Genomic DNA, 57,032 nt, shown 5'->3' with positions numbered 1-57,032 from the left:
ATATCGTGGAAGAAAAGCACGAGGATATTACTCAAAGACGCATTAAGCTCGAAGACGGTTTGATCATCAACAGGGAAGATGATCACGGCCGTTGGATTATTGAAGTTTACGTAGATGAGAGTTATCGCGATTTCTTTGAAACGATGAAAGAAAAGGAAGAAGAAATCATCATCCAAGTGAAGATTACGAAACAAAGCAACCGTCCAGCGACTTTCCTTGTGAAACCGATTGATGTCAACATAATTGGTGACCGGATGAATGTCATCTTTATGGGAACGATTGTCGATCGTCAACAGGAACAAGTGGAATGGGTGTTGAAGCAATTGATGGACGAAGGCTATCAGGGAGAAGACCTCTTAGAAGAATTCAAAAAACGTGGCCAGGAATCAAAAGCATAAGCAAACGATTGGAGGCGTCTGATTTTCAGACGCCTCCGACGTGTGTATTAGTTCAAATGTCTTACATTCTTTAAAAAACGTAAGTAATTTGTCGAATATCCTGCTATACTATTAGTGGTGATAGACATCCATTAGACCTGGCAACATCAAAGGAGTTTTACTATATGTGGGTGAGAAGAAAGAGCCTGCGATGGCTGAATGACTTATCGCCATTCCAATTAATCGCATTATACTATATGGTCGCGGTGACCATATCTTCCATATTGATTGCCCTGCCTGTAGCCCATCGGGACGGGGTCAACGTTGAATTCATCGATGTACTATTTACAGCGGTCAGTGCGGTCAGCGTTACAGGTTTGACCACCCTGCCGACGGCTGAAACGTTCAGCACAACTGGATATTTCATCCTGGCGATCGTTCTTCAATTCGGAGGGATCGGTGTCATGACCTTAGGGACATTGATCTGGTTGATGCTCGGCAAAAAAATCGGTTTGAAAGAACGACGTTTGATCATGACGGATCAAAACCAGACATCCTTCGCCGGAATGGTCCGGCTAGTGAAACAAATCGTACTTGTGGTACTAATGATTGAATTGATCGGTTTCCTTGTTCTCGGCACTTATTTTCTTCAATACTATGAACCAGGCGAAGCCTATTTACAAGGCTTCTTCGGTACCATCAGTGCCATGACGAACGGCGGGTTCGATATCACAGGTCAATCACTGATCCCTTTTCATGACGACTATTTTGTCCAGTTCATCAATATTATCCTTATCATCGCTGGAGCGATCGGCTTTCCGGTTCTGATCGAGGTCAAGCAATACCTGATGCAAAATCAAGAGGAGAAAACGATTCGCTTTTCATTATTCGCCAAGCTGACGACGTTTACTTTCTTCGCTTTGGTCGTATTGGGCACAATCATGATCATCATTTTAGAGAGCAATCATTTCTTTATGGACAAGTCCTGGCATGAAATATTCTTTTATGCCTTGTTCCAGTCTGTCACAACGAGGAGTGGAGGACTCTCCACGATGGATATCAATCAATTCACTGAACAAACCCAGCTGTTCATGTCTTCATTGATGTTTATCGGAGCGTCTCCGAGTAGTGTTGGAGGCGGAATCCGGACAACGACGTTCGCCCTCGTGGTCATCTTCGTATTGACCTTTGCCAGAGGCGGGAACAACATTCGATTGTTTAGAAGAGAAGTCCACCCAGAAGATTTGAATAAAGCGGTGGTCGTTACAATCGTTGCTTTGTTCGTCTGCTTCAGTGCCGTCATCACCCTGACCATCACTGAACCTTTTACACTGAATGAACTCGTTTTTGAGGTCTGTTCTGCGTTCGGTACCGTCGGATTATCCCTCGGCATCACTCCAGGCCTGTCTTCCTTTGGAAAAGTTGTGCTTATGCTGCTCATGTTCTTAGGACGAATCGGATTATTGACGTTCTTATTCTCTTTCAAGAAACATGATAAAGCCCAAGGGAAATATCATTATCCAAGAGAAAGAATCATTATTGGTTAGAACTAAGCTGTTTTAGGGGGCACACCAAATGTCGGACCGTTTGAGAAAGCTTGCATTACCTATAGATGAATGGATTTACCAACAAATGAATGATGCCCTCCTTTTTGTGGATGCAGAAGGCAGGCTGCTTCGGTTTAATGAAAAATCGGGAGAGTTGATCGACGGAGATGTCCAATCACTCCTCGATCTCCTTGATTTTCATCAATTGAAGAAGGAAGAAGCACCGAAAATGGTAGAGCTTTCCCCGTCAGGTGGCTGTTTGTACAAGGTCCAGTGCCGACAGATGGAGCACGATAGATCCTTGTACGCCATCTTTCTCCAACCCGTCCCCATGCTTGATCAAACGGTCGAAGTCAAGAAAAAAATGGAGGAGCGATTGGCGGTTCCTTCCGAGGGGATGGTCATTCATGAAAAAGGGAAGATCATCGATTGTGATGAAACCCTCGCTCACATATTCGGTTACAAAAAAGATGAAATCATGAAGCAGGACGCGTTCACACTCACCGCAGAAGGTGAGCATGAAACGCTTCACAGCCTTTTTCTAAGCTATCCCGAACAGCCATATGTGTTGCAAGCGATCAAGAAAGACGGTACCCCTTTTTATATCGAAGTTCTCGCTCATCCTTACCCGCAGGAAGGCCGTATTTTACGCGTTGCCATCGTTCGGGACATTACCGAACGTGTACATAACGAGAGAAAAATTGAATTCATGTCCTATTATGATGAGCTGACGGAGCTTCCCAACCGGTATTATTTCATGGATATGGTCAAAGAGGCCATCGAAGAAAAGGAGGGGCTCGCTGTCCACTTCATCGACCTCGATTATTTCAAACAGATCAATGACACCCTTGGATATTCATTCGGGGATGAACTGTTGAAAGCTTGTGCGTCAAGATTGAAACAGCATCAGGGGGCAGACACGTTCATGGCCCGGATGGGTGGGGATGAGTTCCTTGTATTGCAAAGGCAAGTCAATGACCAGAAGGATGCAGAGTCTCTGGCACAGAAATTGATTGAAGCCTTTCGTGAGCCTGTCGTCATTGACGGGTACGAGCTGTACACATCCGTAAGTATTGGCATCAGTCTATACCCCCAGCATGGAAAAACAGCGGGCGATCTCATCAAGCAGGCCGACAGCGCGATGTACACCGTTAAAGAACAGCAGCGAAATGATTACCTTTGCTATAATGCATCCATCAGTGAAGAGTTTGAACAAATGCTTTCCATCGATTCTGAACTTCGTAAAGCATTGAAAGAAAATCAATTGGAGTTGCACTATCAACCTCAAAAAAGCATTCACACAGGCGAAATTGTCGGCCTCGAAGCTTTGATCCGCTGGAACCATCCTGAAAAAGGGAGGATTTCCCCCGCGACCTTCATACCGGTCGCAGAGAAAAACGGCCAGATCTTTGAAATTGGCGATTGGGTCATACGGGAAGCTTGTCGTCAGAATAAGCAGTGGCAGGAAGAAGGGTTTCCAGCTGTCATCGTTGGTGTGAATCTTTCAGCCCTGCAGTTTTTACAAAAAGATCTCGTCAGCCGGGTGAAACAGGTCTTAGAAGAAACCGGACTTGATCCTATGTATCTTGAACTTGAAATTACCGAATCCATGGCGATGACGAATGAAGAGTACATCATCCAGACGCTGAATGATCTGCGAAATCTGGGCGTACACGTCTCGATCGATGACTTTGGTACCGGATATTCATCGCTCAAATACTTGAGCCGCTTCCCTGTAAGCAAATTGAAGATCGATAAAGTTTTCATCAGTGAAAATCAGGAGCAAAATCAAGCGATTGTAAAATCGATCATTCACATGTCCCATTCATTAAATATGAAAGTCATTGCCGAAGGGGTAGAGACCGCTGAACAATGGGACTTCCTAAAAAGTGAAAAGTGTGATGAGATCCAAGGGTATTTCTACAGTAAACCGCTACCGCCTGAGGAGTTAATCACAGTCTTTGAAAACAAATCCATCCATTAATAAAAAGGACACAGCCGATTGAAGGCTGTGTCCTTTTTTAGGAAAAAGAATAAAGATGAGTCTTGTAAAGGGGGAGAGGAATGTTCTTCCCCCATCCCTCACTCAGCGTCTCCTTCTACTTCTTCCAAAAGACGCTGGACAAGTCAGAGGGAAGGTCATCCTCCTGTCCCTTGTCCTGTGTTTATCGTTCCTTTTTCAAGCACCAAACCGTGTTAGCAGTAAAATGCTGCACCTACGATGATCAATAGGATGAACAATACGACGATCAAGGCGAAGTTATTGCCGTAACGTCGTGGTCTGTGGCACCGTCTTCCTCCGTAAGGATAGCCTCCGTACATAAGCTCACCTCCTGTTGTTACATTCGTAGCCTATGCAGGAGAGAGGGACTGTGTATGGTCATCTACCCACGTTCATCAAATCATGAAAGTAGGGGGCGAAAGTTTTGTGATTTTACTTTTTTGGTGCATGCTGTCCGATTGTTGCTCCTGGTGATGTTCACACTGATCCAGCTCCTCACACCAATGGTTCAACTGTTCGTTGCTGTATTGGTTGTGAGGAGGGTTGTGGGTCGAATGGGAAGGGTAATAAGGTCCGGAAATTCTTTGATTTGAATACATAACCATGCCTCCTTCGACGATATTATCCCCTCGATTCCCTTAATTATCCTTGTGTGATCCACCTTAAATCGTAAGAAGGAATTTGAAGATCAAGAAGCGAAAGTAGTACTTTACTAAAGTAGAGGGTTATAACATCCGCCGGAAGGGTAAAAAATGAGTATATAGAAATGGAAAAAACGGCAGAGCACATTGATGAAGATGGATCAATGGCTGCTTTTGTACATATTTTGTATAATGATTGCACAGTAGAAGTTCAGGAGAGAAGGTGGATGGTTATGAAGAGAATCGCCATAATCGGAGCGGGACCTGGTGGCTTAGCCTCAGCGATGATCCTAGCAGCTAAAGGCTATGACGTTCATGTCTATGAAAAACAATCCTATGTGGGCGGAAGGAACGGTCATTTTTCGCTCGGGGACTATACATTCGATATCGGCCCGACATTTTTGAGTATGCCCCAAATCATGGAGGAGATCTTCGAAATGTCAGGAAGAAATGTTCATGATTACATGGATTTGAAAGAACTTTCCCCCATGTATGAACTTCAATTTGACGGAAAAAGAGTACCGATGTACCGGGAACGGGAAAAAATGCTTGATGTCATTTCGGAGCATTTCCCGGGCAATGAGGCCGGATATGAAAACTTCATGCATGATACAAGGGAAAAAATGCAGGCGCTGATGCCTCTTTTGCAAACGAAACATAACAAACTGACGGACTATATGAGTAAAAGGGCGCTGAAAGCACTGCCGAAACTATCCCTTGGGAAATCTGTTTATGACGTTCTATCCGATTACTTTACAGACGAGCGGCTCAAAATCGCTTTTACGTTTCAGGCGAAGTACTTAGGCATGTCCCCTTGGGAATGTCCGGGAGCCTTCTCTATCCTCTCTTACATGGAACACGAGTGGGGAGTGTTCCATCCGATCGGAGGAGTCAATCAATTGTCGAAAGCGATGGCTAAAGTGACGGAGGAGCACGGGGGCAAGATTCATTTGAATGAAGGCGTTCAGAAAATCAACGTCTCAGGCAAAGAAATCACAGGCCTTGTGCTTGACTCTGGAGAGACGGTAAAGGCAGATGAATACATCATCAATGCTGACTTCGCTGAAGCGATGACCCGCTTAGTCGATGACGGCGTCCTGCGACGGCATTCCAAAGAGAAGCTTGAAAAGAAAAAGTTTTCATGCTCGACATTCATGATCTATGTAGGGCTCGACAAACGGTATGACATGCCACACCATACCATTCTTTTTGCAGAGGATTATCAAAAGAATGTGAATGAAATGACAAAAGACCTCGTGTTGTCCGATGAGCCGTCCATTTATATCCATAATGCAAGCGTGACCGATCCTACGCTTGCACCAGAGGGACATTCAGCCGTCTATATCTTAGCCCCCGTCCCGAACAATTATTCCGAAATCGACTGGGACGACAAGCAGGAAACATTCAAATCGTTGATCTATGACGAAATCGAGAAGAAAACAGGATTTACCGATATCCGCAGCCACGTCGTCGAAGAGAAAGTCCTTACTCCGAAGCAGTGGCAGAGCGACCATTTCGTGCATCAGGGCGCGACGTTCAGTCTCGGGCACCAGCTTTCCCAGATGATGTACTTCCGGCCGCACAACAGGTTCCAGGAACTTGATCACTGCTGGCTCGTCGGCGGGGGCACCCATCCGGGAAGCGGATTGCCGACCATTCTTGAATCGGCACGGATCACAACAGGGTGGATCAGGGAAGAGGAGGTGCAGCCGATATGAAAAAGACGAAAATCGTAGGCGGAGGTATCGGGGGGCTTGTAACGGCCCTGCTCTTATCCAAAGATCCGAACAGGAAAGTTTCCATCTATGAAAAGAAAGATGTGCTCGGAGGGAGACTGACTTACGAACGGCATGAAGCGTTCAAAATTGACCAGGGGCCTACCATCGTCCTTCTGCCTGAAATGCTTCTCAGTATTTTAGAAGAAGGAGGCATTTCAAGGGACCGTATTCCATTGATTCCATGCGATCCTCTTTATAATATCCATTTCCCTGACGGCACGACCTTCAATAAATATTCCGATGCTGAAAAACAAAAAGCAGAGCTGAAGGAGAAGTTTCCGGGCAATGAAAGGCATTTTGACCGGTTTTTAAGTGATATGCGCACTCGATTTTTGCAAGGGAAAGCTCAGTTTCTCGAAAAGTCATTCGTCGACAAACGAACGTTCTTCTCCCGTAAAAACATAAAAACATTGATTAAGTTAAAAGCTTACCAAAACGTGAAGAAAATGATGCGCAGCTACTTTGACGATGAACGTCTCGTAGAAGCTTACACGCTACAAACTTTGTACATCGGAGGCCACCCGGAACAATCACCGGCCATGTACTCGCTCGTGTCTTACAGTGAACATGAGCATGGCATCTGGTACATGAAAGGCGGCTATGCTCATCTTGTTGAGATCATCGAGGAGGAGTTGGAAAAAAGAGGAGTTCAAATTTTCAAAGGAACTTCTGTAGACCGTGTGGAAACTAAGAAAGATAGAGCGACCTCCTTAACCGCAGGGGGAGAAAAGGTCACCTTCGATGAGTTGATCTTGAACGGGGATTTTCCGTTGATGGACAAAATCATGCCTGCTGAAAATCAACTTCAACGGAAATACACTCCTTCCTCAGGTTGTCTGTTGCTCTATATGGGGCTTGACCGCATCTATAAAAACGACTCTATCCACCAGTTCTTCATGTCACATGACTTTGACAGCCATATGAGGCAAGTGTTCGTGGATAAACAATTGCCGGATGATCCATCGTTTTACACCTTCCACCCTTCCTTAGTGGATCCTTCACTCGCACCTGAAGGAAAAGGAGTGCTCTATACATTGATCCCTGTTCCTACAGGAGAAGCTGTGGATTGGGAGGAAAAAGATCATTTGGTCGAACGTGTCATCGATGCCATGGAGGAACGGGGATTCCCAGATTTAAGAAAACATATAGAATGGATGCATGTCCGGACTCCGGAAGATGCTGAACGTGAAGGCTTATATGCAGGAGGAAGTTTCGGAATAGCCCCGACCCTTTTCCAATCAGGAGTGTTCCGCCCACAACTGCAGCCATATGCGCTAGGCAATGTGTATGCGGTTGGAGCTTCCATTCATCCAGGCGGAGGCGTACCGATCGTCATGCAAGGAGCAAAATTGTTGGCAGATTATTTGCAATATGAGGTCAAAGAAAGGCATAATTACAAGCGAGGTGTTTAGTGATGACGGACTTGAACCAAGCATACAATCATTGTCGCAAAGTAATCGAAAAGCATTCCAAAACGTTCTCGAAAGCATTCGCTATGCTGCCCAAACAGCAGAAAAGAGCGGTTTGGGCGATTTATGCCTTTTGCCGTCGCGTCGATGATATCGTAGATGAAGGACAAAACCCAAAAGCAGAACTAGAATCTTTTTCCCAGCAATTTGATCAATTTATGGAAGGGAAGCTCGAACTAACTGATCCTTCCTGGCTCGCGCTCGATGATGTCTTCAGACACTTCTCCATCGATCCCGCACCCTATTATGACATGATTAAAGGTCAGCGTATGGACCTGTACCCCACCACCATCCGTACAAAAGAAGATTTGTTAGACTATTGTTATCATGTCGCAAGTACCGTTGGTCTGATGCTTCTGCCTGTAATCGCTCCAGGAAAAGTGGGAGCTCTCCGTCAAGGGGCGATTGAACTCGGCTACGCCATGCAAATCACCAATATCCTGCGGGACATTGGCGAGGACATGGAAATTGACCGCATTTACTTACCCCAAGAAGTGATGGATCTTCATGGCTATTCGTTTTTTGATTTGAAAGAGAAAAAGGTCAATCAAGCGTTCATCCGCATGTGGGAAGACTTGGCTTCTGATGCGGAATTCTACTACGACAAGGCAATGAAGACATTACCTGATTATCCGATTTATTCACGGACACCGGTCGGAGGCGCCGCCAAAATGTATCGGGCTATCCTCCCGACAGTAAGAAAAAACGGCTATCATGTATTCAACCACCGTAACTACGTGACCGATCAAGAAAAGAAGCAGATCATTGCAGACATGCAGTGATGCTGCTTTTTTTTTTGTTTAAGCGAGTCACCCCTTCCGTGCGTGACTCGCGCGCAAGAGAGTCACAACCGCGCGCAAGAGAGTCACAACCGCGCACAAGCACGTCATAATCGCGCGCAGCCCGCCTCAACCAAGCACAAAAACCTACCATGTATATTCCTGCCTACTCCTGCAAATACTTGTAGCAACGATGGATCAGGAAAGGTAGAGTAGAATGGCAGAAAAATATTTAATCTATTACCAGGCAAAATCAGGCGTCGTGAAACAGGTACCTGTGTATGCGTCGCATAAAGAAAAAGCGCGCGAGAGTCATTTGAAAAGTAACCCGCAGGCAAAAATCACACATATTCGTCTTTTATAACTCATTTTCTTTAGAAGAAAAGGCAGCGCCGCACCAGGCGCTGCCTTTTTTATGTGAAGAACTAATGAATTCAAGATGTCAGGTTTCAAAAATCTTGAATATGGGAATTGAGAGGAATATAGCACTTTACCGAAATAAAGCGGATTTTAATGAACAGAGGATGATGATATGAAAAAGAAGACGTACAACCTGGACGAGCTATTGAACGGTTCTTTCCAAGGTCCGGGTCGCCAGGAAATTCGTTCCGTGTCTTATGATTCAAGGGAAATCGAAGCGGGGGATGCTTTTATCTGCATAAAGGGAGACCATCATGATGGTCATTTTTATATAAAGCAGGCGATTGAAGCGGGTGCTCGCACCGTTGTTGGAACGGATCATAAAATGTTGGATCTTTTTGCAGCCGAACACCCTCAACTCAGCTTTATACTTGTGAAAGACAGCCGTTCTGCGCTTGCTGTATTGTCTTCTATTGTTTGTGGTTCTCCTTCAGAATCTTTACATACGATCGGAGTTACGGGAACGAATGGGAAAACGACGGTGGCGACGTTCACACATTCCATTTTAAACAGCCTTTCATTCCGGACAGGATCGCTCGGAACAGCAGGGATCTGGGATGACCGCGAGAAAAGAGATTTCAAACAGACGGTGCCAACGACCCCTGAAGCACCGGATATCCATAAAGTATTGGAATATTTTTGTGAGAAAAAGATGCAGGCAGCCGTGATTGAATCCACATCGATCGCTCTTGAACAAAAAAGACTAGAAACCATCCACTTCAATGTAGCGATCCACACCAATCTCACCCCGGAACATTTGGAATTCCATCAAACCATGGACGCCTACAAAAAGGCGAAAATGAAGTTGTTCAAGCAGGCGGATCAAGCGGTGATTAATGCCGATGACCCACTAATGGCTGATGATCTCATCCATACGTTTAAAGGTCCAGCCATCACGTACGGGATTCGTCAGCCCGCCGATCTTCAAGCCTCTCATATCCATACGACTAGAACAGGGACCACCTTTGAACTGGATGCTTTCGGAACCAAATATATGGTCCAAGCTCCTGTGTTTGGCGAATACAATGTATCGAATTTACTCGCAGCGATGGCCGCCTGTCATCAAGTTGGTTTCTCGATGGCCTCCATCCTTTCTGTCATCAGTCATATTCGTAAACCTGAAGGCCGTTTTCAAATGGTGGATAAAGATGTACCTTATCAGCTGATCTTGGACTATGCCCATACCCCGGATGCGCTGGCACATGTTTTAGAATCCGTTAAACAAATTCCACATCGGAAATTGATTGTCATGATTACTGGAATTGGATTACGAGATCCTAAAAAGCGGCCCCTCATGGCAAAGGCAGTCGAAAGTGTGGCGGATGAAGTGATTGTGAGTGTCGATCAGCCAGGCCATGCAGATCGACAGGAGGTCGTCAATGATGTTTGTCGTGGATTTAAGCAGCCATCCTCCCCGCACATCCATACACGACTGCATAGAGAAGAAGGCATCCACTTGGCGCTTGATCTAGCAAGGACAGGTGATGTGGTTTTACTGACCGGCATAGGATTCGGTGGTTACCAAATTATCGGTGATGAGAAGGTTCCTTATTCTGAGCTTCAAGTCATTGATTCCTACTATGAAAACCAATCATTAGTCATAAAGCCTGTGTGAAAACCTGGAGTCCAGACTCCAGGTTTTTTGTTTGGTGTAAGCCCATGCCACTCGACTTGGAACGTTTACGCATTAAATAGAAGTAGAGTAAGAGTCCTATTGCAAAATTTGTCATCTACTGGTAAAATTTTATGAAAATTAACAATATTACCAAAAATGGAGATGATTTTCATGAAGTTGTACCTCTCCGTCGACATGGAGGGCATTACGGGAATACCTGATTACACCTTTGTTGATTCTTCAAAGCACAATTATGAACGGGCGAGGAGGATCATGACACAAGAAACGAATCATGTCATTGAAGCGGCCTTTCAAAACCATGCGGAAGAAGTATTAGTCAATGACAGCCATTCCAAGATGAACAATCTACTGATTGATGAGATTCATCCGGATGCCACACTGATTACAGGAAGTGTCAAGCCGCTATCTATGATTCAAGGGCTGGATGAATCTTATGCTGGAGCAATCTTTTTAGGGTACCATGCGAGGGCAGCTCAAAAAGGCGTCCTTTCACACTCGATGAGCTTTGGGGTTCGTAATTTTTACATAAATGATGTAGCCGTAGGGGAGCTTGGCTTTAATGCCTATGTGGCCGGTTATTACGGCGTTCCTGTTTTGATGGTTGCCGGGGATGACTGTGCAGCGATGGAAGCAGAATACCTCATTCCGAATATCGTGACAGCCCCGGTGAAAGAAACCATATCCCGGTCTGCAGTGAAGAGTTTGACACCGAAAAAGGCTGGGGAACTTTTGCAAAAACGCACGTCGGAAGCGATACATAATCGAGATCGAATCGAACCGCTCGTACCACCAGAGTACCCGATCCTACGCATTGAATTTATGAATTACGGACAGGCGGAATGGGCAAATCTTATGCCTGGTACGGAAATCGAACCAGATTCAACAACGGTACGGTTTCAGGCTAAAAACATAGTGGAAGCATACCAAGCCATGCTTGTCATGACAGAGCTTGCCATGCAGACAACATCCAGCTAGGGGGAGTAGTCGTGGCGAAATACATATTGAAACGTTTCATTTACATGATTGTTACTGTTTTTATCATTGCAACGCTCACGTTTTTCTTAATGAACTTACTTCCGGGTTCTCCGTTCAATGAAGAGCGGACAACCAACGAAGCCGTTCAGAAGAATTTAGAAGCCCATTATCATCTGGATGAACCGTTAGTTGTGCAATACGTTTTGTACTTAAAGTCGATTGTGACCCTGGATTTCGGTCCTTCGATCAAACAACCAACAGAGACGGTCAATTCATTGCTAGGCAGAGGTTTTCCGATATCCGCTGAGTTAGGCATATGGACGATCCTCATTGCGTTAATTTCTGGTGTTGCCCTCGGTGTTTTTGCAGCATTGAAGCACAATGGCGTAATCGATTACATAGCGATGACCATCGCCGTACTCGGGATATCGATTCCTAACTTTGTATTAGCTACCTTGTTAATCCAGCAGTTAGCGGTGAACCTGGGCGTGCTTCCTGCTGCGACATGGAGCAGTCCTCAACATATGGTGCTCCCGATTATTGCGCTTGCCACCGGCCCGATGGCGATTATCGCCCGTCTGACCAGGTCGAGCATGCTCGAGACGTTAACACAGGATTACATAAAAACCGCGCGAGCCAAAGGGTTATCCCCAGCAAAAATCATTGTGAAGCACGCATTGAAAAATGCACTCATGCCGGTGGTCACCATTTTAGGTACCCTTCTTGCAGGGGTCTTGACCGGGACGTTTGTCATTGAAAAGATCTTCGCCATCCCCGGTATGGGTAAATATTTCGTTGAAGGGATCAACCAGCGGGACTATCCGGTCATTATGGGAACCACCGTATTTTACAGTGCGTTTCTTGTATTGATGCTGTTTTTGGTGGATATCGCATACGGAATTCTCGATCCTAGAATCAAGCTTCATAAAGAAGGAGGCAAATAATAGTGATTCCGGCAAAAAAACAGAAGGAACAAACGCCTCATTCATCCATACCGGACGAATGGTTTAAACCGAAAGAGAAAAATACCGACGATGCGGAATCCGTTGTCCGTCCTTCTCTTTCCTATTGGGAAGATGCTTGGAGAAGACTCAGACAGAATAAATTAGCCATGTCAGGGCTTATTTTTCTTATTATTCTGGGGGTTATGGCTGTCATTGGTCCTTGGATTTCGCCGCACGATGTGGACACTCAAAACCTGCCCAATCAGAATCAGGCTCCGTCGCTTAACCATTGGTTCGGGACAGATGAATTAGGCCGGGATGTATTTACAAGGACATGGTACGGGGCAAGGATCTCCTTATTTGTAGGTCTGATGGCCGCTTTGATCGACTTTTTTATTGGAGTCGCTTATGGAGGACTTTCCGGATATAAAGGGGGGCGAACGGATAACGTCATGATGCGGATCATCGAAATTCTTTATGGCCTGCCTTATCTACTCGTCGTTATCCTGCTCCTCGTGGTCATGGGTCCGAGTCTTTTAACCATCATCATCGCTTTAACGGTTACCGGTTGGGTTGGTATGGCCCGAATAGTCAGAGGGCAGGTTCTGCAGTTGAAACACAATGAATTCGTCATGGCATCCCAGTCGTTCGGCGCGAAAACGAAGCGGATCATTCAAAAGAACCTGCTGCCGAACACAATGGGGCCGATTATCGTCCAGATGACGCTCACTGTTCCAACCGCTATATTTGCCGAAGCTTTTTTAAGCTTTTTGGGACTGGGTATTCAATCTCCCTATGCAAGCTGGGGGATGATGGCCAATGATGCGCTTGGTGTCATTTTATCAGGCGACTGGTGGCGTCTTTTCTTTCCTGCCTTTTTCATTTCAGCAACCATGTTCGCTTTTAACGTGCTTGGAGATGGTCTCCAGGATGCGCTTGATCCTAAGCTCAGGAGGTAAACATCAATGGAAAAAATCTTGGACATTCGTGACCTGCATGTGTCTTTCAAAACATTCGGGGGAGAAGTACAGGCCGTACGCGGCGTGAATTTAGAATTATATCGCGGGGAAACCCTTGCCATTGTCGGGGAGTCCGGTTGTGGGAAGAGTGTCACGGCGAACAGCATCATGCGCCTTATTCCAACCCCTCCCGGTGAGATCAAGGATGGGTCCATTCTTTTCAAAGGGCAGGATATGACTCAGCTTTCGGACAGGGAAGTAAGGAAAATCCGCGGGGTTGATATTTCGATGATTTTCCAGGATCCCATGACGGCTTTAAATCCCACCTTGACCGTCGGGGACCAATTGACAGAGGGGCTTCGCCAGCATCGTACGATTACCAAGAAAGAAGCGAATACGCAGGCGATCGAAATGCTGACCCTTGTGGGAATCCCCAATCCTGTGGAACGTATGAAACAGTATCCGCATGAATTCAGTGGCGGCATGCGCCAGCGAATCGTGATTGCGATGGCGCTGATCTGTGATCCTGAACTTCTGATTGCCGATGAACCCACGACAGCTTTAGATGTAACCATCCAGGCGCAAATCCTTCAGCTGTTTCAAAAGATTCAGAAACAGACCGGTGTTTCCATCATCCTTATCACGCATGATTTAGGGGTGGTCGCTAAAATAGCGGATCGGATTGCGGTCATGTATGCCGGAAAGGTCATTGAAACAGGGACACGGAAAGAGATCTTTTACACTCCCCAGCACCCTTACACAAAAGGGCTGCTTCACTCCGTTCCCCGGATGGATCAAAAAGGAGAAAAACTAATACCTATAGATGGCACACCGCCGGATTTGTTTTCCCCACCGGAGGGATGTCCTTTTGCTGCCAGGTGCCCGATGGCCATGGAAGTGTGCACAAAGGTGTATCCGTTTCAATCTGAGTTGAGCAGAACACATGAAGTGGACTGTTGGCTGCAGGATGAGCGAGCAAAGAAATATATGGCGTCAACTTATTAAACATATAGAGAGGAGAACGAAAATGAAAAAATGGTGGACAATCTTAACAGGGGTTTTACTTGTATTTGTATTAGCCGCATGTACAGCTTCGGAAAGTGCAGGAGATAGTGATGAGGGTGGTTCTGAAGGAGAAGGTGATTCAGGAACCAAAACGCTTTTGCTGAACAACGGAGAAGAGCCGACATCCTTCGATCCATCTCAAGGATTTGATGCGGTTTCCTGGAACGCGCTGAACAACTTGATGGAAGGTCTGACCCGTCTTGGCAAAGATCATACGCCAGAACCAGCAACCGCTGAGGAATGGGAAATTTCCGAAGATGGGAAGGAATATACCTTCTTCATTCGTGAGGATGCAAAATGGTCAAATGGTGATGACGTGACAGCTGGGGACTACGAGTTTGCGTGGAAACGTCTTCTTGATCCTGAAACGGCTTCTCCGGCAGCATTCCTTGGTTATTTCATTGAAGGTGGAGAAGCCTTCAACAATGGAGAAGGATCAGCTGATGATGTAATGGTAGAAGCGGTGAATGACAAAGAGTTGAAAGTGACCTTGAGTGCACCAACAGGATATTTCTTGAATATCATTTCCAACCCGGCGTTTTTCCCAGTCAATGAGTCTGTAGCAACAGAAAATCCAGAGTGGTTTGCTGAAGCGGACAGCTTTGTAGGAAACGGACCATTCGCATTGGCAGAATGGAAACATGACAGTGAAATGCTTATGAAAAAGAATGAAGAATATTGGGATCACGAGACAGTGAAGCTTGATGAAGTCCACTGGGCGATGGTGAATGATACCAATACGGAATACCAAATGTATGAAAGTGGAGAGCTTGACACCTCCAATATACCATCTGATATGGCTGAGGAGCTGTTAGACAGTGAAGAAGTGTCGATTCAGGACCAGGCAGGTACAGCGTTCTACCGTTTTAATGTCAATGAAGAGCCTTTCCAGAATGAGAAGATAAGAAAAGCCCTTGCCATGAGCGTCAATCAACAGGAAATCGTCGATTATGTGACGAAGAATAAAGAGGAACCTGCTTATGGGTTCGTCTCTTATGGGTTTGAGAGTCCATCAGGAGAAGACTTCCGTGAGCACAATGGCAAGCTTGTCCAACCAAATGTAGAAGAAGCGAAACAATTGCTGCAGGAAGGAATGGAGGAAGAAGGCTACGACGAACTTCCAGCCATCACCCTTTCCTATAACACGAGTGAAGACAACAAGAAAATTGCAGAAACCATCCAGCAAATGTTCAAAGAAAACCTTGGCGTAGAAGTTACGCTTGAGAATGCGGAATGGAACGTCTTCCTTGAAGCGCAAAAAGCTTTGGAACACCAACTTTCCAGAAGTTCTTTCTTAGCCGACTATGCCGATCCCATCAACTTCCTTGAAAGCTTCACGACGGATTCTTCCATGAACCGTACAGGTTGGTCGAATGAAGAATACGATCAGCTGATCGCCGATGCTAAAAATGAAGCGGATGAAGAACAGCGTTGGGAATTGATGTATGAAGCAGAGAAGCTTCTTTTTGAAGAGATGCCAATCTTCCCTGTTCATTTCTATAACCAAGTCGTTCTTGAGAAAGACAGCGTATCCGATATCGTTCGTCACCCTGTAGGGTATCTTGAGTTGAAGTGGGCAGATAAACAATAAACTTTCTATGAAAAGAGGCGATTCTTTCGCCTCTTTTCCTTCATTGGAGGAATGGAAATGATCAAGCCGAAACGGTTGAATCAGGGGGATACGGTGGGCGTTATAGCTCCGGCAAGTCCCCCGGATCTTAAAAACTTGGACAAAGGCCTTTCTTTTCTGGAAAGCTTAGGCTTGAAAGTGAAACTAGGAGTTCATGTAAAGAAAAAGCATGGCTATCTAGCAGGAAATGATGAAGAAAGAATGGAAGACTTCCATCAGATGTTTCAAGACTCCGAAGTAGCCGCTATCTTTTGTGCTGGTGGGGGATACGGAACAGGAAGGATTCTTTCGACCATTGATTATGCAACAGTTAAAGCAAACCCCAAAATTTTTTGGGGGTATAGTGATATCACGAGTTTACATACGGCGATTCGTCAAGAAACTGGACTGGTCACTTTTCACGGGCCTATGCTTTGTTCGGATGTTGGAAAAGAAGATTTTGATGAGGAATCAAAAAAAATGTTCCAGCAGCTGTTCCAACCTGAGGTGGTCCATTACGACGAACGTCTTTCCCCATTAGAAGTCATTGGAGAAGGGGAAGCGTCAGGGGAAGTGGTAGGTGGAAATCTTTCTTTACTTGTAAATACCATGGGCACCCCTTACGAGATCGATACAAAAGGCAAATTACTGTTCATAGAAGACGTTGGAGAGCAACCCTACCGTTTGGATTCCTTCTTTAATCAACTGAAACTTGCAGGCAAATTGGAAGATGCGGCGGGCATCATCCTTGGAGACTTTAGTGGAACGGAAACAGAAAAAACAAAAGAGACCTTGTCTTTGGCACAGGTTTATGAAGACTATTTTTCTCGTTTGAAAAAACCGGTGTTAGCCGGGTTTAAGATTGGTCACTGTCTGCCCCATTACAGTATTCCATTTGGAACAGACGCTGTGTTATCCAGTCACAAGAAGTCCTTGATGATCCAGCCGGGTGTCTATTAAGAAAGGTGGAGGAACATGAGAATTCAGTCGATTGAAACGTATCCGGTGGCGATTCCCTTACATACTCCGTTCAAAACGGCATTACGCACCGTGACTGTCGCTGAGTCCATTTACGTAAAAGTGGTTGGTGAGGATGGGACCGTAGGGTGGGGAGAAGCTCCGCCGACGGTCGTGATCACCGGAGAGAGTTTAACGAGTATCGATCATACGATAAAGAAAATCATCACTCCTGTTTTGCTCGGAAAGGACATGACCTATCGCGAGGACCTTTTTGAGAGGCTTCATAGCTGTTGCATTGGGAATACAAGTGCTAAAGCGGCTGTGGATATCGCTATACACGACCTTTTAGGTAAAGTCTATCAAATTCCTCTCTATCAGTTTCTCGGTGGAGCGAAGTGCGAGTTGGAAACCGATTATACGGTCAGTGTAAACGAGCCGGAAGAAATGGCGGAAGATGCGGCCCGTTATGTAGGTCAGGGGTTTAAAACCTTAAAGGTGAAAGTAGGAAAAGATACCATCCAAAAAGATATCGAACGGATTCAGACCATTCATGAGCGGGTAGGAGAAGAGGTGCGGATCAGGCTGGATGCGAATCAAGGGTGGTCGCCGAAAGAGGCCATCTATGCCATCCGCAAAATGGAAGACCATCACCTTCCCATTGAATTCGTGGAACAGCCTGTCCATGCCAAAAACATCGAAGGGATGAAGCAAGTAACCGAACATACGTACACACCGATCATGGCTGATGAGAGTGTTTTTAGTCCAACAGACGCAAGGCGGATCCTGGAGACAAGGAGCGCCGATTTGATCAATATCAAACTGATGAAATCCGGTGGTATTCATCAAGCTATGAAAATCAACCATCTGGCAGAAGCGTATGGAGTGGAATGCATGGTTGGCAGCATGATTGAGACAAAACTCGGAATTACGGCAGCCGCGCATTTTGCAGCAAGTCAAAGCAATATTACAAGGGTCGACTTTGATGCCCCGTTGATGCTTACCGAAGACCCGATTGAGGGCGGGATCCAGTATGAAAAAGCGCGGCTTACGTTTACAGAAGGCTCCGGGATGGGGCTAGGAAACGTAAAGACCGAACAGATCGTAAATATATAAAACACGTCTTTTCAAGGAGGTCAATGATGACACAAACGAAAGAAAACCCAGAAAAAAGAGTGGTGCGCGTCCCCGTAGCTACTCTTTGGACAGCCTCTGATTCTCCAAGAGCAGTGGATCAAACTTCACTCACAGCATCAGCTTCTATGAGAGACTGGCTGAAAGTTTTGAATGACGATCAAAAGCGAGAACTGTGTGATGAGAACCTTGTTCAGTCCCAACTTCTGCTAGGTGAAGAAGTTTGGGTAGAGGAGTGGGGGGATGACTGGGCAAAAGTCGTGGTTCCCTCACAGCCTTCCAAAAAAGATAAGCGGGGCTATCCTGGTTATATTCCGGGAAGTCAGCTGGTCGAAAAAAGGGAAGACGAATGGAAGGCAAACAAACAGGCGATTGTCCATAAAAAGCAAGCATGGCTCTACAATGGTGCAGAAGAACCGCTTATGGAAGTCAGTTATTTAACTTCTCTTCCTGTCATCGAGGAAAATGATACATTTGTAAAAGTTCTTTCTCCGGATGGGGCTGGGTATTTTCTCTCTGAAGACGTCGCTGTCCAAACGAAAGAGGAAACGACGGGTAAAGGAAACGGGGAAGACCTCATTCGCTCAGGAGAAGCATTCGTCGGGCTTCCCTATTTTTGGGGAGGAATGAGTGCTTTCGGATACGACTGCTCAGGCTTTGCCTACAACATGCATAAAGCCTTCCACTACGAAATTCCAAGAGACGCGACAGATCAGGCGAAGAGTGGAATGAACGTCCCCTTGGACGATCTTCAAGTGGGGGACCTGCTGTTCTTTGCTTATGAGGAAGGAAAAGGAAGCATTCATCACGTCGGTTTTTACTATGGAGACAACAAGATGCTTCATTCACCGAATGTTGGCAAGAGCATTGAAATCATTGACTTGGAAGGAACCGTCTATGAAAAAGAATTATGTGTGGCAAGAAGATATTGGAACGAGATGGAGGAGACCTCATGAGCCTGCATAAGACACTTGAAGTGAAAGATCTTAAAAAGCATTTTAAGATGGGAAAAGGGAAATCATTGAAAGCTGTCGATGGCGTCAGTTTTGACTTGTACAAAGGAGAGACGCTTGGACTTGTCGGAGAATCCGGCTGCGGAAAGTCGACGACAGGGCGTACAATCATGAACCTCTACGAAAAAACGAGTGGAGAAGTCCTTTTTGAAGGCCAAAGTGTTCAAGACCGTACACCAAAAGAACAATTTCGTTTAAAGCGCCAAATGCAAATGATTTTCCAAGACCCTTATGCATCACTCAATCCTCGTTCAACCGTATCGGAAATCATACTCGAACCAATGGAGATCCACGGTCTCTTTCCTTCGAATAAGGAAAGGATGGAGCGTGTCTACGAGCTGCTTGAAGAAGTGGGGTTAAATCGGGATCATGCCAATCGTTACCCTCATGAATTCAGTGGCGGACAGCGTCAGCGGATAGGGATTGCGAGAGCCCTGGCACTCGACCCGGAAATTATTATCGCAGATGAACCGATTTCTGCCTTGGATGTATCGGTTCAAGCGCAAGTGGTTAACTTACTGGAGCGGCTTCAAGACGAAAAAGGTTTGACGTATTTGTTTATTGCCCATGACCTTTCTATGGTCCAACACATCTCGGATCGGATTGGTGTCATGTATCTCGGTCACTTGGTCGAGTTAACCAGCAGTGACCGGCTGTATGACACTCCTCTCCATCCTTATACCCAAGCCCTGCTTTCAGCCATTCCTATTCCTGATCCCGATATCGAAGATCAACGGGAACAAGTCATCATTGAAGGTGAAATCCCAAGCCCCATCGATCCTCCTAGTGGCTGTGTATTCCGGACACGGTGCCCTTTCGCTATGGATGTGTGCAGCGAGCAGTCTCCTGTATGGCAGGAAGTGGAACAAGGGCACCAAGTCGCTTGTCACTTGTATGATGATACCGTGGTCGACCCTTCCGAAAGAAACAAGAGGACAGATCAAATGAAAGTGAATATTCGTTGATAACAAAAGCATGCCATGATACGAGGCATGCTTTTGTTCCTTATAACCCTGGAAAACTACCACCGCTGAGATGAAGGGAAGTTCCCTTTTAATTATATACCCCGTGTGGTAACATAGTGGAATCAAATGAGTAGTGAGCAGGTGATCATATGAACCAAACCGTAAAAGTAGGTGTCAAAGAGAATATCTTTTCGTTTTCCCTCCTTGTGCTTATCAATTTCTTTGTAGGATCAATGGTTGGCTTGGAGCGGACGATTCTGCCGACCATGGGCGAGGAAATTTATGGAGTTGCCTCTGCAAGCGCCGCGCTGTCTTTTATCGTCAGCTTCGGTTTTTCAAAAGCAATCATGAATTTTTTCGCAGGGAGCATGGCGGACCGGTGGGGGAGAAAGCGCGTGCTTTTAGGGGGCTGGGCCATCGGTCTGGTCGTCCCTCTATTCGTCATCTTCGCTGAAGCGTGGTGGATGATCGTCTTGGCCAACATTTTCCTTGGAATCAATCAGGCCCTGACATGGTCCATGACCGTCAATATGAAGGTGGACCTTGCAAAGCCTGAACAGAGAGGACTAGCGGTGGGTTTTAATGAATTCGCTGGATACATGGGTGTGGCCGTTATGGCCGCGGGTTCAGGTTACGTGGCTTCCCGTTACTCACTCACACCAGAACCTTTTTATATCGGAATCGGACTCGTCCTCCTAGGGTTCTTTTTATCCTGTTTTGCAGAAGATACGAACAAGTATGTACAGAGCCAGGTGAAAAAGAAGAGCAGGATGGCCGCTTTATCAACAAAAGAAGTCTTCAAACAAACGACATGGAAAAATAAAAACTTATCCAGCAGCAGTGTGGCTGGATTGACGACGAACTTAAAAGACGGCATGGCGTGGGGGTTATTTCCTATTTTCTTGAGTGCTGGCGGACTTAGTGTCGGCCAAGTAGGGACCGTTGTCGCGCTTTACCCAGCGGCCTGGGGGTTCTTTCAATTATTCACAGGAATATGGAGTGACAAAATAGGCAGGAAGAAGCTGATTGTTTCAGGAATGCTGCTTCAAGGCCTTTCTCTATGGTTTATTCTCCTCGTCGAGACCTATCCTATGTGGTTGACCGGAGCCTTTTTCTTAGGTTTCGGTACGGCTATGGTCTACCCAACCATCCTGGCCTCGATCAGTGATGTCGCCCAACCGGAATGGAGAGCGACTTCCTTGGGGGTCTATCGTTTTTGGCGCGACAGTGGGTATGCGTTCGGAGCCATTCTTGCCGGTGTCTTTGCGGATGCTTTTTCTGTGTACTGGGCAATCGGGATTGTTGGGGCACTGCCGATTTTGTCTGGTCTTCTTTCGCTGTTCAGAATGGATGAAACCTTATCCTACGAGGATTAAAAAAGAGGAAAACATAGCTGTGAGGCTATGTTTTCCTCTTTTTATTTTTTATGGTCGTGCAGACGATCTTCTTCTTCCGTCTCAAGCATGCCGTAATCGCCGTTCATCGCCTGTTCATCCTGGTCGACTCCGAGATCATTGGTCACAGGGTTCATCGGGCGCTTTTCTTCTTGTCGCGGCTTGTTGCGTTTATTCTTCTCCATTCCGGACACCTCCCTTTTTAGCTTGGCTGATAAGGGAAGGAGTATGCAGAAGTTTATTCGATTTGGACAAGTTTACCTAAAATTTCATTCGCGACATTCTGTCCACTTAACACGACCATCGGAGACCCGCCGCCCGGGTGGGTGCTTCCCCCGCAAAACCAGAGCCCGTCAAGATCCTGGGATTTGTTGAACGGCCTCATAAATGCCTGAGACCTGCGGTTGGATGAAGGGCCGTACAAGGATCCGCGATAGGCGCCGAAATATTTCTCTATGTCTGCAGGATCCCACACTTTTTCGACCTGGATATGATCTTTAATGGGAACTCCGGCCTCTTGGAGTCGATCATAGATGTGGTTTTTGTAGGCTTGTTTATCATACCCGCCTTTTTGTTTGAGCGCGGGAGCGTTGACAAGGATGAAACAGTTGTCTCCTTTAGAAGAGACGGAATAATCCGATTTGGAAGAAGTGCAAACGTAAATGGTCGGATCGTCGGCGTAATAACCTTCTTTCAACACATGGAACTCTTTTTTGTAGTCGCTTGAGAAAAACAAATGATGATGCTTTAACCGACTGATTTTTGTATCCAGTCCGGCCATGATGACAAAGGCTGAGATGGAAGGATCGTAGCCTTTTAATTTCCGGTTGGTCATCGTGCGTCTCGCTTCTGGATCAATCAATTTAGGAACAGCCTGAAGGAGATCGCCGTTCATGATCACGTGGTCTGCTTCGAATCGGTCGCCATCATCCGTCTCTACACCTGTCACTTTTTGATTTTCGTGAAGGATACGCGTTACTTCTGTACCACTGTATAACCTGACCCCTACGTTTTCTGCAGCTTTAACGAACCGGTCCGCAATCCTCGTATTGCCTCCGCGGACAAAATAAACCCCATCATTCCACTCAAGATGAGCGATCATACTGAACGTGGCGGGTGCCTGATAAGGGTTGGAACCAATGTATGTGGAATATCGGTTTAATGCCTGAGTGATCTTCGGGTTTGAAAAATAACGCCTGAAAAAGTGATCCATCGATTCAAGAGGACGTACTTTCGTCATGCTTTTGGCGAGGGAGGGGGAAAGGTAGTCGCTCCACCCATTGAAAGTCCTGTGCAAAAAATGTTTTTGGGACAGGTGGTATAAGCGTTCAATTTCAACAAGAAAATCTTCATACATCACGTGCCCCTTAGGATCCAAGCGTTTAAGCTGCTGTTTCATATACCTTTGATCTGTGGAAAAATCAAACGTCGTCCCGTCTTGAAATTCATTTCTTGTATGGGTGACGATTTTCGCAAAAGGAAGCTCCTCCCGTGGATCGAGTCCTCCTTGTCTGAGGACGTCCTGAAACACTTCAGGCATGGTAATGGTATTGGGACCAAAATCAAAGTGAAATCCACCTTCATCGACGCTCATCATTTTTCCACCAAAGTGATCATTCTTTTCAAATAGCCTTACGTCAGCTCCGTGCTTGGCGAGGGTGACGGCAGCCGATAAGCCGCCGAGGCCTCCCCCGATGATGACCACTCTCATTGATAAAACCTCCCTTTCCATTGGTATTTTTCTCCTCGCTTATGAACGAACATCGACGCCATCATGATCGCAATTAACAACACGATTGCGACGGGCAGAAGGAAGGATAGCCATAACGGATGTCCGGTCCGGGCGTCCCCATACATCTTGAACGCAACTGTTAATAGATAGGGAAGAAAAAAGGCATAATTTCCGGTGACAAGTCCAACGACTGCAAAAACGGCAGGGGCTAAGAAAACGACAGCATAGAACAAGGTCAAGAAAACCACCATGCCAGCCGATCGACCAATCCCTGTGTACACATTCTTCTTAAAGCCTTCCCATGTCTCTTTTCCAGAATCGTACATGTAGGAAATCACGGATTCCGTAATATTTGCAAGAATCATTTTGTACCCGTGTTTTTTTACTTCTCTCGCAATATGTACGTCTTCCACCAGAGAGCCTTTAACGGAGGCATGCCCGCCGATCGCTTCGTAGACGTTCTTTTCAATCATGATGAAAATCCCACAGGCAGCTGTGAACATCGGCTTCGTCGTTCGGTTGGCGACGATCAGGGGGAGGTGGAGCAGGACAACCATATGCTGAAGCGGAACGAGCATATGGCTCAGAAAATTGGCATTGGGGTAATTCGGAAACCCACTCAACATACCTGCCTTCTTCTGCTGCATCATAGCGAGGGTTTGTTGAATGACACCTGGAGCGACACGCGCATCGGCATCAAGGAATAAAAAATACTCTCCGGTAGCCGCCTGCGCGAGTTGGTGGCAGGCATGAACTTTTCCGTTCCAGCCTTCGGGGAGCTCTTTTCCCTGAATGACGGTAAAACGTTCATCTCCTAAGACCTGTTCATGGAGCCTATCGAAGGTGCCATCTTCCGAATGATCATCAAGCAGGATCACTTCCAGATGGGAATAAGTAAGCGAACGCAACGACCGGATCAGTCCTTCTACATTGTCCGCTTCATTTCTCAATGGGACGAGCAATGAAACGGGTGGATTTGCTTCAAGCTCCCTTTGCGCTGATAAAGGGTATAGGAAGAGGCTGTTGAAGATGGTCCACACATTCAGAACGATGGTGATGATCAATAGAATGAAAAATACCAACGACATCGGGATTCCTCCTTTCCATTACATTTTTTTAAAGGCATGAAGGTTTTCCTGGATGATGTCTTCTCGTAATCCATCCAGCTGTTCTGTAACCTTCTTCTCAAAATACCGGGTCATTTCTTTTCTAGGGAGTGATACGTATTCCTGTTTGGGGAGAGCTTCTCCCAGTCGTATGTACGCATTCGGCTTTCTTGTATGCTCAAGCGCATAGTACAAGGAAACGGGAACGACTTTGATGTCAGGACACTTCTGGGTGAGGTAACTGATTCCTGAAAAAAATTCAAGCGGTCTTTTCTCAAGGGGTTGTTCATTCCCTTGAGGGAAGATCCACACCGTTTTGTCCTGCTCAAGCAGACGTTTGCTGTATTTTAATGATTCCACCAAATGGCGGCGATCCTCACCGTTCACTGAGTAGGCACCAATCCTCCGGAAAAAAGGAAAACGGCGGATCCCTTCTTCATGCATCATGCCATAACCGTCGGATTGAACAAGACGATCGTTGATATAAAAGATAACGAGTGGATCCCACCATGTCGAATGATTGATAAGAAACAGTGTCTTCTCATCAGGTATCGAGTCAGGGGTCTGAATCCGGATGTCATTGAAATGATAGTTTAAAAATAAACGATTGAAGCGGGTGAATCCCCACTCGATCCATGGCGTTTTATGTGCGGGGTGAAACATTTGATCTCCTCCAAAAGTACAGACCATACCATAAGAGTGTAAGAGCACTCACGAACACAATCGCCCCATACAACTGGCCGGTGAACGCGATACAGATAAACAGGAAAATAATTAGGCCGAAAGTCAGAACCATCCTTCCCGGCCAAGGATGAACGTTTCTACCTTCCAAGTCCCGATGGATAAACAGAAAAATCAGGTGAAAGAAGGCAGCCAATACAAACCAGCCAAAGAAGTTGGAAAACGGAATATCGTAATAAAAGCCAGGATCTTCCCAAATCCAATATTCCTTCACTTTGAAAGAAACCGGGTCGAGAATAAGGTCCATGGTCACCGCTGCAAGCGCACCTGAGAGAACAAAAATGAACCGGCTGGCCCAACGACTCCATCCCTTTGATAACACCCGGGCCAGTTCATGCGAGCAGCCGATAATCAATAGCCACGCAAATCCAATCGTAATCGGTGTGTCCGCAATCTTTAATCCGAAGTTTTCCGTATAATGATAGGCTCCGAATAAGAAATTGTATTTCACTCCCAAATGTTCCACATAGATACTAACAACAATGATGATCAGGCTGTAGATGATTCCGCGCCAAGGGCCGTACATCTTCATAAAATAGATTCCTGCCACGACCCCTGCAGTAATCAAGAAAACACTGTTCGCCCATTCGAGCCAGGGGGGAAGCAAGTCAAACGTCACTAGAAAAACTCCACATATGTACCAGAAAATAAAAAAACGGAAAATATAAGTAGCCATAGAGCACCTCTCTCATTTTACGGTCCTCAAAAGAGTTATGTATAAAATCATCATACCTCATCCGGAAGTAAAATAAACGAGAAAAGCCCTATGCGTGATCCACAGGGCTCGGGTGTATTATTGATGAGCAAGTCTTCCTCTTCTCATGTGAAGTTTGGTACCTTGATTTTTAAGTATTGGCAAGACCCAGCGATCTAATCCATAGCGCCCGGCATTGGCACCGGCAACAAGGATAAAGATGGTGAGCAGAACCATCTGCGGGTTCGTGCTGACTGTTCCACTGAATAAGAAAGCGAAGTTCATGAGAATGCCTCCGAAAGCGGCTATGTTCGTGAATAATCCTAAGATAAGTGCAAGGCCTGCAAGAACTTCTCCCCACATAACGATGAAAGCGAAAAACTCATGATTCGGCAGGGCGAATTGTTCAAGGAATACGGCCCACCATCCCTGGACAGCCGGGTGGGCGCCTTCTGCCTTCGCAATCGCTCCATTCAGAAAACCGCTCACTTCAAACCCGCCTGTCATTTTTCCGATACCAGCGGTCAACCAGGCATACCCCAGGTAAACACGAAAGACGGTAAGAATCATAGCAACCACCTTGTTGTTTCGTAACAATTCATTCAACATGGAACTCACTCCTCTTAATATTTTGTTCACCATTTCACATGATGTTTTGTAAGAAGATCTCTTTCTTACAATTCAAGTATAAGCGGAGAAGGAAAGGATATCCATGATTTGTTCAACACTTCACAATCTGTTCATTTTTTTATGGCAGAATTGTGAAAAGACTCGTGTTTCTGTTTCTAATTCAGGGAAGGATAAAATATACAGGAATGTGAAACAACCAAAGCAAACGCTTTAAATATTTGCTATGATAGAGAGGAAAGAGGGGTGGAACATAGATGGAGATTATCATGTTTTTTGTCAGTCTCATTGTATTACTAGGACTCATAGGATTAACGATTTTTGATAATGGTTGATACTTAATGAAGAAAAGCGTCAGGGGAAGGAATCGCATCAAGGTTCCTTCCCCTGACGCTTTTTTATCTCCTTTCTTTATAAGCCCCATATTTCCTTTTCTGTGATTCACCATACTGACGGATACATAGAGGAGAGCCAAAGAAAAGAAAAATAAGAGTGCAACCGACACTTTTTCCTCTTCTCCTTCGATTATAGAAGTGAGAGGAGGTGAAGCAGATGGCCGTAAATACTTTGAAAGTAGACAGTCGCTTGCAGCTAGTCTTTTCAACAGGAACAGATGAAGATGGAAACATGATTCTTAAGCGTAAGTCTTTCAACAACATCAAGACGGAGGCAACAGATGAACAACTGCATGAAGTGTCGATCGCTCTATCCCCGTTACAGCAGCACATCCTTGTGGATATTGCCCGTGATGACCGCTCAGTTTTGACTGAATCTTAATCTAGAGAAGGAGGGAAATAAATGAAAAAGCTGGAGCTCAAATTTCTAAATGAAGAAGGAAAAACAGTCACCATCAGTTTGGACGACCCGGTAGAGCCCGTCGATCCTGTACAGGTGAGTGCGGCGATGGACGCCATCCTTGTTCAAGGCTGCTTCTATTCCAATGGGGGAGACCTTGTTGAGAAGAAAGAAGCCCGCATCGTCGAACGCAACGTTTTTGATATCACATTCTAAAAATGAAAGAGCCGCTAACCTCAAGTAGCGGCTCTTTTTATCAGAATTGATGATGAATTATTGAGTGTTATGGGAGGACCGTGTAAGACTCAGTTTCGTGATGTTTGTGAGAGTTTAGGTGCTCCGGGAAAAGGTTCGCTTTCCGTGGGCGAGTAGCTTCCCAACCCACCCTGACTCCCAATACGGTAAACGAACCAAGGTAATCTCGAAACTAAGTCTTCAAGAAAAGGGAGCCTTTATTAAACTTAGGAGAAGAGGTGAATGGATGGGGATGGATGCTTGGATTTCGATTTTAGCGGATGTGGGTTTCCCTGTAGCGGTGACGTTTTACCTGCTGCACCGCGTGGAAGGGAAGCTTGATCTACTGATTGAAACACTTCATCAACTGCCGGAGAAAATCGCCACGACTAAATGAAGGACATTTGACATGAAAAAACGCCCCGCCTGATCAATGGCGGGGCGTTTTGAGTTTATTTCGTAAGACCCCATTCATTGAAAGGGTAAATGATTAACTCTGTACGTCCGATAATTTCTTCCTCTTCAACAAAACCGAGTCCATTCCGGCTGTCCTTACTGATGGAACGGTTGTCTCCCATGACGAAGTATTTCCCTTTTGGAACTTCAATGGGGCCGAAATCTCGCGTTGCGGAGGCTGCCTCTTCTGTCAAGTACTCCTGGGTCTGCTCCTCACCGTTCACATACAGTTCGTGATTACGAATCTCCACCGTGTCTCCCGGTTGGCCGATGACTCGTTTCACATAACTTTTTACTGGTCTCTCAATGATGACAATATCCCCGCGGTCGGGTTCATCTACATAATATATAATCTTATTGAACATGACACGTTCACCGTTTTTGAGTGTCGGGTCCATGCTGGCCCCTTCAACAATCGAGGTGGCAAAGAAAAAGGTTCGTAATATAAATGCGAGTGTAATGGCAACAGCAATGGCCTTCAACCATTCCAACCATTCTTTTTTAGATTGCTCAGACAAACTCATCTTCCTTTCTAGATGAACATAGAATATCTCATCCTTAATTTTACCATATCGCAACGGAAAGAAAAGATGCCAGGGAATGCTTTTACGAAATTGTAAACTCTCGTTACTGATTTCTCTTGGTTTATCAACCTCTGTCGAAATATAAGAACCTTTCCCGATTGCCTTTACAATTTAATGGAAAATTGAGATAATTCTTCTCGTGCAAGAACCGGATACGAACACACATTCTTTTCATTTCCACACAAATGTTGTACAATAAGAGGGATAATTAAGTCAGGAGGTAGTCGATGGTGCAAGTGGCCGACAAGGATCCTCGTATTGCTGAATTAGAGTATTTGCGGAATAAAATGACGGAAGTGGCATTTGAAAAAGGGTTGTCAAGCCCTGAGTCTGTGAAGATCAGTCAACAACTCGATGCCCTTTTGAATGAAGTACAAAAAAACAATCCAAATTGAAAAGAACTCATGGGAATTGTATCCATGAGTTCTTTTCATGTCTGGAATAAAGAACCGTGCGCTTCGTTACACCAGTGCTGGATATCCAGGTTAAGCTTAAACCTCTTTTGAGATAAAGTCCTGCAGGCGCTGAAGTCCTTTTTCCAATGTATCCTCACTGTATGCATAGGAGAGGCGCATATAACCTTTACCATATTCTGAAAAAGCATCTCCCGGAACAAGCGCGACCCCTGCCTCTTCGACGAGCTGCACAGCACGATCGAACGTTGTCTTACCATTCAGGGGGAAGTTTATGAAAATGTAAAAAGCTCCTTCAGGTTCAGCAAATGGTATGTCCATTTCTTTCAGACGTTTGACCACGAACGCCCTTCTTTCTTGATAAGCATCACGCATCGCTTCGGCTTCTTGTTTGCCGTTTGTCAGAGCCTCAAGGGCCGCGTGCTGACTGATCGAAGTGGCACAAGAGACGTTGTACTGATGGACTTTCAATAGGTGACGGCTCAGCCAGGATGGAGCGAGCAGGTAGCCGATCCTCCAGCCGGTCATGCTATGGGATTTCGAAACCCCATTAATGACGATGACCTGGTCACGTACATCAGTAAAGCTCGCGATCGATACGTGCGGGCGATCATATACAAGTTCACTATAGATTTCATCGGCTAATAAAAAGAGTTGATGCTCTTTGATCACATCTGCAATTCCGCGCAGCTCTTCTTCCCTCATTGAAACCCCCGTCGGGTTGGAAGGGTAGGGTAAAATAACAGCTTTTGTGTTCGGGCTGATTTTTTGTTTGATCATCTCTCCTGTTAACTTAAATTCATGCTGACTTGTATCAATGAACACAGGCGTCCCGCCGGCTAACCGGATGAGCGGCTCATATCCAGGGTAAACGGGACCTGGCAACAGGACTTCATCTCCCGGCTGGATGATGGTTCGAAGCGTAATATCCAGAGCCTGAGAGGCCCCGATTGTGACGATGATTTCTTCTTCTGCTTCATAATCTAGGCCATAAGCATTTTTTACGTGTTGCTGGATGGCCTTTCTAAGGGGCAGCATCCCTGCGTTATGCGTGTAATTCGTCTGATTATCTCTGATGGCCTGGATTCCAGCTTCCTTTACTTGCGGTGGGGTAGGAAAATCAGGCTGGCCGATGGTCAATGAAATGACGTCGTCATAATGGGAGACCATGTTAAAAAAACGACGGATGCCTGAGATTTCAATTTGTTTCACTTTTGGGTTGATGAAGTGTTCCATAGCGAAGTCTCCTTATTTACATAAAGTTAACAAAATGTTCAAACAATTAATATCTGAAATTTGTTGAATTTTGTTATAATTTAGAATAAGCCTATGAAAGGAGTTGTATAATGAGAAGTCACAAACGTATTTCCTTTGAAGACTTAGTGGATCGTAACAAGCGACAATTGTTAAACGATCAGGAAGCAATCGAAAAAATCGAACGTCAAATAGATGAAAAACATACAAGAAAAAACGATTCCGATGCTTATGTAAACTGATGATATCACACGAAAAAGCAACCGCATAGAAGGGGTTGCTTTTTTACTTTTCTAAGAGAACATGGCAAAATATAGATAAACGAACCAAATGTGAAAAGGAAGGTGTTCAATCCCATGGATGAAGTCGGTTTAGTTCTTGAAGGTGGCGGGATGAGAGGCGCCTATACCGCGGGCGTACTTGATTTCTTTCTTGATGAAGATATTCACATCCCCTATGTGGTCGGAGCATCAGCGGGAGCATGCAATGGCAGCTCTTATGTTGCGAGACAGCGGGGAAGGAACTACGAAGTGATTGTTGAGTACGGAGCGCATCCAGAATACATATCGTACAAGCGGATGATTACAAAACGGCAGTTGTTTGGAATGGATTTCATATTTGATAAGCTTCCCAATCAACTTGTTCCGTTCGATTATGACACGTTCCTTCAGCAAAAAACGCGTTTTGTCGTGGGGACTACAGATATGAACACGGGAGAACCTGTCTTTTACGACCGCTTCCCCGACAGGGAGAGTCTTTTGAAAGTCATACGCGCTTCGAGCTCTTTACCGATGGTCGCCCCAAGTATTCAGTATGATGGTCGGGAGTTGATGGATGGAGGGATTGCCGACCCTATACCGATGCAGGCTTCAGAGCGGGATGGGAACAAAAAGCATGTCGTGGTGCTTACACGCAACGATGGATACATCAAAGGTAGAATGAAAGCCGGCTGGTATTTCAACCGGAAGTACAAAAAGTTTCCGCTCTTCGCGAAAGCCCTGCTTGATAGGCACCTTCGTTATAATCAGCAATTGCAAAAAGTGAAGGAAGCGGAACAAAACGGAGATGCGTTCGTCATTCGTCCGTTAAAGCCTTTGAAAGTGAGCAGAATCGAAAGGAATCGTGACCGTCTGCACGACCTGTATGCTCAAGGATATGAAGAAGCGGAGGCCCACGCAACAAGACTGGAACGGTTTTTGCAAGTGGGAGGATGATGGCCTCTTTGTTTAAGCAGGAAGCGGAGTTGATGATGGCGTACATTATCGCTGTTAGCTTTATGGCTTTTACCATCCTCTTTTTCCTGATGAAGGGAAAAGAGGACAAGCGCCCTTATGGCTGGGTGGTTGCTCATCTTTTCTTTTCCATGGCTTCTCTGGTATGGGCACTTCGATCACTGCGCCCCAGGCTTCTCAGTATGAACTTCAATCGATGGCATTAGCTGCGATGTCTTTTCATCTTTGGACGGCTGCCTTTGTATGGTGTGTATCGATTCTTTGCCTGATCGTCGGCGTACGCCTTTTTAAAGAAACGGAGGAGAATGTATGAACAGAGCTGCTGAATTATGTGAGAACGTGACGACCGCATTACAAAAACATAGAAATGAAGACCAACAAATTCCTATGGAGAATTACATGAAGAATCATTTTCCTTTTTTCGGAATTAAGGCCCCAGATCGGAAACGCATCCTCGCACCTTTGCTGAAAGAATACAAAGATATCACGGAAGACGAGCGCCTGGAAGCGGCAGTGCTGCTTTTTGAAAAGTCGGAGAGAGAATGTCACTACGCTGCTCTTGCTTTTCTTGAAAAAGGGATCAAAAAAGCTCCAGAACACAGCATCGATACATACAAACAATTGCTTATGACGAAACCGTGGTGGGACACGGTCGATATGATTGCATCTACGTTGTGTGGCGGATATTTTCTTCGATACGAAGATAAGCTGTGCCCCTACACAGAAGAGTGGAGAGAGTCTGATCACCTATGGATCAGACGTTCGAGCGTCCTGCATCAGTTGAAATATAAAGAAAAGACAGATGCTCCTCTCCTTTTCGAAACGATAGATGCCCTCAAGCATGAAAAAGAATTCTTCATTGAAAAAGCGATCGGATGGGCGCTTCGCGAATACAGCAAAACCGATCCGCGTGCGGTTGTGGACTATCTCGAGAGGGAGGAAGTCCGTCCGTTGAGCCGCCGGGAAGGGTTAAAGTGGCTGAAAAGCAAACACCCACAGCTTTTAGAGGCGTGAAGTTTATTCCTTACGCTCCTTGTTCATAATGGTAAAAAAAGAACAAGGAGCGGTAGAAGATGAATATTATGGATTGGTTCGATCCTTCGTTTTTAGATGAGACCATAAGCTGGCTTGATCACGATCTATTGGATGTTTTCGGGCTGAAGCCTGAGTATGTTCAATTCTCGCTCGTCTTTCTATTCATGCTGTCCCTGATGTGGGTCGTCAAACCAGTCATCGAATGGATGATGCTGAATCATTGGAAGACCTTATCAAGTTATGTAACAAGCACTCTTCTAGCCCTGGTTTTTCTTCAGCTTGTCGATCGTTACGCCATGTCGGACACGACCTCGACACTGCCCGCTTCCTACTGGTCTGTCTGCCTTCTTGCCATCAGCAGCTTCGGCCTAGTGTACGTAACCATGAGGTGGATGCGTAAGCTCTATGCTCGCTTATCGAAAAGAAGCAAAAGAAAAGCAGCCTGATTTGAAACCTTCTCTTTTCTTATTCGTAGAATAAATTAGAAACGGGAATAGAGGAGGAACATCATGGAAATCGGCATCTTATTTCTAACTATCCTGGTCTTCGGGGTCGGGTTGTTGGTATTGAATATCATCACGAGTGTATGGGCGTATCGGGATTCTGTCCGCAAAGGCAGAAGTACGGCCTACAGTCTCGTTGTCCTTATCGGTACATTATTCTTCCCCTTAGTCGGGCTGATTGTATATCTCATTATTAGAAACGATTAAAAAAGAGCGGGTCTCCCGCTCTTTTTTTTTTGTGCTCTTCGTTTTTAAAGCAGCATTCTTAAAAAAACGATTTTGGGATGTTTTTTGAGTGGACGGGGTGGAAGGGAATGACTCGAGGCTTCTTTTGATTTCCCAAAGAGTTGAAAACCTTGTAGTAATCGAGGACAATGGCTTTACATTTAACGGCTGATAGACGATATAAAAAGTGGATTCTATCAAAGGAAGGACGATGCTTCATGAAACAGGATCAAGGCATATTACTCGAGAGTGGAACAAATGAATTGGAAATCGTTGAATTCGGAATCGGTCATAACCGTTTCGGAATCAACGTTATAAAAGTAAAAGAAATTCTCAACCCTCAACCCGTTACAAAAATTCCTCATTCCCATAAATCGGTGGAAGGGATCATCGAAATCCGAGGGGAAGTCGTCCCTGTCGTGGATGTAGCCCATGCTCTAGGGTTTCCACCTTCAGAAAACCCGAAGCAGGATAAGTTTATTCTGGCAGAATTTAATAAGACCAAAATCGTCTTCCACGTACATACCGTGACACAGATTCACCGGATATCCTGGGAACAAATTGAGAAGCCGAATAAGATGTATCAGGGACTTGAAACGCAAATCACCGGGGTCATCAAAATGGATAACGACATGCTGCTTCTGCTTGATTTTGAAAAGGTAGTGGCGGATATCAATCCTGAATCCAGTATTAACGCTGAGCAGCTGCGTGAACTGGGCCAAAGGGACCGCTCACAAAAGAAAATTCTGATTGCTGAAGATTCCGGCATGCTTCGGGCTATGCTTCAGGAAACGTTGAGTGAAGCAGGTTATGAACATACGATCTCCTTTGAGGATGGAAAAGAAGCCTTCAAACACTTGGAAGATTTATTAGAAGAAGGGAAAACGATTGAAGAGGAATATCAGTTGATTATCACTGATATTGAAATGCCGCGCATGGACGGCCACCACTTTACTCGTTTAATAAAGAATCATAGCGATTTGAGTAAGCTCCCAGTTGTCATCTTCTCCTCACTGATCACGGACGACCTTCGTCATAAAGGAGAAATTGTAGGAGCCGATGCTCAAGTTTCCAAACCGGAAATCGTTGAACTCGTAAAAATCATCGATCATCACATCCTCTGAAAAAGCAGGTGCTCTTAATGAATGTCTGTTCTTTTTATAAAGGAAATGGCAGAATTGTTGGAGTTTCCGTTTTGAGATTTTTGTTGAGTGGGCGGGGGCTGCGGGGAATAGCTCGCTTTCCGCGGGAGCGCGATGAGCCTCCTCAGGCTGACGCCTTGCGGGGTCTCATCTAGCACTCTTTTCCCGCAGGAGTCTCACCATTCCCCTCCGCCCCTTTATATCAGTGTCTCGAAACCATTTCCTGAATAATCCGCTATTCAGCTTGCTGGGGGTGACTTAAAAAACGCCCATGCCTAAGTATTTGACCCATGAAATCTTGATACAGAGCGTTTTATGCTTTTCATTAGAGAAACCGGAAGATTCCCACCACCCCTGACTCACAATATAGCAAGCAAACCAATCATTGTGGGAGGGGGCTTTTCTCTAGCCTGGTGTTATAAGCATAGAACGCTCTATAACAAGCTTTCCGCATACGGCATAGCTTTCATAAAAGTAGATTTTTCCAGTTAACATGTGTATAAAAGAAGCTTATTCCGAAAGTGGTTTCGAGAGACTTATTAGGTAATGGGGCGGAGGGAAACGGTGAGACTCCTATGGGACGTGTGGGGCAGATGAGACCCCGGAAGGCATAGCCTGAGGAGACTCAGCGCCCGCCCCATGGAAAGCGAACCTTTTCCCGGAGTCCCAAAACTCACACAAACATCTCGAAACTGAGTCTTGCCACAATAGGGAGCTTTTGTGGCCTATTATTGAATACGAGGTATAAAAAAGAAGGAATAAAAAAATCCGCTCCGTGGCGGATTTTTTTATTCCTTCTTTAATCGTTCAAACAATTCATCGTGCCAATCATAGGCATGCTTGGACAATGTTTCCGGTCCAGCTTTTGTCGGTGATGACTCCACGACGATATTTTTGTGATGATCGGAAAGGTGTTCGTAGGAAGCCCGCATTTCGGTTGTGTATTCCATATACTTCTTTAAATGATATAAAAAATCTTCGACTTCACTTACTGGCATTCTATCATCCTCCTCTTCTTGTCCATTCCTTATTTATTAAGAAATGAAACCTCGAAAAGGGTTTACGGGCGCCTTCTTCTGCGCTGGTTCCAAGGGCTGCCTGTCGGCTGGCCGAGCATACTCGGTTGAGAACTCGTCTGGAAGGAATACGCAGGCTTTTTCGGCTGCTGCCAATCCAAGTAATGATAAAGCGTTCGTTTGGCTCTCGACAGTGATAATTTGGGTTTTGGGTTCCGGTAGGTCTGGTCGACTTTTCCTAAATGCTCCAACTCTTGAAAGTCTTTTTTTGTCGCAGGAACATGGAAATAGTAACCACCAACTTCAATGAGGAGGGTCGAGTGCTGCTGGCTGAATTTCGGATGGTCGGAGAAATGGAGTCCGACCTTTTTGGCGCGGTTTTCATTTAGGAGTTTGTCAATCGTATGCTTCTTAATGTCATACAGATGCCTCGGTTCTGGTGCTGTTTTGGCATGCCGGTTGACGATGAATAGGGATTCGGCTAATTCGCGGTTGGATATTTGATTGTCTTTCATCTATGATCTCCTTTCCACCCAAGTATAGCTCTATTTCTGTCTATTTACAACATTTTACAATATTAGGATTCATTTTTATATTTTTTTAGATCTTCGACGATTTTCTCTACAGATTCAGCTTTCGTCCCGCTGTAAGTTTCTGCAATGTTTCCATCAGGATCGACGAGGAAAAAACTCGTTCCGTGAGCGACCTGGTCCGAATCTTCCATTTTCTTGACGGGCGATTGAAATGATTTGATGGACCATTCTTTCACTTCCTGAAAAGAATAACCGGTAAGGAAGTCCCACTGCTCATAATTCGGCTGATAATTCTCGGCAAAAGAAAGTAATTTTTCCTCGGTGTCGTTCGCAGGATCTACACTGACCGAGACGAGTTGAACGTCTAAATTTTCCTGTTCTAATTGTGCCTGCAGCCGGGCCATATTCCCTGTCATCGGAGGACAGACGGTTTCACAGTTGGTGAAAATGAAATCCGCTACCCAGTACTCTCCCGCGTAGGCTTGTGGCACAGCTATCTCTTTTCCGTGTTGATTGACAGCTGATAATTCTCCGACATCCTTCGACCCGCAGGCCGATGTGATGGATACGAGAATGATGATGCTGATCCAAAATCTTCGTTTCATGAGATCCTCCAACTTTCTAAATTGTCTTTAGTGTACCACTCCAAAGGCAAAAGGACAGACTTGTTTTCTATCTGTCACAAAAATGTAAGAGTTCCATTTGGTTTATGGCGTTGATTTTAATTGGAACACCGAAAATTCAGGACGGCACAAGAACCGGTAAGGCAGTCTTGTCGTACCGATGCCACGGCTCACATATAGATTGAATCCGTTTGCTAATGGATAATGTCCTTCGACGAAATGCTCAGCAAACGGAGGTGTGACAAGGTAGCCGAAAAAAGGGACCTGTACCTGCCCGCCATGGCTGTGTCCGGATAATTGAACATCCACGGGGTAGTGCTGATATTCAAGCGCTACATCAGGCTCATGAACCATGAGTAAGGTAAAAGAATCCTTGGGAACATTTTCGAGTGTTCGTTCTACATCAGGTTGGCCCAGCATGATGTCATCGACACCAGCAAGGGTGAAGGAGGCGGATCCATTTTCAATGAGCGTATGTTCGTTTTGTAATAATTGAAAGCCACTCTGCTCCATGACATTAAGAATCTTCTCCGTTCCATAACCACCATGATCATGATTTCCATAGATCCAATACTTTCCTTGCTTAGCTTCCAAACGCTTCAGTATTTGGATCAGGCGGGGTGGAAACGAGTAGGTGTGCGGTTCGTCCACAAGATCTCCCGTAAACAAAATGAGGTCTGCTTCTTCTTCATTGATCTTTTCAACGAGACGCTCCAAATCATCCAATTCATAATGAAAGCCAACGTGGGTGTCAGAAAACTGGAGAACTTTGAAATTATGAAAATGCGAGGGGATCTTCCCGTGTTTGATAACGTGACGGCGGATGGCGAGCATATTCGGTTCCATGTAACGTGCATACGTATATCCGAACGCATTGAGGCCGATCAAGGCGGCGGCACTTGCTAGTGTACGTTTGATGAAGGTTCTTCTCGTTATTTTCATGACGTCTCTCCTCTGAATTCTTCCGCCATTATAACATGGGTGGAAGAAAGATTACGTCGAATTTTTATACTTTCTTTTGAAAATGAACAGGTATTCAGTTTGTTCTTGTTGAATTACTTAAGTAGTCAAGAAGAGGAGGTTTGTACATATGGAAAATCAAGTCGTCATCGTTACAGGTGGTTCCAGTGGAATGGGACTGCATATGGCAAAAAGGTTTGTAGAAGAAGGAGCGAAGGTCGCGATTACCGGTCGGAATATGGAAAGGCTGGAAGAAGCCAAAAAGGAGATTGCAGCAGGAAAAGAAGATCATGTCCTAACGGTTCAAATGGACGTCCGTGAAGTCGAAGATACCGAGCGAATGGTGAAAGAAACCGTGGAGGCCTTCGGAAGAATCGATCATCTCGTCAATAATGCCGCTGGTAATTTCATTGCACCTGCAGAAGAGTTGTCTCCGAACGGATGGAATTCTGTCATCAACATCGTCTTGAATGGAACATTTTATTGCAGCCAGGCGGTCGGTAAGTATTGGATTGAAAATGAGATCAAAGGATCGATTTTGAATATCGTTGCCACCTACGCTTGGAATGCAGGCGCGGGCGTCATCCATTCCGCTTCTGCAAAGTCAGGGGTGCTCACGATGACACGTACACTCGCCGTCGAATGGGGAACGAAATACGGCATTCGTGCTAATGCCATCGCTCCTGGACCGATCGAACGGACCGGTGGTGCGGAGAAACTGTTTCAATCGGAAAAAGCGGCCCAGCGTACCCTTGCTTCCGTCCCCCTTGGCCGCCTAGGGAAACCGGAGGAAATCGCAGGTTTGGCGAAATTCATTCTATCTGAAGAAGCCTCTTATATGAATGGAGAAGTTGTCACCCTTGATGGTGGTCAGTGGCTGAACAAATTTCCTTTTTAAAAAGGGGAGAGTGTATGGAAAAGAAATGTTTCTTTTGTAAAAAGTCGTACCACTTAGACCGTTCTGATCCGCAATATATGAAAATCAGTAAAAATCCTAAAGCGTCCTATGTGTGTAAGTCTTGTAATCAATCGATGCAAAAAGATGCGCAGACAAGCACCGGACTTCACCCGGATATGATCGATTCACACGATAAGTTTTTGACATAGAATGACTTGGCTTTTTGAAATGGGTTCCTGCCACAGGCTCCATAAGCATGAGAATGCATCAGGGCAGGAACCTTTTTTATGAGAAACTCCCGCATTTACCTTCATCTTTCGTTCACTTCATTTGCAGCACGAACCGCAGATTCGATCGCACCTTCTACCCATCCATGGAACGTGGATGTATGTTCACCGGCGAAATGGATATCCCCCTCTGGTGTATAAAGACGGTCGGCAAAATCAGTCGCTTGGTTTGGAGCAAATAAAGTAAAACATCCGGCTGAGAATTCATTTTGACTCCAACTGTAAGAAGCCCCTTTTGTAAAATCTTCGTACACTCTCTTGCCAAAAACTTTTGATAGGCCATAGAGAGCCTCATTGATCCTTTCTCTCTCGGGCAAACTGTTCCATAAATTGGCATTCGCTCCCCAGCTATAACTTCCAAGCATCACCTGACGGCCTGGACTGGGTGAGTAGGTGTACCTTAAAGGAATATCTGTTAAGACATTCGCGATCTTTAACTCTTCCCAAAACCTTGATTTGAATTCAAGTCCGATTTTCACTGATGAAACGTAGGATAACTCTTTGATCGCTTTCCACTTCTCAAAAGATATGGAATCGTAGGGAATGATATCAATGAACTGCATGACTGAATAAGGGACGGTGACAATCACATAATCTCCTTTGAAATTTTCGTATTCATACGTGTTCCGGTTAATGGCAACGACTCTGACTCCATCTTTCTCCTGGAAGATTTGCTGCACTTTCCTTTTGTATAAGATGTGGGGACTTAAATCAGGAAGAAACGCTTTAGGCAGTAAATCATTTCCTCCCGTGATTTCATAGAATTTGAGATCTGGATTAAACACAGTCCGGACAATGTCCAACAAGATATCGACAAAGGACAGTTCAGGAAAACCTTCAATTCCTAACAACACTTTGACTTTCCTTATGGCCCCTTCAGATAAGGAAACCCCTATAGGGTTATACCTGAGAAACCCTTCAAATGAATAACGGTCAAACTTTCTTCTTAAGCGCTCTTGTTCAGTGGGGGAAGCATCCTCATACAGATCCAAGTAGGGTTGAACAGCAAGGGAAAGCAATTCTTTTGCCGTTTTCCCTTGTTCTTCAGGAGCCAATGGGAATTTAAGAACGTTGGGGTTTTGGTTGTACGTCGTAGTTGTACTCTGGACTCCATTGACGTAATAGAGGTCATTCTCGTTATTGAATTCATTGAGGGGCAAATCGAATTTGCGAAGGTAGGAGAAGGTCAGCTCATGGATATCAGGGAAGCGCATAGCCCCGACATCAAGGTACTGCCCTTCAGAAAAAGGTTTTCTTAACGTGTAAATTCTCCCCCCGACCCGGTCATTGCCTTCAATAATTTCTACCGTATGTCCCGCTTGTTTCAGTAGGGAAGCAGAAACCAATCCGGCCATCCCTGCCCCGATGATGACCACTTTTTTTGGTGGACCATTCAAAACAGGTAATCCATCTTGAATGATGGAAAGCATGTCTTTTGGATAACTTAAATCCCCGTAACTGTGTATATCTACGCGATGACTCACTTCAATCTCCCCCTTATTGAATATCATACGATTGGTAAAAAAAGAAAATTCCGGTGAGCAAAGCAGGAGCGCGGAGAGAGGAAAGATTGGTGCAAATTACCTTTAAAATTGGAGGAACCATCCTGTTATGATTATTCTGAAGTACATAGAAGAATATCTAAATAGAAAGTTGTGTCCTTTATTTATCCAGAAGCGAAAAGTGTGGCCCAAGTAGAATTTTACTCATTCATTGCTACCATGTGTTACCTGTTTTTAGTCTCGGCTTTACTCTTTTTTATCTTTTATAAAATTGCGATGTTGTCGCCTAATAAAAGGTTGAAAAACATTTTTTTATTTTTCATGAGCTTATTGCTTAGGATTCCTTTTAAACCAGTCGAAGTGACTGGGCACCAAAGGTTATCTCTTCCACGGGTATGGAAAGAGGTATGGAAGTACGCACTCGCCGTTTTCTTTGTCACTATTTGGTATCTCACAGCCCTTTACTTCGCTCAAATACAAATCGAAGAATTTAAAAGTTCATAGCCATAACCGTGGACTTTTATGAGAGATAGCGTCATTTCCAACTAACTTCCCGCCAAGTATAAAAGGTAAGAGCGTCAGAGGAATTGGTTCTCTGACGCTCTTACCTTTTTACATTTCTTCTTTAATTCCTTTTCTCACCAATACCCAGTTTGCGGGGTAACTAGTAAGGAAGCCTAAAATCATGGCAATCTGCATCATGAACCAATACGTTGCCTCGTTCGGCTTCGGCGGCTCCTGGAAAAGGACGAAGTGCACGATGGCCATCCATCCAAACATCCCGACTTCAAAAGCGATCAACGATAAAGAGTCGGCTTTGATCGCGGCCCATACGGCTCCTTTTTTTCCAAGGTCTTTATTCATCGGAAAAATAGCATAAAACTGAAAAAGGATGCCGAATAAGTAAGCCAGGATAAATTCAACGGTGTAGTGGGCAAATAAAGTGGACCCAGCAATGGTCAAGCCTGTCAAAGCGACAATCGGTACACCAACAGCATCACCAAGGGTGCATCCCGCGGAACAGTGGCTCGTGGAAACAAACACTTTCGCAGGTCGGCCGCGCTTATCTTCTTTATCGTTATCCTTGCTCTTTAAACGTCCCCATTTAAAATAGGTCCATAAGGCAACTGGACCCATAAACCATCCATTGATGGGCCAGACGACATTCATGATCTTCATCATTTGCGGGTGCCTCAGAACATCGATGGTAATAATAAGGGAACATAAGAGACCAATCGCTAGAGCAATTACAGAAATCGTCGACAACAAAACAATCACCTCTATACATTTGGAGTTTAAATATCTATACCCTAAGGTAGTAAATTAATAAACCAGAAAAAACATGAGGATTATCAAGGTTAAACAATTGACTGTAATACCTATACTGGGTATATACTATTCAATAAGGAGGCGGTGGCATGACAGAGAATCATCTTCCAGAAGATAGCGGGAAACAACCAGCTAAACCGAGGACTCAAGATGAGAAGCTTGCAGTATTAAACCGTTTAAAACGAATCGAAGGCCAAGTACGTGGAATTCAGAAAATGGTGGAAGACGATCGATATTGTGTAGACATTCTTGTTCAAATTTCTGCAATCAATAATGCTTTGAATAAAGTCGGATATAACCTGTTGGAGCGTCACACGCATCATTGCGTTAAAGATGCCATACAAAAAGGGAACGGGGACGAAGCAATCGATGAATTGATGAAAGTCGTCCAGCAATTCTCCAAGTAAGGAGGGAGACGATGGCAGATAAGAAACAGATGAATGTCGGTGTCACTGGGATGACGTGCTCTGCCTGCTCCACAAGAATTGAAAAAGTACTCAACAAAATGGAGGGTGTTGAAGCCAACGTCAACCTCGCCATGGAAAAGGCGAGTATCCACTACGATGAATCCAAAGTGCAGCCGGCGGATATAGAGGCGAAGATCGAAAAGCTTGGCTATGGTGTTCAGAAAGAGCGTGTCGAGCTCGATATTCAAGGCATGACCTGTTCTGCCTGTTCGACAAGGATACAAAAAGTATTGTCTAAAACAAGTGGGATCAGTGAGGCGAACATCAATTTAGCGACAGAAGCGGGTGTCATCGAATACGACCCAAACACATTGAGCGTCGATGACATTATTGGAAAAGTAGAGAAACTCGGTTATCATGCAGTGACGAAACAGAACCGGGAGGAACAGAAAGAACAGAAGGAAGAAGAAATCAACGAGAAAAAAAGGAAACTTTGGATTTCAGCTCTGCTATCCTTTCCACTCTTGTACACGATGGTCGGCCATTTACCTTGGGATATCGGTCTTCCGGTACCGATGTGGCTGATGAATCCGTGGTTCCAATTCCTGCTCGCAACCCCCGTCCAATTTTATATCGGCGCCCAGTTTTATAAAGGAGCCTACCGGGCACTATCTAATAAAAGTGCCAATATGGATGTCCTTGTAGCGCTTGGAACTTCGGCCGCCTATTTTTACAGCCTGGTCGAAGCCATCCGCTGGCAGTTGAATCCTGGCATCACGCCTGAACTCTATTTTGAAACGAGTGCCGTCCTGATCACCCTCATCCTTGTAGGGAAACTTTTTGAAGCGCTCGCCAAAGGCCGGACGACAGCTGCCCTGACAAAGTTATTGAACCTTCAGGCGAAAGAAGCGACAGTCATCCGTGATGGAAAAGAACAAAAGGTTCCTGTCGATGATGTACAGGTCGGCGATGACATTCTCGTCAAGCCAGGAGAGAAAATCCCTGTCGACGGGACGGTTGTCACAGGCATTACGTCTGTCGATGAATCAATGATCACAGGAGAATCCATCCCTGTAGATAAACAACAAGGCGAACCTGTCATAGGTTCAACCATTAACAAAAATGGAACCATTACAATGAAGGCTGAAAAGGTAGGAAAAGATACAGCTCTATCTGGTATTGTCAAAATTGTAGAAGAAGCGCAAGGATCAAAAGCACCGATCCAAAGAACCGCTGATCAGATTTCTGGAATTTTCGTTCCGATCGTCGTTGGTATCGCTGTTTTGACTTTCCTTGTGTGGTTCCTGTTTGTATCACCGGGAGAATGGCCGCCCGCATTGGAAGCTGCCATCGCTGTGCTCGTCATCGCATGTCCATGTGCGCTTGGCCTGGCTACACCGACCTCGATCATGGTCGGTACAGGAAAAGGAGCGGAACAGGGCATTTTGTTCAAAGGCGGTGAATATCTAGAAGGCACCCACCGACTCACGACGATTCTATTGGATAAAACAGGCACCGTTACAAAAGGGAAGCCGGAAGTGACTGATTTTGTAGCTTTTGAGGACGAGGAAACGTTACTGCCTCTTGTCGTTGCTGCAGAAAAATCATCGGAACATCCGTTAGCAGAGGCCATCGTGCAATACGGAGAAGAGAAGGGAGTCACGAAAGCAGCCGCTTTAGAGTTCGAAGCGATTCCTGGGCATGGAATTAAAGCCGTAGTCGACGACAATCGGATCGATATCGGAACAAGAAAATTGATGCAGCGGGAAAACATCGATTATGGTTTGTATGAAGAATCCTTGGTTACACTGGAACAACAAGGGAAGACCGCGATGTTCATCGCTGTCGAAGGTGAATTGAAAGGCTATATCGCTGTCGCAGATACAGTCAAGGAAACATCCAAACAAGCGATTGCCGATTTGAAAGCCATCGGTCTGAGTGTCTATATGGTTACAGGAGACAATAAACGTACCGCTGAAGCGATTGCCAAAGAAGTCGGAATCGATGGAGTCTTTGCGGAGGTGCTTCCTGAGCAGAAGGCTGAAAAAGTGAAAGAACTGCAAAAACAGGGAGAGAAAGTAGCCATGGTCGGAGACGGCATCAATGATGCACCTTCCCTTGCTACTGCCGATATCGGCATTGCTATCGGGACAGGATCTGATGTTGCGATTGAAACCGCAGACATTACACTTGTCGGTGGAGATCTTGCTCACTTGAGTCAGGCGATCCGCTTAAGCAGAAAGACGATGCGTAACATACGTCAAAATCTCTTCTGGGCGCTTGCGTATAACTCTGCAGGTATTCCAGTCGCTGCGATTGGACTTCTCGCTCCGTGGGTGGCCGGCGCTGCGATGGCTTTCAGTTCCGTCAGCGTTGTCACAAACTCCCTTCGTTTGAAGCGGGCGAGAATATAAACTCACGATAAAAATGAAAGGATGTTGAAGATGGAAACAACATTAAAAGTAGAAGGTATGACATGTGGACACTGTAAAAGTGCTGTTGAAGGAGCATTGAAAGAAGTCGATGGCGTGAACGCTGTTGACGTCGATCTTGAGACAGGTGATGTAAAAGTATCTCATTCAGAAACGGCCAATAAAGTAGAAATGAGAGAAGCAGTCGAAGAACAAGGCTACGATGTGGTATAACGAACAACCCCCCGGTGTAACACTCTCCGGGGGTATTTTTAAAAGGGGTGAAATTTTATGGGTCATCTGAAAAAAGCCGCACTAAGCCTTCTTGCAGCCTCCACTATTCTTGGGGCTTGCAGTCAGGAAGTGGAAGAAAAAGCAATGGATACTGAGGACAGCTCAGAAGAAGAGAAGGTAGAAAAGCAGCAATACTTACAACCATTTGAAGGAAATCTAGGACATGTTCATGGCCTCGGCCATATGGAAGAGGGGTTCGCTTTTGCCGCCCATACGGGAATCAAAATATACCAGGATGGGGAATGGAAAGAAGCGGTTGATCACCCTCATGATTACATGGGCTTTCAGGTGAGAGAGGACGGATTTCTCTCTTCAGGTCACCCGATTCCATCCAGTGACCTTCAAAATCCACTGGGTCTACAAAAGGGGAAGGTTTCTGAAGAGAGCTTAGAATCTCTTGCATTTGTCGGGGAAAGTGATTTTCACGTCATGGGAGCAGGGTTTGCCAATGAGTCTGTTTACGTGTTTAATGAGCAGCCGAATTCTCAATTGGATCAAGGTTTCTATAGAAGTACCGATCTTGGCGCGACTTGGGAGTCGATTCCAGCGGAAGGAATCGAGGGTGGTGTATTTCAGATGGCTGTCCACCCTACAAATGGAGAAACGGTAGCCATCGCTACAGATTCCGGGGTTTTCCTGAGCGAAGATGGTGGGAAGAGTTTTGAAGGGATTTCGGAGACTGGACAAGCGGGGGGGCTTTATTTTAGTGAAGACGAACTGTTTTATGGCTTGTACACCGGGGAAGCGACGATGACCTCCTATATCCTTGGTGAAGCGGGCACTTCGGCTGTCCCACTCCCAGACCTGACAGAAGATGCGGTTATGTATTTTACCAAAACGGAGGACAAAATGGCCATTTACACCTTTAATGGTTCCGCCTATATCTCTGATGACGGCGGAGAGAATTGGGAAAAGATTGTAGAACAAGGGGAAACCGTCTCATAAGGAAAAAACTCCAATGGATGCCATTGGAGTTTTTTTCTTTTAAATACTCGCCTGAAGATCTCCTCACGTACGGCTGTAAGTAAAAGACTCGCAGGAGGCCCCTGCGAGTCTTGGTTCAACCAATGATATAGAAGAAAATCGAGAAAAAGTGAAGAATCGAACCGCCGAGCACGAACAAATGCCAGACCATGTGGTGGTATTTGAAGCTCCGCCAGACATAAAAAATCGATCCAATCGAATACATGACGCCACCGACGACGAGATAGGTGATACCTGCTGCAGGAACTTCCACTGTCAAAGGACCCCAGGCGAGAACGATCAACCAGCCCATCAATACATAAAAGACCGTGGACATTACGACAAACCTTTTGACGAAAAACACTTTGAATATTATTCCGAGAATGGCCATTCCCCAAACGATGCCGAATAACGTCCATCCAAATGTGCTCCTTAACGGGACGAGCAAGATCGGCGTGTACGTGCCGGCAATAAAGAGGTAGATGGCGGAATGGTCGAAGATCTCAAACAAATCCTTGGCACGGCCTGGTGGGAAGCTGTGAACAAGTGTTGAGGATACGTACAAGATGAGCATGGTGACTCCATAAATCGTCACACTTGTAATATGCCAGGCATTGCCTCCTAGACTTGCGAACACAATGAGCAGGACGAGCATGGCGATACTGAGAATGGCACCAATCCCATGAGTGATGGCATTGGCGATTTCTTCGCGCTTTGTAAAGGTGTGTGTCAGCACATTTTTCAACTCCAATTTCATGAACTGATTCCATTATACGCTTGAATCGTTTTTTTATAAAGAATGGAGGATTAAACAGGTTTATCCAGAACAGAAATGGGGGTAATAGATAGTCGGAAGAATGCTAGAGAGAGAATTGTCGGAATTTGCGTTCGTGATTAGGGAGAAATTGTGTTAGAATATGTAATGGTCTTAAGAGCGTCTCTTTCTGCTCCTTCAATGTTCAAGAAAAAGAGGAGTGAACAAGAACATGGTAAGTTTAGAAAAAGAAGCAACGAGAATCCCACTTGTTTCAGAACTTATGATTCCAGCTGAGAAAGTAGCCCACGTACAAATTGGTAACCCGCTTGAGCATGCGCTTTTGGTGTTAGTGAAGTCTGGGTATTCTGCGGTACCGGTACTGGATCCTACCTTTAAATTTCAAGGAGTCATCAGCAAAACGAAAATTTTGGAAGAAACATTGGGAATTGAACAATTTGAATTGAACCGACTATCTGAAATGACGGTCAGTGAAGTGATGGATGATGAAGTGCCTTGTCTACAGCTTGGTGACAGTATGATTGATGCGATGCACAAGCTTATTGATTATCCGTTTGTCTGTGTGACGAATGAAGAAGGAGAATTCGACGGGATTGTAACACGTCGGACAATCCTTAAACAATTCAGCAAGCATTATCATGAAACGTTTAAACATACAATGGTAGAAGCAAGTCAATAAACCGATTATGATAGAATAGATGGCATCTAAGATGTCATCTATTTTTGTATTGAAGGTGAACCTACATATGAAGAAAGACAACCAAAAAAGGGGACTTGTGCTTGCATCGATCATGCTTGCCATGTTCCTGGCAGCGATAGAAGCGACGATCGTGTCCACGGCGATGCCGAGTATCGTAGCGGATCTTGGAGGGTTCAGCTTATACAGCTGGGTGTTTTCTGCTTATCTTCTGACGAATGCAGCGACTGTCCTGCTTTTTGGAAGATTAGCTGATGTTTTCGGGCGGAAACCGATCTTCATGCTCGGAATCAGCCTTTTTCTATTGGGAGCTGTTCTTTGCGCCCTTGCCCCTTCCATGAATGTTTTAATTGGAGCGAGACTCGTCCAGGGGCTCGGAGCTGGAGCCTTGATGCCCATTGCAACGACGATTGTCGGTGATATTTATACAAAAGAAGAGCGGGCGAAAATCCAAGGGTATTTATCAAGCGTCTGGGGCATCTCTGCCGTGACAGGACCTGCACTCGGAGGGTTCTTCGTTGATTTTCTCTCCTGGCCGTATGTATTCTGGATGAATATCCCTCTCGGCCTGCTTGCGCTTTTGGGCATTCTCTTTTTCTTTAAGGAAGAGGTTTCCAAAGAAAAGAGGAATGTGGATGTAGCCGGATCCATGTGGGTCGTCATCACAGTCAGCACACTGATGATTATCCTAGTGGAAGGCGGAGTAGGGATCGATTGGATGTCCTGGACCATGCTTTCGATGGTGATTGTCGCTTTTGTTGGTGCACTCGCCTTTTTCTTTCATGAGAGAAAAACGGACGACCCTATGATGCCGATGGATTTATGGCATATTCGTTCCATCCGCTATGCCAACCTTACGTCGCTTACGACCGGAATGATCCTTATCGGGGTGAGCAGCTATTTACCGGCCTTCGTGCAGGGGGTGATGGAGCAATCGGCGACCGTTGCCGGATTTACGCTTACGACGATGTCAATCGGCTGGCCGATTGCAGCAACCGTCGCCGGACGCTTGATTTTAAAAATCGGCTTTCGTCCAACCGCCGTCCTCGGCGGGGTTTCGCTCATCATCGGGGGAACCATCTTTTCCCTGCTCAGTCCGGAAAAAGGCCCCGTGTTTGCCGCCATGGGCTCCTTGTTTATCGGAATCGGGATGGGGCTATCGTCAACCTCTTTTATCGTCTCGATTCAAAACAGTGTCGATTGGCAAAAAAGAGGGATTGCGACAGCGACCAATATGTTCATGCGTACGATTGGGAGTGCCGTTGGTGCTGCACTCCTTGGAGGAATTTTGAACAGCCAGGTGGCCAATGCGATAGAGAGTTCAAGTCTTCCGGCCTCTTTCAGCGTCGATTCTGCCAATTCCCTCCTCAGAGAGGAAACGAGAGAGCAATTGAGTCAGGAAGCTCTCCTCGTTTTGCAGGACGGTTTGACATCAGGGTTACATTTCGTCTATATGGGATTACTCTTACTTGCTGTCATTAGTTTTCTACTAATTCTCAGAATTCCAAAAAAAGAAGATTGAAAAAGTCTCTCTCCCTTTGATAAAGTAAAGGATGAAAGATACATAAAGGAGGAACTACTCATGAAACAAATGGACGCTAATGAAATCATTTCATTCATATCGAATAGTGAAAAATCAACACCGGTCAAAGTTTATTTGAAAGGTGAAAATTTAGAAAATATCGAATTTGGTGAACAGGTTCAAGATTTCATCACAGGTAACTCCGGAGTGATTTTCGGAGAATGGAAAGTCATCCAGCCGATTCTAGAAAAATATGAAAATGAAATCGAGGACTATGTCCTTGAGAACGACCGTCGAAATTCTGCTATTCCTCTGCTTGACTTGAAAAAAGTCAACGCGCGTATTGAGCCAGGTGCTGTCATCCGTGACCAGGTTGAGATCGGAGACGGAGCGGTCATCATGCTTGGGGCTATGATCAACATCGGTTCTGTCGTTGGGGAAGGCACGATGATCGACATGAATGTTGTGCTTGGCGGACGTGCAACGGTCGGAAAGAACTGCCACATCGGAGCAGGTGCTGTCCTTGCAGGAGTTATTGAACCACCTTCTGCCAAACCGGTTGTCATTGAAGATGGTGTCGTCATCGGAGCCAACGCTGTCGTTCTTGAAGGGGTAACGGTCGGCGAAGGTGCGGTCGTTGCTGCCGGAGCGATTGTAACAGAAGATGTACCAGCCAACACCCTTGTTGCAGGCACACCTGCGAAAGTGATCAAGGAAATTGACGATCAGACGAAGTCCAAGACAGAAATCATGCAGGCACTTCGTAAACTGGATAACTAATTTTTTGGATCCTATTAAATAGAAGGAAGGGCCTTGCTCCTGGAGCAGGGCCTTTCGTATAGGGAGGAATTTCTTTGAAACAAGAAGGGTTAACACGAATCAGAAGAGAGCTGCATCAAATTCCTGAACTTGGCTTTATGGAGTACAAAACACAGCAGTATTTATTGGATTATATAGACAAACTTCCTCAAGAAGCTTTAACAGTAGAAACGTGGCGAACGGGTATTTTTGTACGTGTGAAAGGGAGCATCGGGGGGAAAACCATTGGATACCGGGCGGATATCGATGGACTTCCACTCACGGAAGAGACGGGCTATGAATTTCAGTCCACCCATGAGGGGCGCATGCATGCCTGTGGTCATGACTTTCACATGACGATTGCTCTTGGGGCTTTGACCCGACTCGCTCAGGACCCGGCTGAAGATGATGTCGTCTTTCTATTTCAACCCGCGGAAGAAGGTCCTGGTGGGGCAGAACCGATGCTTCAGTGTGAAGCGATGGAAAGGTACCGTCCGGACGTCATTTTCGGATTGCACGTGGCACCTGAACTTCCGGTCGGTTCCGTTTCTTCAAAGCCAGGATTATTGTTTGCCAATACGAGTGAACTGTTCATCGATTTCAAAGGCGTCGGAGGGCACGCGGCCTTTCCTCATTTGACTCATGATATGGTCGTCACGGCAAGTGCCTTCGTTTCCCATTTGCAGCAAATCGTCGCCCGCAGAGTCGATCCATTGGACAGTGCGGTCATTACCATTGGAAGAATCGAAGCGGGGACGGTGCAGAACATTATCGCCCAGGCTGCTCGCTTAGAAGGCACGATTCGCACGTTGTCTCCAGAAGCGATGGAAAAAGTCAAAGCGGAGATCGAGAAGGTTGCGCGAGGTTTTGAGATCGCTAACGACTGCAGCATTCACATCGATTACGGGTCCAACTATCACCAAGTGTTCAACGATGGTGTACAAGTGCAGCGCTTTGAGCAGCTTGTGCAGGAGACCGAATATCAGTACAAAGAAGCGAACATGGCGATGACTGGCGAAGACTTCGGCTATATGGTCAGAGAGATTCCCGGGTTCATGTTCTGGCTCGGCGTCGATTCTAAAGCAGGTCTTCACCAATCTACATTGAAACCGAAGGAAGAAGCACTCCCTGTAGGTGTAAATATCGTTGAAAAAACACTTCGAGAGCTGTAAAAGGACGCATAGGTTGGTCATTCCAGTTAACAATAGAGGATAGATGAGAGAAGGAGGAAGTTTCCTCCTTCTTTTTTATAAGGAGTGGCTTTGATGGAGATAGCGATTAAATTGACAGCAGTGGCCATTTTGATTCTGCTCACTGCTTTTTTTGTAGCCAGTGAATTTGCCATCGTAAAGGTTAGAAAAACAAGACTGGAAGCAAAGGCAGCGGAAGGACATAAAAAAGCGGAGAATGCCATCCGTGTTGTCAGTGATCTTGATTATTATCTCAGTGCCTGTCAACTAGGCATCACGATCACCGCCCTTGGGCTCGGTTGGTTAGGAGAGCCCACGCTTGAAGTTTTGTTGAGACCTTTGTTTGATCAAATTGCTCTACCCGAAGGCCTTACCCACACGCTTTCATTTGTGATCGCCTTTTTTGTCATCACTTTTTTACACGTCGTCCTCGGAGAGCTTGCTCCAAAGACGATGGCGATTCAGAAGGCAGAAAGTATCACCCTGCTTTTATCTAGACCTCTCATGTTGTATAGCAAATTGATGTATCCGCTCATCTGGCTGTTGAACGGTTCTGCCAATATTTTTGTACGCATGCTCGGTTTCCAGACCGCTCGTGAATCAGATGAAGTGCACTCAGAAGAAGAGCTGAGACACATCCTTACAAAAAGTTATCAAAAAGGGGAAATCAACCGATCGGAGTACACGTATGTCGATCGTATCTTTGAATTTGATAACCGGACGGCGAAGGAGATTATGATCCCCCGCACAGAGATGGCCGTACTAAATGTAAGGCAATCGGTGACGAATGCGGTGAGGGAAGTGAAGCATAACCGCTACACCCGCTATCCCGTGATTGAGAGCAGCAAAGATGAGATTATCGGAATCATTCATATGAAAGAACTGCTCTATGATGATGCGGAAAATCAGAGTACACTCCGGCCGTTTTTGCGACCAGTCATGAAAGTATTTGAGAATATTCCGATCCACGACCTGCTCGTGAAGATGCAAAAAGACCATACCCATATGGCTGTGCTCATTGATGAGTATGGGGGAACGTCCGGAATCGTGACGGTGGAAGATATTCTTGAAGAAATCGTCGGGGAAATCCGGGATGAATTTGATGCCGAAGAAGAACGGGATATCAAACGACTGAAAAACGGTCACTTTTTAATAGAAGGTAAGACCGCCATCCAGGACATCAATGATTTTTTTGATATCCAATTGGATCACATCGATATCGACACGATTTCAGGCTGGATCTATACGAAAGATTTTGAAGCAAAAGAAGGAACTGTAGTCGAAGGAGAAGGCTACCGATTTAAGATCGTAGACCTTGTCAAAGGACAAATAAAAAAAGTAGAAATGTGGAAAGAAGAATCAAAATAACCCGACCTCATGAGGTCGGGTTATTCCTGTTATTAAGACTCTTTTTGAATATACACTTGATGAGGGAATGGAATTTCGATATCCGCAGCATCCAAGGCTTCTTTCATCGCTTTTCTCATATCACGTTCAACCGCCCATTGTTCCATGTTTTCGGTCTTACCGAGGATACGGATCACGACATCAGAAGAACCAAGACTCTGGACACCGAGCACATTCGGTCCTTCAACAAAACGCTCGTCCTCTGTAAATTGGTCCGCGACTTTTTGGAGAACAGCCATCGCTTCATCGATGTTCTCATCATAACCGATGCCAATGTCCACAAGCGCACGCATGTTGCCGCGGGAGTGGTTGGCGACACCAACGATATTACGGTTAGGAACAAAGTTCAATGTTCCATCAAAGCTGCGGATCTTCGTCGTACGGATACCGACTTCTTCAACGATTCCGTCATAACCACCGGCTGTAACGTAATCATCGACTTCAATCTGGCGCTCAATCAGTAAGAAGAATCCGGTAACGATATCAGAAACAAGGCCCTGGGCACCGAACCCGATCGCTAAACCGAGAATCCCTGCACCAGCAAGCAATGGTCCAATTTCAATATTCACGGCACTCAGTAGCATCATAACCAAAATAAATAGTAAAACATAAGAAAACAGATTCACAGCAACTTTTTGTAACGTTTTATTTCTTCCGTCTGTAATGTTCCTCTGCTGACTCATCCGATTGATCGCTGCTTCAATCGCTTTCGTACCTAAAGGTTTAATAATCGCAAAAGCGATGAGGATGACAGCGATTTTAAGTCCTCCCGTAATCAGCCACTCGACGAGGACATCAAAATTAAAATCTAATCCTTCTTCAAATAAATTCATTGAATAAACTCCTTTCTATCTTCCGGTCTCCTCTAATAGAATATCGGAATCTAACAGGAGAATTCAACATTTTACATATAAAGACACGAATTTTCTTCTCATCCAAAACGAAACAGGGGATGGAAGGAGAGGAAGCGACTGATTTAAAATTGTTCCATGTCTCCATAGAAGATCGTGAACAAAGAATCTTCTCTATAAGTGGCTCCTGAATAAATGGTCCATCTCTCCTGACCATACCCGAAACTCAACCTAGCTGACTGGCCAACCGTTATCTTTAGATCAAACCTTACACAATCCTGCAACTAGATAAAAAAATTCATCTACAACTTTCGTATGAGGGAAAATCATCCTCTAGATAGAAAATTTTAAAAATTATTGCAAATGGGTAGATATTTATTTCGCAACCCGATATATTTAATATTACGTTAAAAAATAAGAAGGAGGAAAACCTTTGGATACGTTTAAAAAACTAAAAGAATTTTATTGGCCATATCGAAAATTTTTCTTTTGGTCTTTGTTTTCATTATTTTTCGTAACCATCATTACAGTGGTCTATCCAATCGTTTTGAAGATCACCATTGATGATGTTGTTCTCGCTGAAGAGTATCGTCTCATTCCTTATATATGTATCGCATTTATCGCACTCATGATCATCAAAGGATTCGCTACATATTTTCATCAGTATTTAGGGGACTTCTTCGGTATACGCTCGGTTTATACGCTCCGTGACGAGCTGTATAAAAAATTGCAGCGGCTGCCTTTTCGTTATTACGACAATGCCAAGACAGGAGATTTGATGTCGAGATTGACGGCAGATGTGGAAGGCTTTCGTTTTTTCCTTTCCTTTGGATTCTCGGAACTGATCCGAATCTTCCTGCTCATCGTCATCAGTTTGAGCGTTATGTTTTATTTCTCTGTTCCACTTGCCCTTGTCACAATGGCGGCCATGCCGTTCCTTGCTGTTGTCATTTATCGGTTTGATCGAAAGGTGCACCCGGCTTTCCGTAAAATCCGTAAGTCTTTCGGTAAGCTGAACACACGTGTGCAGGAAAACATCAGCGGGATGAATACGGTCAAATCCCTTTCCAGAGAAAGCTTTGAGATCGGGCGTTTTTCGAACAGAAGTGAAGATTACCGATCCAAATTTATTACGACATCCAACATATGGGCCCGCTATTTCCCATTGATGGAGTTTATCGGTAACGTATCGGTTGTAGCTTTGCTTGCCTACGGCGGATATATGGTTATGAATAACATGATGCAGCTCGGAGAACTGGTTGCCTTTTTCAGTTTGGTCTGGTACATTCTCGGACCATTGATGAACTTAGGTTTTGTCATCAACCTTTTCTCCCAGGCGAAAGCTTCCGGGGAACGCTTATTGGAGATTTTAGAAGCACCTGAAGAAATCGCTGAAAAAGAGGATGCCATTCACCAGGACCGTTTGCAAGGGCACGTGACGTTCAAGGATGTCACACTCACTTACGTCGAAGATGACGATTCCGCATTGAAAGATATCAGCTTTGATGCTCCTCCTGGAAAAACGATCGGTCTGATCGGAGCAACGGGATCAGGGAAAACGAGTATCACCCAATTGATCACCCGTTTTTACGAACCGGAAAAAGGGGAAGTCCTCGTCGATGGTCGTCCGGTACAAGATTATGGATTAAAAAGTTTGCGCAAAAACATCGGCTTTGTCTTGCAAGAGTCATTCCTTTTCTCAACGACGATCAAAGAAAACATTGCTTATGGAAATCCAGATGCGACCCTTGAAGATGTCATCGATGCTGCCAAAAGGGCACAGGCGCATGAGTTCATCATGGAGATGCCGGACGGGTATGACACCCTGTTAGGTGAACGTGGCATGGGACTCTCCGGTGGTCAAAAACAACGGATTGCGATTGCACGTGCGATCCTTATTGACCCGGCAATCCTCGTGTTGGATGATGCGACTTCTGCTGTTGATATGGAAACAGAATTCAAAATTCAAAAAGCGTTGCAGGAAGTGATGAAAGGACGCACGACCTTCATCATTGCCCACCGCATTTCTTCATTAAAGCACGCCGATGAGATCATCGTTCTTGAAGACGGTTCCGTCAAAGAACGGGGTGTTCATGAAGAACTTCTTACGAATGGTGGACCATATCAACGAATTTACGATATTCAATATCAGGATAAAGAGAAAATTTTAAAGACATCTAACATTTCATAAAAGGAGGGAGACCATGGCTCGCAAACCAAAGCATGAACCAGAAACGAGCACCCATTTGAATCGATTTAAATATACGCAGGACCAGGCGATTGAAAAGCCGTTCAACTGGGCTCAAATGTGGCGGCTGCTTAAATATTTGAAGCCTTATGCTAAAACATTGCTACCTGTTGCCATCGTTGCGATGCTTATTTCCACCATTGTGAGGCTGGTTGTTCCCGTTTTAATTGGTCAGGTAGCGATCGATATTGCGATCGCTGAAGGGGACACCAATCTATTGATCCAACTCGTGGTGGGCATTGCCATCATGTATTTACTCAGTTATATCGGAAACGCGCTTAGAATTAAATATGTGAACATCCTCGGTCAAAATGTCATTTATGACTTGAGGCAACATTTGTTTTCCCACGTCCAAAGACTTTCTCATAAGTTTTTCGATTCGAGGTCCGCAGGTTCGATTCTTGTCCGGATTATGAACGACATCAACTCCCTGCAGGAATTGTTCACGAATGGAATCATCAACCTGCTGATGGACGTGGTCATGTTGACAGGGATTGTCGTTATTCTATTAGTTTTCAGTCCGAAACTGGCCCTGGCGATTCTCGTCATCCTGCCGCTTATGTTCTATATCTCAACGAAGCTGCGCCGTAACATTCGCCGCTCCTGGCAGAATGTGAGGATTCAACAATCAAAGTTGAATTCGCACTTGAATGAAAGCCTTCAAGGCATCCGCATTACTCAATCGTTTTCTCAGGAAAAAGAAAATACCGAGTACTTCAATGGTGTGAATACGGATAACTTCCAATCCTGGAATACAGCTTCAAAGAAAAGTGCCATGTTCCGCCCATTTGTTGAAATGAGTAATGCGGTCGGAACGGTCATACTTATCGCTTACGGAGCCCATCTAATCTTGCAGTCAAGTATCGAAGTAGGGGATTTTGTCATGTTCGCTTTCTTCCTTGGCATGTTCTGGGAGCCGATCTCCCGTTTAGGACAGATGTATAACCAGCTCCTGATGGCGATGGCCGCCTCGGAAAGAATCTTTGAATTTTTGGATGAGGAACCGAATGTCGAAGAGAAGAAAGATGCGATTGAGCTGAAAGATATGCGCGGCCATATTGAATTTGATCATGTTCAATTCGCGTATGATTCCAAACGCATCGCTTTACACGACATCAACCTTGAAATGAAGGAAGGGGAGACTGTCGCTCTTGTCGGTCATACCGGTTCTGGTAAATCGACGATCGCGAACTTGATCAGCCGCTTTTATGATCCGACCAAGGGAGCCGTCAAAATCGATGGGGTAGACTTAAAAGATGCCACGATTGATAGTGTGCGCCAGCAGATCAGTGTCGTCCTTCAGGATACCTTCATTTTCTCAGGGACGATCATGGAAAACATCCGTTTCGGACGTCCGGATGCTTCCGATGAAGAAGTCATCGAAGCCGCGAAAGTCGTCGGAGCCGATGACTTTATCCAGCGTTTGAACAATGGATATGAAACGGAAGTAGAAGAACGGGGAAATATCCTTTCCGCCGGTGAACGACAGCTCTTGTCCTTCGCCCGTGCGCTTCTGGCTAATCCGAGGATTCTTATTCTGGATGAAGCGACCGCCAGCATCGATACCGAAACAGAACTGAAAATCCAACAGGCGCTTCGTAGACTGCTCAAAGGACGAACAGCGATCATGATTGCGCACCGCTTATCGACCATAAGAGAAGCGGACAATATTTTCGTTCTGGAAAACGGGCGCATCCTCGAGCAAGGCTCGCATGATGAATTGATGGACCAGGAAGGCGAGTACTATGACCTCGTAAAAGCCCAGTTCCAAATGCTCGACGCCATATGATTAATTAATAATATTTCAAAAGACACCGGAAATCCGGTGTCTTTTTTATTCAACTAATTGGCAGGTTTCTTGAAGACTCAGTTTCGAGACTTTTA

The 57,032-nt window shown here is 45.3% G+C and carries 60 protein-coding genes (1 of these 60 running past the window's edge); 42 read left to right on the top strand and 18 right to left on the bottom strand.

The features are described from left to right. From HFA01_RS03670 to HFA01_RS03660, 3 genes are all read left to right on the top strand, one after another. On the top strand, positions 1 to 398 hold the 3' portion of the coding sequence (locus HFA01_RS03670) for a YwpF-like family protein (RefSeq protein WP_146813321.1). 28 nt of this gene lie to the left of the window's left edge; the window shows 398 of its 426 coding nt (coding positions 29-426); the start codon falls outside the window, past its left edge; it ends in the stop codon at positions 396 to 398. A gap of 164 nt (positions 399 to 562) precedes the next feature. Further along, positions 563 to 1,924 (top strand): TrkH family potassium uptake protein, encoded by a 1,362-nt coding sequence (locus HFA01_RS03665; protein ID WP_146813319.1) that lies wholly within the window; start codon positions 563 to 565, stop codon positions 1,922 to 1,924. 28 nt (positions 1,925 to 1,952) lie between these two features. Beyond that, on the top strand, positions 1,953 to 3,908 hold the full coding sequence (locus HFA01_RS03660; RefSeq protein WP_146813317.1) for a sensor domain-containing protein: 1,956 nt from the start codon (positions 1,953 to 1,955) through the stop codon (positions 3,906 to 3,908). Between the two features lie 212 nt (positions 3,909 to 4,120). On the opposite strand, the gene HFA01_RS03655 is transcribed toward HFA01_RS03660, so the two are convergent. Both HFA01_RS03655 and HFA01_RS03650 read right to left on the bottom strand, forming a co-directional pair. Continuing rightward, positions 4,121 to 4,246, bottom strand: coding sequence for a YjcZ family sporulation protein (locus HFA01_RS03655; protein WP_089654777.1), 126 nt, complete (start codon positions 4,244 to 4,246; stop codon positions 4,121 to 4,123). 75 nt (positions 4,247 to 4,321) lie between these two features. Continuing rightward, positions 4,322 to 4,525, bottom strand: a complete 204-nt coding sequence (locus HFA01_RS03650) for a hypothetical protein (RefSeq protein ID WP_146813315.1) — start codon at positions 4,523 to 4,525, stop codon at positions 4,322 to 4,324. Between the two features lie 275 nt (positions 4,526 to 4,800). Here HFA01_RS03650 and HFA01_RS03645 point away from each other — a divergent pair, with 275 nt between their 5' ends. From HFA01_RS03645 to HFA01_RS03580, 15 genes are all read left to right on the top strand, one after another. Beyond that, a complete protein-coding gene (locus HFA01_RS03645) occupies positions 4,801 to 6,285 on the top strand; it encodes a phytoene desaturase family protein (RefSeq protein ID WP_146813365.1) in 1,485 nt (494 codons plus the stop codon). Further along, entirely contained in the window at positions 6,282 to 7,757 is a 1,476-nt protein-coding gene (locus HFA01_RS03640) for a phytoene desaturase family protein (RefSeq protein ID WP_146813313.1), read from the top strand. Before HFA01_RS03645 ends, HFA01_RS03640 begins: the two co-directional genes overlap by 4 nt. Before the next feature lie 2 nt (positions 7,758 to 7,759). Then, positions 7,760 to 8,596: a phytoene/squalene synthase family protein gene (locus HFA01_RS03635; RefSeq protein WP_146813311.1), complete on the top strand. Its 837-nt coding sequence runs from the start codon at positions 7,760 to 7,762 to the stop codon at positions 8,594 to 8,596. A gap of 214 nt (positions 8,597 to 8,810) precedes the next feature. Further along, positions 8,811 to 8,957: a hypothetical protein gene (locus tag HFA01_RS18800; RefSeq protein WP_167449425.1), complete on the top strand. Its 147-nt coding sequence runs from the start codon at positions 8,811 to 8,813 to the stop codon at positions 8,955 to 8,957. A gap of 168 nt (positions 8,958 to 9,125) precedes the next feature. Then, on the top strand, positions 9,126 to 10,628 hold the full coding sequence (locus tag HFA01_RS03630) for a UDP-N-acetylmuramoyl-L-alanyl-D-glutamate--2,6-diaminopimelate ligase (RefSeq protein WP_146813309.1): 1,503 nt from the start codon (positions 9,126 to 9,128) through the stop codon (positions 10,626 to 10,628). A 171-nt stretch (positions 10,629 to 10,799) separates the two neighbouring features. Continuing rightward, on the top strand, positions 10,800 to 11,624 hold the full coding sequence (gene dppA, locus HFA01_RS03625) for a D-aminopeptidase DppA (RefSeq protein WP_146813307.1): 825 nt from the start codon (positions 10,800 to 10,802) through the stop codon (positions 11,622 to 11,624). A gap of 11 nt (positions 11,625 to 11,635) precedes the next feature. Next, a complete protein-coding gene (locus HFA01_RS03620) occupies positions 11,636 to 12,568 on the top strand; it encodes an ABC transporter permease (protein WP_146813305.1) in 933 nt (310 codons plus the stop codon). A 2-nt stretch (positions 12,569 to 12,570) separates the two neighbouring features. Next, the gene (locus HFA01_RS03615) at positions 12,571 to 13,527 is read left to right on the top strand and encodes an ABC transporter permease (protein ID WP_371860306.1); all 957 of its coding nucleotides are present in this window, start codon (positions 12,571 to 12,573) and stop codon (positions 13,525 to 13,527) included. A 6-nt stretch (positions 13,528 to 13,533) separates the two neighbouring features. Then, positions 13,534 to 14,532, top strand: coding sequence for an ABC transporter ATP-binding protein (locus HFA01_RS03610; RefSeq protein ID WP_146813303.1), 999 nt, complete (start codon positions 13,534 to 13,536; stop codon positions 14,530 to 14,532). A gap of 22 nt (positions 14,533 to 14,554) precedes the next feature. Further along, positions 14,555 to 16,183 carry a peptide ABC transporter substrate-binding protein gene (locus tag HFA01_RS03605; RefSeq protein WP_146813301.1) on the top strand — a complete coding sequence of 543 codons (1,629 nt, stop codon included), beginning with the start codon at positions 14,555 to 14,557 and terminating at the stop codon, positions 16,181 to 16,183. Positions 16,184 to 16,240: 57 nt separating this feature from the next. After that, the gene (locus tag HFA01_RS03600; RefSeq protein WP_146813299.1) at positions 16,241 to 17,161 is read left to right on the top strand and encodes a S66 peptidase family protein; all 921 of its coding nucleotides are present in this window, start codon (positions 16,241 to 16,243) and stop codon (positions 17,159 to 17,161) included. 15 nt (positions 17,162 to 17,176) lie between these two features. Continuing rightward, complete coding sequence (locus tag HFA01_RS03595) at positions 17,177 to 18,274, top strand: dipeptide epimerase (RefSeq protein WP_146813297.1); 1,098 nt, start codon at positions 17,177 to 17,179, stop codon at positions 18,272 to 18,274. A 26-nt stretch (positions 18,275 to 18,300) separates the two neighbouring features. After that, entirely contained in the window at positions 18,301 to 19,248 is a 948-nt protein-coding gene (locus tag HFA01_RS03590; protein WP_246139266.1) for a C40 family peptidase, read from the top strand. Then, positions 19,245 to 20,270, top strand: coding sequence for an ABC transporter ATP-binding protein (locus tag HFA01_RS03585; protein ID WP_146813293.1), 1,026 nt, complete (start codon positions 19,245 to 19,247; stop codon positions 20,268 to 20,270). The genes HFA01_RS03590 and HFA01_RS03585 overlap by 4 nt, the downstream gene beginning before the upstream one ends. A 149-nt stretch (positions 20,271 to 20,419) precedes the next feature. Then, positions 20,420 to 21,646: an MFS transporter gene (locus HFA01_RS03580; RefSeq protein ID WP_146813291.1), complete on the top strand. Its 1,227-nt coding sequence runs from the start codon at positions 20,420 to 20,422 to the stop codon at positions 21,644 to 21,646. Positions 21,647 to 21,687: 41 nt separating this feature from the next. Here the strand turns inward: HFA01_RS03580 and HFA01_RS03575 are convergent, their stop codons facing one another. The 6 genes from HFA01_RS03575 to HFA01_RS03550 form a co-directional block, all read right to left on the bottom strand. Next, complete coding sequence (locus tag HFA01_RS03575; protein WP_146813289.1) at positions 21,688 to 21,849, bottom strand: DUF4021 domain-containing protein; 162 nt, start codon at positions 21,847 to 21,849, stop codon at positions 21,688 to 21,690. 53 nt (positions 21,850 to 21,902) lie between these two features. Then, positions 21,903 to 23,375 carry a phytoene desaturase family protein gene (locus tag HFA01_RS03570; protein ID WP_146813287.1) on the bottom strand — a complete coding sequence of 491 codons (1,473 nt, stop codon included), beginning with the start codon at positions 23,373 to 23,375 and terminating at the stop codon, positions 21,903 to 21,905. After that, positions 23,372 to 24,484 carry a glycosyltransferase family 2 protein gene (locus HFA01_RS03565; protein ID WP_146813285.1) on the bottom strand — a complete coding sequence of 371 codons (1,113 nt, stop codon included), beginning with the start codon at positions 24,482 to 24,484 and terminating at the stop codon, positions 23,372 to 23,374. Before HFA01_RS03565 ends, HFA01_RS03570 begins: the two co-directional genes overlap by 4 nt. 18 nt (positions 24,485 to 24,502) lie before the next feature. Further along, entirely contained in the window at positions 24,503 to 25,165 is a 663-nt protein-coding gene (locus tag HFA01_RS03560; RefSeq protein ID WP_146813282.1) for a lysophospholipid acyltransferase family protein, read from the bottom strand. Next, entirely contained in the window at positions 25,146 to 25,919 is a 774-nt protein-coding gene (locus tag HFA01_RS03555) for a carotenoid biosynthesis protein (protein ID WP_146813280.1), read from the bottom strand. Before HFA01_RS03555 ends, HFA01_RS03560 begins: the two co-directional genes overlap by 20 nt. 117 nt (positions 25,920 to 26,036) lie before the next feature. Continuing rightward, the gene (locus HFA01_RS03550; protein WP_146813278.1) at positions 26,037 to 26,546 is read right to left on the bottom strand and encodes a DoxX family membrane protein; all 510 of its coding nucleotides are present in this window, start codon (positions 26,544 to 26,546) and stop codon (positions 26,037 to 26,039) included. Between the two features lie 570 nt (positions 26,547 to 27,116). Between HFA01_RS03550 and HFA01_RS03545 the strand changes: the two genes are divergently transcribed. From HFA01_RS03545 to HFA01_RS03535, 3 genes are all read left to right on the top strand, one after another. Next, positions 27,117 to 27,341, top strand: coding sequence for a DUF1659 domain-containing protein (locus HFA01_RS03545; protein WP_146813276.1), 225 nt, complete (start codon positions 27,117 to 27,119; stop codon positions 27,339 to 27,341). A gap of 21 nt (positions 27,342 to 27,362) precedes the next feature. Further along, the gene (locus tag HFA01_RS03540; protein WP_146813274.1) at positions 27,363 to 27,575 is read left to right on the top strand and encodes a DUF2922 domain-containing protein; all 213 of its coding nucleotides are present in this window, start codon (positions 27,363 to 27,365) and stop codon (positions 27,573 to 27,575) included. Between the two features lie 271 nt (positions 27,576 to 27,846). After that, positions 27,847 to 27,990, top strand: coding sequence for a YvrJ family protein (locus HFA01_RS03535; protein ID WP_146813361.1), 144 nt, complete (start codon positions 27,847 to 27,849; stop codon positions 27,988 to 27,990). 55 nt (positions 27,991 to 28,045) lie between these two features. Here the strand turns inward: HFA01_RS03535 and lepB are convergent, their stop codons facing one another. Then, positions 28,046 to 28,567 carry a signal peptidase I gene (gene lepB, locus HFA01_RS03530; protein WP_146813272.1) on the bottom strand — a complete coding sequence of 174 codons (522 nt, stop codon included), beginning with the start codon at positions 28,565 to 28,567 and terminating at the stop codon, positions 28,046 to 28,048. Positions 28,568 to 28,860: 293 nt separating this feature from the next. Between lepB and HFA01_RS03525 the strand changes: the two genes are divergently transcribed. Continuing rightward, positions 28,861 to 29,028, top strand: coding sequence for an aspartyl-phosphate phosphatase Spo0E family protein (locus HFA01_RS03525; protein ID WP_146813270.1), 168 nt, complete (start codon positions 28,861 to 28,863; stop codon positions 29,026 to 29,028). A 96-nt stretch (positions 29,029 to 29,124) separates the two neighbouring features. Here HFA01_RS03525 and HFA01_RS03520 read toward each other — a convergent pair whose 3' ends face one another. Further along, on the bottom strand, positions 29,125 to 30,282 hold the full coding sequence (locus tag HFA01_RS03520) for an aminotransferase A (RefSeq protein WP_146813268.1): 1,158 nt from the start codon (positions 30,280 to 30,282) through the stop codon (positions 29,125 to 29,127). Between the two features lie 110 nt (positions 30,283 to 30,392). Here HFA01_RS03520 and HFA01_RS03515 point away from each other — a divergent pair, with 110 nt between their 5' ends. The 7 genes from HFA01_RS03515 to HFA01_RS03485 all read left to right on the top strand — a co-directional run bounded on the left by HFA01_RS03515 (position 30,393) and on the right by HFA01_RS03485 (position 34,419). After that, entirely contained in the window at positions 30,393 to 30,542 is a 150-nt protein-coding gene (locus HFA01_RS03515; protein WP_089654755.1) for an FbpB family small basic protein, read from the top strand. A gap of 114 nt (positions 30,543 to 30,656) precedes the next feature. Continuing rightward, on the top strand, positions 30,657 to 31,514 hold the full coding sequence (locus HFA01_RS03510; RefSeq protein ID WP_146813266.1) for a patatin-like phospholipase family protein: 858 nt from the start codon (positions 30,657 to 30,659) through the stop codon (positions 31,512 to 31,514). Further along, a complete protein-coding gene (locus tag HFA01_RS03505) occupies positions 31,514 to 31,738 on the top strand; it encodes a hypothetical protein (RefSeq protein WP_146813264.1) in 225 nt (74 codons plus the stop codon). Before HFA01_RS03510 ends, HFA01_RS03505 begins: the two co-directional genes overlap by 1 nt. A gap of 103 nt (positions 31,739 to 31,841) precedes the next feature. Then, positions 31,842 to 32,546, top strand: a complete 705-nt coding sequence (locus HFA01_RS03500; RefSeq protein WP_146813262.1) for a DNA alkylation repair protein — start codon at positions 31,842 to 31,844, stop codon at positions 32,544 to 32,546. A 59-nt stretch (positions 32,547 to 32,605) separates the two neighbouring features. Beyond that, positions 32,606 to 33,013: a hypothetical protein gene (locus HFA01_RS03495; protein ID WP_146813260.1), complete on the top strand. Its 408-nt coding sequence runs from the start codon at positions 32,606 to 32,608 to the stop codon at positions 33,011 to 33,013. A 63-nt stretch (positions 33,014 to 33,076) separates the two neighbouring features. After that, positions 33,077 to 33,277, top strand: a complete 201-nt coding sequence (locus HFA01_RS03490; RefSeq protein ID WP_146813258.1) for a PLDc N-terminal domain-containing protein — start codon at positions 33,077 to 33,079, stop codon at positions 33,275 to 33,277. Positions 33,278 to 33,513: 236 nt separating this feature from the next. Beyond that, positions 33,514 to 34,419 (top strand): chemotaxis protein, encoded by a 906-nt coding sequence (locus HFA01_RS03485; protein ID WP_146813255.1) that lies wholly within the window; start codon positions 33,514 to 33,516, stop codon positions 34,417 to 34,419. A gap of 806 nt (positions 34,420 to 35,225) precedes the next feature. Here the strand turns inward: HFA01_RS03485 and HFA01_RS03480 are convergent. From HFA01_RS03480 to HFA01_RS03465, 4 genes are all read right to left on the bottom strand, one after another. Further along, positions 35,226 to 35,435: a hypothetical protein gene (locus tag HFA01_RS03480; protein WP_146813253.1), complete on the bottom strand. Its 210-nt coding sequence runs from the start codon at positions 35,433 to 35,435 to the stop codon at positions 35,226 to 35,228. A gap of 62 nt (positions 35,436 to 35,497) precedes the next feature. Further along, entirely contained in the window at positions 35,498 to 35,968 is a 471-nt protein-coding gene (locus HFA01_RS03475; protein ID WP_146813251.1) for a YkyB family protein, read from the bottom strand. A gap of 62 nt (positions 35,969 to 36,030) precedes the next feature. After that, positions 36,031 to 36,591 (bottom strand): SCO family protein, encoded by a 561-nt coding sequence (locus HFA01_RS03470; protein ID WP_146813249.1) that lies wholly within the window; start codon positions 36,589 to 36,591, stop codon positions 36,031 to 36,033. Positions 36,592 to 36,693: 102 nt separating this feature from the next. Next, positions 36,694 to 37,551, bottom strand: coding sequence for a metallophosphoesterase (locus HFA01_RS03465; protein ID WP_146813247.1), 858 nt, complete (start codon positions 37,549 to 37,551; stop codon positions 36,694 to 36,696). A 148-nt stretch (positions 37,552 to 37,699) separates the two neighbouring features. Between HFA01_RS03465 and fadH the strand changes: the two genes are divergently transcribed. Beyond that, entirely contained in the window at positions 37,700 to 38,467 is a 768-nt protein-coding gene (gene fadH, locus HFA01_RS03460) for a 2,4-dienoyl-CoA reductase (RefSeq protein ID WP_146813245.1), read from the top strand. 14 nt (positions 38,468 to 38,481) lie between these two features. Further along, the gene (locus HFA01_RS03455) at positions 38,482 to 38,676 is read left to right on the top strand and encodes a DUF2197 domain-containing protein (protein ID WP_146813243.1); all 195 of its coding nucleotides are present in this window, start codon (positions 38,482 to 38,484) and stop codon (positions 38,674 to 38,676) included. Between the two features lie 101 nt (positions 38,677 to 38,777). Here HFA01_RS03455 and HFA01_RS03450 read toward each other — a convergent pair whose 3' ends face one another. Continuing rightward, complete coding sequence (locus HFA01_RS03450; RefSeq protein WP_246139265.1) at positions 38,778 to 40,238, bottom strand: flavin monoamine oxidase family protein; 1,461 nt, start codon at positions 40,236 to 40,238, stop codon at positions 38,778 to 38,780. A gap of 630 nt (positions 40,239 to 40,868) precedes the next feature. After that, positions 40,869 to 41,522 carry a DUF4396 domain-containing protein gene (locus tag HFA01_RS03445; RefSeq protein WP_246139264.1) on the bottom strand — a complete coding sequence of 218 codons (654 nt, stop codon included), beginning with the start codon at positions 41,520 to 41,522 and terminating at the stop codon, positions 40,869 to 40,871. 152 nt (positions 41,523 to 41,674) lie between these two features. Here HFA01_RS03445 and HFA01_RS03440 point away from each other — a divergent pair, with 152 nt between their 5' ends. The 4 genes from HFA01_RS03440 to HFA01_RS03425 are packed head-to-tail and all read left to right on the top strand — an operon-like array spanning position 41,675 to position 45,642. Further along, complete coding sequence (locus HFA01_RS03440; protein ID WP_146813239.1) at positions 41,675 to 41,992, top strand: metal-sensing transcriptional repressor; 318 nt, start codon at positions 41,675 to 41,677, stop codon at positions 41,990 to 41,992. An 11-nt stretch (positions 41,993 to 42,003) separates the two neighbouring features. Then, positions 42,004 to 44,406, top strand: a complete 2,403-nt coding sequence (locus HFA01_RS03435) for a heavy metal translocating P-type ATPase (RefSeq protein ID WP_146813237.1) — start codon at positions 42,004 to 42,006, stop codon at positions 44,404 to 44,406. A gap of 30 nt (positions 44,407 to 44,436) precedes the next feature. Continuing rightward, positions 44,437 to 44,637 (top strand): copper ion binding protein, encoded by a 201-nt coding sequence (locus tag HFA01_RS03430; protein WP_146813235.1) that lies wholly within the window; start codon positions 44,437 to 44,439, stop codon positions 44,635 to 44,637. 57 nt (positions 44,638 to 44,694) lie between these two features. Further along, complete coding sequence (locus HFA01_RS03425; RefSeq protein WP_146813233.1) at positions 44,695 to 45,642, top strand: F510_1955 family glycosylhydrolase; 948 nt, start codon at positions 44,695 to 44,697, stop codon at positions 45,640 to 45,642. Between the two features lie 115 nt (positions 45,643 to 45,757). On the opposite strand, the gene trhA is transcribed toward HFA01_RS03425, so the two are convergent. Further along, entirely contained in the window at positions 45,758 to 46,417 is a 660-nt protein-coding gene (trhA, locus tag HFA01_RS03420) for a PAQR family membrane homeostasis protein TrhA (RefSeq protein ID WP_146813231.1), read from the bottom strand. 229 nt (positions 46,418 to 46,646) lie between these two features. Here trhA and cbpB point away from each other — a divergent pair, with 229 nt between their 5' ends. The 5 genes from cbpB (at position 46,647) to HFA01_RS03395 (ending at position 52,010) form a co-directional block, all read left to right on the top strand. Continuing rightward, entirely contained in the window at positions 46,647 to 47,114 is a 468-nt protein-coding gene (gene cbpB, locus HFA01_RS03415) for a cyclic-di-AMP-binding protein CbpB (RefSeq protein ID WP_146813229.1), read from the top strand. 67 nt (positions 47,115 to 47,181) lie between these two features. Continuing rightward, positions 47,182 to 48,654, top strand: a complete 1,473-nt coding sequence (locus tag HFA01_RS03410; protein WP_146813227.1) for an MDR family MFS transporter — start codon at positions 47,182 to 47,184, stop codon at positions 48,652 to 48,654. Between the two features lie 60 nt (positions 48,655 to 48,714). After that, positions 48,715 to 49,434: a 2,3,4,5-tetrahydropyridine-2,6-dicarboxylate N-acetyltransferase gene (gene dapD / locus HFA01_RS03405; RefSeq protein ID WP_089652739.1), complete on the top strand. Its 720-nt coding sequence runs from the start codon at positions 48,715 to 48,717 to the stop codon at positions 49,432 to 49,434. A 74-nt stretch (positions 49,435 to 49,508) separates the two neighbouring features. Further along, complete coding sequence (locus HFA01_RS03400) at positions 49,509 to 50,624, top strand: N-acetyldiaminopimelate deacetylase (RefSeq protein WP_146813225.1); 1,116 nt, start codon at positions 49,509 to 49,511, stop codon at positions 50,622 to 50,624. 93 nt (positions 50,625 to 50,717) lie between these two features. Beyond that, positions 50,718 to 52,010, top strand: coding sequence for a hemolysin family protein (locus HFA01_RS03395; RefSeq protein ID WP_146813223.1), 1,293 nt, complete (start codon positions 50,718 to 50,720; stop codon positions 52,008 to 52,010). Between the two features lie 32 nt (positions 52,011 to 52,042). Here HFA01_RS03395 and HFA01_RS03390 read toward each other — a convergent pair whose 3' ends face one another. Next, a complete protein-coding gene (locus tag HFA01_RS03390) occupies positions 52,043 to 52,882 on the bottom strand; it encodes a mechanosensitive ion channel family protein (protein ID WP_146813221.1) in 840 nt (279 codons plus the stop codon). Between the two features lie 451 nt (positions 52,883 to 53,333). On the opposite strand from HFA01_RS03390, the gene HFA01_RS03385 reads away from it, so the two are divergent. Both HFA01_RS03385 and HFA01_RS03380 read left to right on the top strand, forming a co-directional pair. After that, positions 53,334 to 55,091: an ABC transporter ATP-binding protein gene (locus tag HFA01_RS03385; protein WP_146813219.1), complete on the top strand. Its 1,758-nt coding sequence runs from the start codon at positions 53,334 to 53,336 to the stop codon at positions 55,089 to 55,091. A gap of 13 nt (positions 55,092 to 55,104) precedes the next feature. Further along, on the top strand, positions 55,105 to 56,937 hold the full coding sequence (locus tag HFA01_RS03380) for an ABC transporter ATP-binding protein (RefSeq protein ID WP_146813217.1): 1,833 nt from the start codon (positions 55,105 to 55,107) through the stop codon (positions 56,935 to 56,937). Positions 56,938 to 57,032 lie beyond the last annotated feature (95 nt).

This window comes from Halobacillus faecis, assembly GCF_007991335.1.
GTDB lineage: Bacteria > Bacillota > Bacilli > Bacillales > Halobacillaceae > Halobacillus > Halobacillus faecis.
The sequence above is the reverse complement of the archived record's forward strand: the minus strand, read 5'-3'. Positions and strand labels throughout refer to the sequence as shown.

What these genes read in the sequence shown, in the direction of transcription:
- HFA01_RS03665 (WP_146813319.1), top strand. Translation starts at nt 563, where the DNA reads ATGTGGGTGAGAAGAAAGAGCCTGCGATGGCTGAATGACTTATCGCCA.
- HFA01_RS03660 (WP_146813317.1), top strand. Translation starts at nt 1,953, where the DNA reads ATGTCGGACCGTTTGAGAAAGCTTGCATTACCTATAGATGAATGGATT.
- HFA01_RS03655 (WP_089654777.1), bottom strand. Translation starts at nt 4,246, where the DNA reads ATGTACGGAGGCTATCCTTACGGAGGAAGACGGTGCCACAGACCACGA.
- HFA01_RS03650 (WP_146813315.1), bottom strand. Translation starts at nt 4,525, where the DNA reads ATGTATTCAAATCAAAGAATTTCCGGACCTTATTACCCTTCCCATTCG.
- HFA01_RS03645 (WP_146813365.1), top strand. Translation starts at nt 4,801, where the DNA reads ATGAAGAGAATCGCCATAATCGGAGCGGGACCTGGTGGCTTAGCCTCA.
- HFA01_RS03640 (WP_146813313.1), top strand. Translation starts at nt 6,282, where the DNA reads ATGAAAAAGACGAAAATCGTAGGCGGAGGTATCGGGGGGCTTGTAACG.
- HFA01_RS03635 (WP_146813311.1), top strand. Translation starts at nt 7,760, where the DNA reads ATGACGGACTTGAACCAAGCATACAATCATTGTCGCAAAGTAATCGAA.
- HFA01_RS18800 (WP_167449425.1), top strand. Translation starts at nt 8,811, where the DNA reads ATGGCAGAAAAATATTTAATCTATTACCAGGCAAAATCAGGCGTCGTG.
- HFA01_RS03630 (WP_146813309.1), top strand. Translation starts at nt 9,126, where the DNA reads ATGAAAAAGAAGACGTACAACCTGGACGAGCTATTGAACGGTTCTTTC.
- dppA (WP_146813307.1), top strand. Translation starts at nt 10,800, where the DNA reads ATGAAGTTGTACCTCTCCGTCGACATGGAGGGCATTACGGGAATACCT.
- HFA01_RS03610 (WP_146813303.1), top strand. Translation starts at nt 13,534, where the DNA reads ATGGAAAAAATCTTGGACATTCGTGACCTGCATGTGTCTTTCAAAACA.
- HFA01_RS03605 (WP_146813301.1), top strand. Translation starts at nt 14,555, where the DNA reads ATGAAAAAATGGTGGACAATCTTAACAGGGGTTTTACTTGTATTTGTA.
- HFA01_RS03600 (WP_146813299.1), top strand. Translation starts at nt 16,241, where the DNA reads ATGATCAAGCCGAAACGGTTGAATCAGGGGGATACGGTGGGCGTTATA.
- HFA01_RS03595 (WP_146813297.1), top strand. Translation starts at nt 17,177, where the DNA reads ATGAGAATTCAGTCGATTGAAACGTATCCGGTGGCGATTCCCTTACAT.
- HFA01_RS03590 (WP_246139266.1), top strand. Translation starts at nt 18,301, where the DNA reads ATGACACAAACGAAAGAAAACCCAGAAAAAAGAGTGGTGCGCGTCCCC.
- HFA01_RS03585 (WP_146813293.1), top strand. Translation starts at nt 19,245, where the DNA reads ATGAGCCTGCATAAGACACTTGAAGTGAAAGATCTTAAAAAGCATTTT.
- HFA01_RS03580 (WP_146813291.1), top strand. Translation starts at nt 20,420, where the DNA reads ATGAACCAAACCGTAAAAGTAGGTGTCAAAGAGAATATCTTTTCGTTT.
- HFA01_RS03575 (WP_146813289.1), bottom strand. Translation starts at nt 21,849, where the DNA reads ATGGAGAAGAATAAACGCAACAAGCCGCGACAAGAAGAAAAGCGCCCG.
- HFA01_RS03570 (WP_146813287.1), bottom strand. Translation starts at nt 23,375, where the DNA reads ATGAGAGTGGTCATCATCGGGGGAGGCCTCGGCGGCTTATCGGCTGCC.
- HFA01_RS03565 (WP_146813285.1), bottom strand. Translation starts at nt 24,484, where the DNA reads ATGTCGTTGGTATTTTTCATTCTATTGATCATCACCATCGTTCTGAAT.
- HFA01_RS03560 (WP_146813282.1), bottom strand. Translation starts at nt 25,165, where the DNA reads ATGTTTCACCCCGCACATAAAACGCCATGGATCGAGTGGGGATTCACC.
- HFA01_RS03555 (WP_146813280.1), bottom strand. Translation starts at nt 25,919, where the DNA reads ATGGCTACTTATATTTTCCGTTTTTTTATTTTCTGGTACATATGTGGA.
- HFA01_RS03550 (WP_146813278.1), bottom strand. Translation starts at nt 26,546, where the DNA reads ATGTTGAATGAATTGTTACGAAACAACAAGGTGGTTGCTATGATTCTT.
- HFA01_RS03545 (WP_146813276.1), top strand. Translation starts at nt 27,117, where the DNA reads ATGGCCGTAAATACTTTGAAAGTAGACAGTCGCTTGCAGCTAGTCTTT.
- HFA01_RS03540 (WP_146813274.1), top strand. Translation starts at nt 27,363, where the DNA reads ATGAAAAAGCTGGAGCTCAAATTTCTAAATGAAGAAGGAAAAACAGTC.
- HFA01_RS03535 (WP_146813361.1), top strand. Translation starts at nt 27,847, where the DNA reads ATGGATGCTTGGATTTCGATTTTAGCGGATGTGGGTTTCCCTGTAGCG.
- HFA01_RS03525 (WP_146813270.1), top strand. Translation starts at nt 28,861, where the DNA reads ATGGTGCAAGTGGCCGACAAGGATCCTCGTATTGCTGAATTAGAGTAT.
- HFA01_RS03520 (WP_146813268.1), bottom strand. Translation starts at nt 30,282, where the DNA reads ATGGAACACTTCATCAACCCAAAAGTGAAACAAATTGAAATCTCAGGC.
- HFA01_RS03515 (WP_089654755.1), top strand. Translation starts at nt 30,393, where the DNA reads ATGAGAAGTCACAAACGTATTTCCTTTGAAGACTTAGTGGATCGTAAC.
- HFA01_RS03510 (WP_146813266.1), top strand. Translation starts at nt 30,657, where the DNA reads ATGGATGAAGTCGGTTTAGTTCTTGAAGGTGGCGGGATGAGAGGCGCC.
- HFA01_RS03505 (WP_146813264.1), top strand. Translation starts at nt 31,514, where the DNA reads ATGGCCTCTTTGTTTAAGCAGGAAGCGGAGTTGATGATGGCGTACATT.
- HFA01_RS03500 (WP_146813262.1), top strand. Translation starts at nt 31,842, where the DNA reads ATGAACAGAGCTGCTGAATTATGTGAGAACGTGACGACCGCATTACAA.
- HFA01_RS03495 (WP_146813260.1), top strand. Translation starts at nt 32,606, where the DNA reads ATGAATATTATGGATTGGTTCGATCCTTCGTTTTTAGATGAGACCATA.
- HFA01_RS03490 (WP_146813258.1), top strand. Translation starts at nt 33,077, where the DNA reads ATGGAAATCGGCATCTTATTTCTAACTATCCTGGTCTTCGGGGTCGGG.
- HFA01_RS03485 (WP_146813255.1), top strand. Translation starts at nt 33,514, where the DNA reads ATGAAACAGGATCAAGGCATATTACTCGAGAGTGGAACAAATGAATTG.
- HFA01_RS03480 (WP_146813253.1), bottom strand. Translation starts at nt 35,435, where the DNA reads ATGCCAGTAAGTGAAGTCGAAGATTTTTTATATCATTTAAAGAAGTAT.
- HFA01_RS03475 (WP_146813251.1), bottom strand. Translation starts at nt 35,968, where the DNA reads ATGAAAGACAATCAAATATCCAACCGCGAATTAGCCGAATCCCTATTC.
- HFA01_RS03470 (WP_146813249.1), bottom strand. Translation starts at nt 36,591, where the DNA reads ATGAAACGAAGATTTTGGATCAGCATCATCATTCTCGTATCCATCACA.
- HFA01_RS03465 (WP_146813247.1), bottom strand. Translation starts at nt 37,551, where the DNA reads ATGAAAATAACGAGAAGAACCTTCATCAAACGTACACTAGCAAGTGCC.
- fadH (WP_146813245.1), top strand. Translation starts at nt 37,700, where the DNA reads ATGGAAAATCAAGTCGTCATCGTTACAGGTGGTTCCAGTGGAATGGGA.
- HFA01_RS03455 (WP_146813243.1), top strand. Translation starts at nt 38,482, where the DNA reads ATGGAAAAGAAATGTTTCTTTTGTAAAAAGTCGTACCACTTAGACCGT.
- HFA01_RS03440 (WP_146813239.1), top strand. Translation starts at nt 41,675, where the DNA reads ATGACAGAGAATCATCTTCCAGAAGATAGCGGGAAACAACCAGCTAAA.
- HFA01_RS03435 (WP_146813237.1), top strand. Translation starts at nt 42,004, where the DNA reads ATGGCAGATAAGAAACAGATGAATGTCGGTGTCACTGGGATGACGTGC.
- HFA01_RS03430 (WP_146813235.1), top strand. Translation starts at nt 44,437, where the DNA reads ATGGAAACAACATTAAAAGTAGAAGGTATGACATGTGGACACTGTAAA.
- HFA01_RS03425 (WP_146813233.1), top strand. Translation starts at nt 44,695, where the DNA reads ATGGGTCATCTGAAAAAAGCCGCACTAAGCCTTCTTGCAGCCTCCACT.
- trhA (WP_146813231.1), bottom strand. Translation starts at nt 46,417, where the DNA reads ATGAAATTGGAGTTGAAAAATGTGCTGACACACACCTTTACAAAGCGC.
- cbpB (WP_146813229.1), top strand. Translation starts at nt 46,647, where the DNA reads ATGGTAAGTTTAGAAAAAGAAGCAACGAGAATCCCACTTGTTTCAGAA.
- HFA01_RS03410 (WP_146813227.1), top strand. Translation starts at nt 47,182, where the DNA reads ATGAAGAAAGACAACCAAAAAAGGGGACTTGTGCTTGCATCGATCATG.
- dapD (WP_089652739.1), top strand. Translation starts at nt 48,715, where the DNA reads ATGAAACAAATGGACGCTAATGAAATCATTTCATTCATATCGAATAGT.
- HFA01_RS03395 (WP_146813223.1), top strand. Translation starts at nt 50,718, where the DNA reads ATGGAGATAGCGATTAAATTGACAGCAGTGGCCATTTTGATTCTGCTC.
- HFA01_RS03390 (WP_146813221.1), bottom strand. Translation starts at nt 52,882, where the DNA reads ATGAATTTATTTGAAGAAGGATTAGATTTTAATTTTGATGTCCTCGTC.
- HFA01_RS03380 (WP_146813217.1), top strand. Translation starts at nt 55,105, where the DNA reads ATGGCTCGCAAACCAAAGCATGAACCAGAAACGAGCACCCATTTGAAT.